Source organism: Flavobacterium sp., from assembly GCF_046073885.1.
Lineage (GTDB): Bacteria > Bacteroidota > Bacteroidia > Flavobacteriales > Flavobacteriaceae > Flavobacterium.
The window spans coordinates 1-47,998 of record NZ_JBJTND010000007.1 but is presented as its reverse complement, the minus strand read 5'-3'; the positions used below and the strand labels follow the sequence as shown (position 1 = coordinate 47,998).

Genomic DNA, 47,998 nt, shown 5'->3' with positions numbered 1-47,998 from the left:
ATTAAAAAAATTACTTGAAAAACATAAAGAGAGAAACTTTAAAATTGCTTCTATAACATCTTGTTCCAATGTTACAGGAATTAAAACGCCTTATCATCAAGCAGCTAAATTGATGCATCAAAATAATGGAGTTTGTTTTGTAGATTTTGCTTGTTCAGGTCCTTATGTGAAAATTGATATGCACCCAACTGATAGCGAAAGTTATCTTGATGCTATATTCTTTTCTCCACATAAATTTCTTGGTGGACCTGGAACTTCAGGTGTTTTAGTTTTTAATAAAAACTTATATAAAAATAGTATTCCTGATTGTCCAGGTGGAGGAACCGTAAGTTGGACCAATCCTTGGGGAGAGCACAAATACATTGATAATATTGAAGATCGCGAAGATGGCGGAACACCTGGTTTTTTGCAGGTTATAAAAACAGCATTGGCGATTCAACTTAAAGAAAAAATGGGAGTTGAAAATATTTTGAAACGCGAACACGAATTGGTTTCATATATTTTTGATGCCCTAAAAGAAAATCCAAATGTTGTTTTATTGGCGGAAGAAACCCAAGATCGATTGGGCGTTATTTCGTTTTATATTAAAGATTTGCATTTTAATTTGGGTGTGAAATTATTGAACGATAAATTCGGAATACAAACTCGAGGCGGTTGCAGTTGTGCCGGTACTTATGGGCATTATTTACTGCATGTAGATCAAGAAACTTCGAATGATTTAGTGTGCCAAATTACCTCAGGCGACTTGATTAAAAAACCAGGATGGATACGAATGTCAGTGCATCCAACAACCACAACCGAAGAGATTATTTTTGTTTGCAACAGTATTAACGATTTAGCAAACAATTATCAGGATTGGATAGGAGAATATGAATACGATAGTAAAACCAATGAGTTTTTTCATAAAAATGCTATCCATTCCGAAAAAGAAATGGTAAGCAACTGGTTTTCTGTTTAAATAAAAGACTATGAATTTATTTAATTGGGTTTGTTTGATTTGGATTTCTTCAGAAATATTAATTAACAGCTTTCTTCGTTCGAATAATTCGGATAAGCAGTCTGCCGATAAAAATTCATGGTTAATCATTTGGTGTCAAATAATAGCATCCAACATAATTTCGGTATATCTTTCTGCAAACACCGATTTTTTAATTGTGAATTCTAAATGGATTAGCGTAATAGGTTTGGTGCTAATGTTATTTGGAATTGGATTCCGATTACTTGCAATTAAGCAATTAGGTCGTTTTTTTACTGTTAAAGTAACCATTCGGGAAGACCACCAATTAATGCAATCGGGATTGTATAAATACATGCGACATCCATCTTACACAGGTTCTTTAATTACTTTTTTTAGTTTCGGATTGGCATTAAACAATTGGCCTAGTCTGGCTATTGTTTTTTTTCCAACAGTTTATACAATGCTATATCGAATTCGTGTAGAAGAAAAGGTACTAATGGAACAATTTGGTGGAAAATATATTACTTATAGTAATAAAACCAAGAGATTAATCCCGTTTATTTATTAATCAAAAAAGCGATTCTCAATGAAAATCGCTTTATATTCTTATCTAATAATCTAAGAAGTCTAATATTCTAAGAATTCTAATTAATCTATACTTTAACCGTCCAGCCAAAAGTATCTTCCGCTTTGTTGTATTGGATATCTGTTAGTTTTTCTTTCAATTGTTTTGCAAAAGTTGCTTCAATTTTTGGAAGTACATATTCAGTTTCTTGGTAAGAAAAAGAGCTAATCGGACTAATTACTGCTGCAGTTCCTGCGCCAAAAATTTCTTTTAAACTTCCATCTTTAGCAGCATTTACAAGTTCTTCAACAAGTACAGAACGGATTTGAACGTCTAAACCTTCACGTTTAGCTAGGTCAATTAAACTCTTTCTGGTAACTCCGTCTAAAATTCTTTCACTTGTTGGTGCAGTTAATAAAGTGTCGTTTATTCTAAAAAACACATTCATCGTTCCCGCTTCCTCTAGTTTAGTGTGTGTAGCATCATCGGTCCAAATAATTTGTTGGAACCCTTTTTCATTAGCTAATTTAGTTGGGTAAAATTGTGCTGAATAGTTTCCGGCTGCTTTTGCAGCGCCGATTCCACCATTTGCCGCACGGCTATAATGCTCGGCAATAATTACTTTTACTTCACCAGAATAATACGATTTAGCTGGAGATAGAATAATCATAAATCGATATTGCGTAGAAGGTTGGGCAATAACTCCTGATCCAACCGCAATCATAAAAGGACGAATGTATAATGTGTTTCCGATTCCTTTTTTTACCCAATTGCGTTCTAAGTCGATTATGGTTTTTAAACCGTCAATAAAAATATTTTCTGGAACTTCTGGCATGGCCATACGTACCGCCGATTTATTAAAACGGTGAAAGTTTTCGTCTGGACGAAATAACCATACTTCATCTTTATCGTCTTTATACGCCTTCATCCCTTCAAAAATGGCTTGACCATAATGAAATACTTTAGCCGAAGGGTCAATCATAAAAGGTTCGTAAGGCTTAATAACAGGCTTTTGCCATGATCCTTCTTTGAAATCACAAACCAACATGTGGTCGGTAAATACATTTCCAAAAGCAAGATTTTCAAAATCAATGGTATCGATTTTAGAAGAAGCAGCTTTTATTATTTCAATTTCTAGAGTATTGTTTAAACTCATCCGGCTTAATTTACAGTATTAGCACTATTCAAGAAATTGAAAAACAATTAGTTGTTTAGTGGGTTGTGATTTTTATAATTAATTTGCAAAACTACTAAAAAAATGAATATTTAAATTAAAAAAAAAGAAACAATATTTAGTGTTTCTATTTAATAACTGTTTATTTTTGTTTTAATAAAAATGAATAATTATGAAAAATATAATTTGTGTTATTGCTGCAGTTCTTTTAGTAACTAGCTGTAATAAGAAAGTAGAAGTAAAGCAAGAAGAAAAAGTGGGCTCTTACGCAAAATTTGGAGATAGCATTTCCCCTGATGGTGCTATAAGTAAGGAGGATTTGTTAACAAAATATACTTCTTTAAAACCAACGGATACCCTTGAGATTAAAGTAGCTTCGAAGATTGTTGATGTGTGTCAAAAGAAAGGATGTTGGATGAATGTCGATTTAGGTTCTGGTAAAACAGCCTTAGTTCGTTTTAAGGATTATGGTTTTTTTGTTCCAAAAAACGCTTCAGAAAGTGAAGTAATTCTTCATGGAAAAGCTTTTGTTGAAGTTACTCCAATTAGTGATTTGAAAGAATATGCTAAAGATGCTGGAAAATCTCAAGCAGCAATTGATAGTATTGTTGCACCAGAGACCAACTATTCTTTCATGGCAGATGGTGTTTTAATTAAAAAATAAGATGCGAAATATTCTAATCTTATTGTTGGTAATTTGTTTTTTTTCTTGTCAGAAAAAAGAAAAAAGTACTTCAGAAAACAATGAATCTTGTACTAAAGAGAAAAAGTTTGAAATGTATGAGTTGTCAGAAATGGCATCACTCATGGAACAGATGTATGCCTACAATTTGCAAATAAAAAATAAAATTGAAAAAGGAGAGCCGGTAGGAAATTACCCAGGGTTTTTCAATAAAATTTATACGGCTAAATTTACCGACAGTACTGATAAAGATCCTTTTTTTGATGCCAATGCTAAAGCTTACATTGCTGCTCAAAAATTGATTTATTCTGATCCAGAAAATGTAAAACAAAATTTTAATGCAGGTGTGAAGGCTTGCATTACATGTCATCAAGGTAAATGTGGAGGCCCAATTCCGAAAATTAAAAAATTATTTATCCCTTAATTCTTGAAACGCGAAATAATTAAAACCCAAGATGGTTCTACAACCATTCATTTGTTGGAATGGGAGGAAAGCTATCATTCTAAGCACGGCGCTATTCAAGAGGCGTACCATGTTTTTATCAAAAGTGGATTTGATTTATTTGAAGAAAAACCACTATCCGTTATAGAAATTGGATTTGGCACTGGATTGAATGCCTTTATTACTTTCATTGAAGCAAAAAAAAACAATAAATCAGTTGAATATACAGGTGTTGAAGCGTATCCTGTGCTTCTTGAAGAGGCACTATCAATGAATTATGTTACAGAATTACATGCATCAGATAATCAATCGGTTTTTGAAACGATGCACCAAATATCATGGAATGAGACGCATCAATTATCAAGTAATTTTAAATTAACCAAGCGCCAACAATTCTTTCAAGAAATTAATGATTGCAACCAGTTTGATTTAATTTATTTTGATGCTTTTGGTTTTCGGGTTCAACCCGAATTATGGTCATTGGAAATCTTTCAAAAAATGTATGTTGCATTAAAACCTGGCGGAGTGTTGGTAACGTATGCTTGCCGATCATCAATTAAAAACGCCATGCTAGAAAGCGGATTTCAAGTTGAAAAATTGCCAGGTGCTCCTGGAAAACGAGAAATGCTTCGAGCAAGAAAAATATAACTACTTGGTCGCCTTCGGACTTACAATTTGTACGTTTTGAAAAACGATAGCTCCTTTTACAACTCCAGCAATTGTATCGCGTAACGCGTCAATAATATGAATTTTTAATTCGTTTTTTGGATATATTAAACTCACTTCACGTGCTGGTTTTGGTTCTACAAAGTGACGTAATTTGGCTTGGTCCTTTTCTTTTAAATCCAAAGTGTGAAGGTAGGGTAATAAAGTAGTTCCAAGTCCTTCATCGGCAAGTTTGATTAAAGTCTCAAAGCTGCCGCTTTCAATTTTGAAATGGTTGTTCTCTAAGTTCTTATCACTTTTGCATAAGTTTAATATACTGTCTCTAAAACAATGTCCGTCTTGTAGTAATAGAATTTCATCAAGATTTAAATCGTTTATTTCAATTTCTTTTTTACTATAAACGCCATGATTTTCAGGAATGTAAGCTACAAAAGGTTCGAAATATAATACAATTTCTTTAATTTTTTCTTCATTTAATGGAGTAGCAGCAATTGCTGCATCAAGGTGGCCATTGTTTAATTTGAAAATAATATCCTCGGTATGAAGTTCCTCGATAATCAATTTAACTTTTGGATATTTTTTAATGAAATTATTTAAAAACATCGGTAACAATGTAGGCATTATTGTTGGGATGATTCCCAATCGAAATTCCCCACCAATAAACCCTTTTTGCTGGTGTACAATATCTTGTATACGATCAGCTTCATTTACAATATTCTTTGCCTGGTTAACAATTTTCTGACCAATTTCGGTTAGTTGAATCGGTTTCTTGGTGCGATCAAATATTTGAACACCCAATTCTTCTTCTACTTTTTGAATTTGCATGCTCAAAGTGGGTTGTGTAACAAAACATTTTTCGGCAGCTAAAGTGAAATTTTTATGCTCGGCAACTGCTAGTACATATTGTAATTGTGTGATGGTCATCTGTATAATATATTTTTATGCAAATATAAAACCTATCAATTTAATTTATAGTTAAAAATACCACTATTTCATCTTTTAATTCATATAAAGTCTTAATTTTATAAAATAATTTTGAATATACCTATGAGTGATTTTTACAAAAAGATATTAGACAACAACAAGAAATGGGTTGAAAGTCAATTGTCTTCAGATCCAGAATATTTTAAGGATTTAGCAAAAGGTCAGCAACCTCCGTTACTTTGGATCGGTTGTTCAGATAGTAGAGTACCTGCTAATGAAATAATAGGCGCTAAACCAGGTGAAGTTTTTGTTCATAGAAATATAGCCAATATGGTGATTCATAGCGATATGAATATGCTTAGTGTTTTAGATTATGCTGTAAATGTATTGAAGGTTAAACACGTTATTGTATGCGGGCATTATGGATGTGGAGGGGTGAAAGCAGCTATGGGAAATCAATCTATAGGTTTAATTGATAACTGGATTCGTCACATAAAAGATGTATATAGAATTCATGAAAATTATTTAAATGCTTTTGAAGATGAGGAAGAGCGATTTAATAAATTTGTTGAAGTGAATGCGCAAGAACAAGTATTTGATTTGGCCAAAACTTCTATTGTTCAAAATGCATGGCGCAATGGTCAAGAGTTAACCCTGCATGGTTGGACTTATGGATTGAACTCGGGATATGTTACCGATTTAGGTGTTAATATGAGTTCTAATGAAGATTTAGATGATGTATATCAATTAAAGTTTTCAAATTAATAAATTAAAAAGCTGTATTGAAAAATACAGCTTTTCTTTTTAAACAAAATAAATTAACATAAAAAATTTACCAATTTTGAATAATTGATAAATATATTGGCATTCCAAAAGTTATATTAAAAGGAAATGTTACTGCTAAAGCCATTGGTAAAAATAAACCCGGATTTGCCTTTGGCGCTACAATTTTCATTGCTGCAGGAACAGCAATATAAGATGCACTTGAAGCAAGTATTGAGAAAATAAATCGGTTTCCAATATCATCTGTAATTAAATGGCTTACTAATGCAACAACGCAACCATTTATTAATGGAATGATTACTGCAAACAAAGCCGTAAACCATCCGCTTTTAAAAAAATCATTTAATTTTTTTCCACTCACAATTCCCATATCTAATAGGAATATTGCAAGGAATCCTTTAAAAATATCGGTAGTAAAAGGTTTAATTCCCATAGCTTGTTGCTCACTAGCTAAAAGTCCAATAATTAAACTTCCTAATATTAATAATACGCTACCATTGGTAAAAGAATGTCGAATCACTGTACCAAATTGTGAAGTTTTTTCATTTTCTTTTGAATACATGCGCATCAAGATAACTCCAACAATAATTGCAGGTGCTTCCATTAAAGCCATTACAGCAACCATATGACCTCCAAAAGTATATTTTTGAATTTCTAGGAAACTAACTCCAGTAACAAAAGTTACTGCACTTACTGAGCCATAGGAAGCGGCAATTGCCCCCGAATTTTCAATGCTAAATTTTCTTTTTAATATAAAAAAACAATAGATAGGAATCACAATGGCAACAGTTACTCCGAATAAAATAGACCAAATAATTTCAAAATTAAACTGACTATGTGCTAACTCTTGCCCTCCTTTAAAACCAATTGAAAATAATAAATAGATTGAGATAAATTTAGAAGTATTATTAGGAATTTCTAAATCGCTTTTTAAACGGGTTGCTACAATTCCTAAAATAAAAAATAATAAAGCTGGATTGGTTAGATTATCGGTTAATAAATTTAAGTTCATAGTTTATGTTTTATATTTATTGATTATGATATTAATTCTTGCTAGCTCTTGCTAATCGGTCGTTTATTGATTTTCCTAGATCATAATCAGGTAATTTTTCTATAAGAATTAAATCTAAATTTAATCGATCCAATTGATGCATTGAACTATATAAATTACTGCTTGCTTCTTTGAAATCCCCGGTTTTTGACAAGATAATAGTATGTTCGATTTGATTGTTCTCTGTTATTTTATCAAATGTTATAAGTCCTATTTTTTTTCCTTGATTTTTAGAAATAACAAGCTCAATTTCAGATGTTACTATTGTTTTTGTCTTAGGAGCATAATGCCTAGAGAGCATTCCTGGAGCACTTGGATTAGTTTCATTTTGATTGATTATTTGAACCTTTCCAATTTCATTTTCTATTTCTTCAATAGATAGTGCACCCAATCGATAAATTATCGGATTGTTATTTTCAAATCCAATTATTGTAGATTCAATTCCGTTGGTACATGGTCCTCCATCAAGTATGAAGGGTAATTCATTTTTAAAATATTCTGAAACATGATTTGGATTAGTTGGACTGATTGATCCGAACGGATTGGCGCTTGGTGCCGCTACAGGAAAGTCTAAATTTTCAAGTAATTTGAGTGTTAGTGGATGATTCGGAATTCGAAGTCCTACGGTATCTTTACCTGCAGTAATTAGATCCGGAATTCTTGGTTGTTTTTTTAGTACTAAAGTTAAAGAGCCAGGCCAAAATTTGTTGGCAAGTAAGTAAGCCTTTTCAGGAATATCTCTGGCAAATTCTTCCAATTGATTGCAACTATGAAAATGAACAATTAAAGGATTGAAATGAGGTCTTTTTTTTAATTCAAAAATTGATTTCACCGCTTTTTCACTAAAAGCATTTCCAGCTAATCCATAAACAGTTTCTGTTGGGATAGCAATCAATTTTTCCTCATTTATTAATTGAATTGCTTTAGATATTTCACTTGATAGTATTGACATTTTTTTTCTAGGGATTACAAAAATCACAGTAAGCTGGATCTTCTATTGTTTTATTATTTGGAAATAATTCTTCTTTTTGGAAATGACATTTTTTGCACTTATAGCTATAGCTAAGGGTTGATTTTGTTGGATTGTTACACCAACCGCACTTTAATCCGGTATTAACCTTGCTAACTGAAAATCCAGGAAAATCACAATTCGGACATTTGCTTTCTATTGATTCTACTAATTTTATTGCAACATTCTCAATTACTTTCATGCGTTTTGGATTAAAACTAGCGCGCATATCGGTTTCAATGTAAACACTTCCGTATTGATTAATTAGTTTGTTAAACGTATTTAAAAGTTCATTTCTATCGGTGATACCTTTGTAAATATCATTTGTGTTATTTTTGGAGGGCCTCAAAATCAAACCGTGTGAAGGAAAATTCGATTTTTCTGCAAAGGCAAATAACTCTTCCTCATTATTGAGTTCTGAAGCATTAAAATTTGTGTCAATACTGATTTCTCTTGCTATTACCTCTATATTGTTTTTAGCATCTATAAAAAGCAATAGCTCGTCATCTGCAGGAGCAAAAAATAAGCTTGGATGCATCCCAAAAGATCCTTCGCTAGCTATTGCTAAATCGCAATTATTTGCTTTCATGGCTATTTCACATTTCTTTTTTAGCGTTGTAAAAGCATCGTCTTTTCGTTCAATTTCACCCGAGAATGTTCCTAATTCATCTGTGTCAAAATTGTTTGTAACAAAGCATTGAACTTCAAGTTTTTTTTCAAAAATAGGAGCTATCACTTTTTCTTTATTGTGCTTTGTAGCAATTAGAAGACGTCTGCCTTTATACATTATTTTTGAATATTAATTTCTACTGTACTTTCGATTTTTAATTTCCATTGATTTTTTTCTGCTAAATCAACTAATTCTTCGATCATTTTCTGGGCATTTTGTAACTCACTAATTCTTTTTTGAGAATTTGACAATACATTATTGAATCGAATATGATTGCTAAAGTCTTCAAGATTGTGATAATTTATTTTATTGTTAATCAATGAGATGATGATTTTTTTTGCTTCTTTTGAATTGAAAACACCATCTATCAATTTGAAATTTTTATTGGTTTCCATATTTTAGAATTACTTTTATTCTGCTTGACAAAATTCTATAATTTAATTCATATATTTTTATTTATATTTGTAATGTTATATATAAAAAATATTTATGAATTATACGTTACATCAATTACAGGTTTTTTTAAAAATAACTCAAACGAAAAGTATAACAAAGGCTGCGGAAGCGTTACATCTTACCCAGCCAGCAGTGTCAATTCAGTTAAGAAATTTTCAGGATCAATTTGATATTCCACTTACAGAAATAGTAGGTAAGCAATTGTATGTGACCGATTTTGGTAGGGAAATAGCATTGGCAGCAGAAAACATTATTAATGAAGTTCATTCCATAAATTATAAAACCCTGGCCTATAAAGGCATTTTATCTGGTAAATTAAAAATATCAGCTGTTTCAACGGGTAAATACGTTATGCCTTATTTTCTTTCCAAATTTATAAATGTAAATTCCGGAATTGAATTTGAAGTTGATGTAACCAACAAGGCTAAAGTCATTAAATCTTTACTTAATAATGAAGTAGATTTTGCTTTGGTTTCTACTGTTCCAGATGATATTAAAGTAGAATCGGAGTTGCTAATGAAAAACGATTTGTATTTAATCGCCAATAAAGACTTTGATTCAAGACTAACAATTAAAGATATGTTGAGTCAGATTCCTTTATTATACAGAGAAACGGGTTCTGCAACTCGAATTTCAATGGAAAACTTTTTATTAGCTAATAAAATTAATCCCAATACCAAGATTCAATTAACATCTAACGAAGCTGTGAAACAAGCTGTAATTGCAGGATTGGGTTTGTCAATCATGCCATTAATTGGAATTAAAAATGAATTAGAAAATGGCGAATTAAAAATTGTTCCGGTTCCGAAATTGCCAATTACCACTAATTGGCGTTTAATTTGGCTTAAATCAAAAAAAATGAGTCCGGTTGCAAACGCCTATTTGGAATTTGTGAAACAAAACAAAGAGGAAATTTATAGCAATAGTTTTTCGTGGATTGAATCCTACTAATCTTCTAAATTTTCATTAAAAGCAGAGGGTAATATTTGCGGAATAAATTTAATTAAAATAGGTAATAGCAAACTCCCACCTGGAAGTAAAAAGATAGTTAAGGAAGGCACGCTTTTGCAAATGTCTAACAATTGTTTTTTTACTTTCTTTTTTTCGGATGCATCCAAATCCCTTTTAGTTGATTGCATAATTAAATGCATTAACTCCTTGCTTTCAACTATTTCCTTAGATAATCTGTTTTTATTTCGTTTAATTAAAAACTCAACGCTAGAAGTAGTTTGTTCATAGAAGTGCTTAACCGGGTTTGAATAATTAAAATATTGAATTTCAGACTTGTAAGCGGTGATAAAATCCGTTATATCCTGAATACTCTCTCTTGTAATTTCATCCGACAATTGAAGTATTTGCGCAACTTTATGTAAAAAATAAGATTCTTCATTGTCTAATATTCCGTCATTCCAAACAGTTAATCCAGCCATATCTAACAAATAGAATTTTTCTAAATCATCTTTAAAATAATCTAAAGGCAATTGTTCAATGGTTTGAATGTCTACTTTTGAAAATTTAGTATACCGAAGTGAAGCATCAAATAGTTTTATCAATAAATCGTCATTTGAAGTTTTAACCGTTTTTATTTGTAGTGCTAATGAAACCAAACTAATTATTGATTCTTCCGTTTTTTTTAAATACTTCTCCGGAATTTCATCATTAAATAAGTAGTGTCTGTAAGCTAAAATGTCTACAAATAAAATGGCATTGGTGACAATATGAGAAAAATTACGACTGATAATATCTTTATTGGTTTGGACTCTTTCTTCAATAATACTTTCCAATCTTGAACTATCTGAAGAGGGAAGTAGTTTATCCAAAATTCCAAATCCTTTGGGTGTCATTTTTTCATAAAAATGAACTGTTTTGTCTATAAAGTCTTTTTTGTCTATTTGCTTTGTAGTGAAGTAATAGGTTTCAAATAATGTATTAAGCAAGGCAATTTTAGATACTTCTTCTGGATCCCATTGTGATATGGTATGTTCGGAATTGTTGTTTATGCTAACAATATGACCGTAAATAAAACCTGTTTTACGAATGTTTTTATAAAATGACAAAGAATCCGTTGCAGAACAAGGGAATGTGTTGGAAAGTTCCAAGAAATACTTTTCTATCCAACCATTTGCCGAAGGGTTAATCATAAAAACAATTTTGCATTACAAATCTAGGATAATTTTAAATAAAAAATCGTTATCTAAATTAATAAATAACGATTTTATAATGGAGATTTAATAACTACTTTATTATTCCGGTGCATGCCACTCTAGCGCCTGCGTTTCCTGTTGGTTGCGTTACAAAATCGTCTGCTTTATCGTGTACGATTAAACCTTTTCCTAAAATATTTTTGGTTACATCACCACAGCCAATGCACCATTCCTCTGTTTTTAATGTGATGGTTCCATTACCATTTTCATCAGCAGTAAAGTTTCCAATATCGCCTTTATGGTGTTCGGCATCGGTCCATTTTCCATGTTTTACATGCAATGGATTCCAATGTCCGCCAGCAGATGTAGCATCGCCAGCCGAACAATCAGCTTTTTCATGAATGTGAATAGCATGAACCCCCGGCTTTAATCCGGTAAGTTTCGCTTCAAAAGTAACCATCCCGTTTTTTTCTTTAAATGTTGCAGTTCCTGATACGGTGCTGCCACTTTTTGGTTCAAGTGTTATGGTTAAAGCATTTGCTTTGCTTGAATTTCCAGATTTACAGGCAACTATAATTGCTAAAACCGCTATTGAAAGAAGAAGTATTTTTTTCATTTGATTTATTTTTATCAAAGTTAGCTAAATAGTAGTCTATTATATTTAAAAGTTGCTTAAAAACAATAACTATTTTCGGCTACTAATTTAGATGTGATTTTTTCTCTTAATGCTACAATATTCGGCATGTTAGTGTATTTCGTAAATCTTCGTAATCCCATTAACATCATTCTCTGTTCGTCGCCTTCGGCAAATGAAATAATACTTTCTTTACCTCGTAATGCCACAATATCAACAGCTTTGTATAAATACAACTGAGCCATTGCTATTTGTTCTTCCACTTTAGCTTCGCCTTCTTTTTTAGCTAATTTTTCAGTACGAAGTAGGGTGCTTTCTGCCGTATAGATTTCGATTAACATATCGGCAGCAGCCATTAATAACTGTTGGTGCGAATCCAATTCCATTCCGAATTTTTGAACCGCAGCACCAGCAACCATTAAGAATGCTTTTTTTAATTTGGCAATCATTTCTTTTTCTTCCGAAAATAACTCCGAATAATCAGGTGTATCAAAGGATGGAATTCCCATTAATTCTTCTTGGACTTTCATGGCTGGACCTAACAAATCAACATGGCCTTTCATAGCTTTTTTAATCAACATTCCTACAGAAAGCATTCTGTTAATTTCATTAGTCCCTTCATAAATACGAGCAATACGCGCATCGCGCCAAGCACTTTCCATCGGAGTGTCTTCCGAAAAGCCCATTCCACCATAAATTTGAATTCCTTCATCGGCACAATTTTGAACATCCTCCGAAACGGCTACTTTTAGAATTGAACATTCGATGGCAAATTCTTCAACTCCTTTTAATTCGGCTTCTTGGTGTGATGTTCCTTCTGCGATACGAGCATTGATCCGATCCTCGATTGATTTTGCAGCACGATAGGTGGCGCTTTCTCCCGCATAAGCTGAAGTTGCCATTTCGGCTAATTTATAACGAATTGCTCCAAATTGTGAAATGGGTGTATTGAATTGTACTCGTTCGTTAGCATAATTTATAGCATTGGTAGTGACTCTTCTTTGAGCATCCAAACAGGCGGCTGCCAATTTGATTCGGCCTACATTCAAGGCATTCATTGCAATTTTAAATCCGTTTCCTCTTTCGGAAAGCATATTTTCAAGAGGTACTTTCGTTTCGTTAAAGAAAACTTGACGGGTAGAGGAGGCCCGAATTCCTAATTTATGTTCTTCTTCTCCAAATGTTATTCCGTTTGTAGCATCATTTTCAACAATAAAACCAGTTATGTTTTTATCATCATCTATTCGTGCAAAAACAATAAATAACGAACAAAAACCGGCATTGGAAATCCACATTTTTTGTCCGGTGATTTTATAATGTGTGCCATCTTCCGATAAAACTGCTTTGGTTTTACCTGAATTGGCGTCACTTCCCGCACCAGGCTCGGTTAAGCAATAAGCTCCAAACCATTCGCCTGAGGCTAATTTTGGTACGTACTTTTGCTTTTGCTCTTCAGTTCCGTAAAGGGTAATTGGCATGGTTCCAATTCCGGTGTGGGCACCAAAAGCCGTTGAGAACGAACCTGTTGCACCCGAAATATAATCGCATACCAAACAAGTATCTACAAATCCCATTCCCATTCCTCCATAATTTTCGGGAACAGCAACACTTAAAAATCCCATTTCACCGGCTTTTTTCATAAGCTCTTCGGTGAGTTTAAAGTCCTTGCTTTCAAATCGGTTTTTGTTTGGCCAAATTTCTTTTTCCACAAATTCTTTAACCGAATCACGCATCATTAATTGTTCTTCCGAGAAATCTTCTGGCGTAAAGACATTCTCGCATTTGGTTTCTTTAACCAAAAATTGTCCACCTCTTGTTATATCGCTCATAATTCTATTTTTTTAATATTTATACGCAATCTTGTCATTCCGAAGGAATCTTAATTGTAATTCCATATTTATTATTTGATTTCTACGTAACGACAAAACGATGTTGAATTTATTTAGTATAGTAGTTCATATATACCAGCGCATCCTTGCCCGGTTCCAACGCACATACTTACCATTCCGTACTTACTTTTTCTCAGTCGCATTTCTTCAAATAATTGTACGGATAATTTGGCTCCGGTGCATCCTAGTGGATGCCCCAATGCAATGGCGCCACCATTAACGTTTACGATATCTGGATTCAAACCTAATTCTCTGATTACCGCTAATGATTGAGACGCAAAAGCTTCATTTAGCTCAATTAAATCAATATCATTTAAAGATAATCCGGCTTGTTTTAAGACTTTCGGAATTGCTTTTACAGGCCCAATTCCCATAATTCTTGGTTCAACTCCAGCAGAAGCAAAGTTTACCAATCGCGCAATTGGGGTAACACCCAATTCTTTCACCATCTCTTCACTCATTATTAAAACAAAAGCCGCTCCATCACTCATTTGTGAGGAATTTCCTGCTGTAACACTACCATCGGCTGCAAATACAGGTTTTAATTTTCCTAATGCTTCAATATTGGTGTCAGCTCTTGGACCTTCATCTTTGGAAACTACATACGATTTGGTTTCTTTTTTGCCATTTTCATTGATGAATGTTTGTTCTACGGTAATTGGTACAATTTGATTTTCAAATTTTCCTTCTGCCATTGCTTTTAAAGCTTTTTGGTGGGAGTTGAAGGAGAATTCATCTTGATCTTCTCTTGAAATTGCAAATTGTTTGGCAACAGCTTCAGCAGTTAAACCCATTCCCCAATAATAATCTTCGTGCCCTTCTTTTGTTATGGCATAATCTGGGGTGGGTTTGTAGCCACCCATCGGAATAAAACTCATGCTTTCGGCACCACCTGCAATAATGCAATCTGCCATTCCACTTTGGATTTTTGCAGTCGCCATTCCGATAGTTTCCAATCCGGAAGCACAATACCTGTTTACGGTAACCCCAGGAACATCAGTCACTTTTAACCCCATTAAGGATATTAAACGTCCAACATTCAAACCTTGTTCGGCTTCGGGCATGGCATTACCAACCATTACATCGTCTATTCGAGTTTTGTCAAAATCAGGTAAATCCTTCATCATAAATTGGATGGTTTCAGCTGCCAATTCATCGGGACGTTTAAATCGAAATACCCCTTTTGGAGCTTTTCCAACTGCAGTTCTGTATGCTTTTACTATATAGGCTGTTTTCATTTTTTTTATTTTAAATTTTAAATTATGAATTTATAATTCACAAAATTAATTACGAAGCGGTTTTCCTTTGGTTAACATAAACTGAATACGCTCCAATGTTTTTCTTTCCATGCAAAGCGATAAAAATGCTTCTCTTTCAATATCTAATAAATATTGTTCGCTAACTAATGTCGGTTCCGATAAATCGCCACCGGCCATTACATAAGCTAGTTTATTGGCAATTTTCAAATCGTGTTCGGATATGTATTTTCCAGCTACCATTTGATTGGTTCCCACTAAGAACATTCCAAGGGCTTGTTTTCCTAAAACTTTAATGTCTGTTCTTCTAATCGGTTGGGTGTAGCCTTGATCTGCCATTTGCATAGCAACTTGTTTTGCTACTGCAATTTGACGGTCTTTATTCACCACTACAATATCTTTACCTTTTTGTAAGACGCCTAAATCAAATGCTTCATAAGCAGAGGTTGCTACTTTTGCCATTCCGATTGTAAGAAAATACTCTTGTAGCACATTCAGTTCTACATCATTTTTTCTATATAAATCGGAGGCACGCAAAGTCATTTCTTTTGAACCTCCGCCACCAGGAATTACACCTACACCAAATTCAACCAATCCAATATAGGATTCTGCTGCAGCAACTACGCGATCGGCATGCATGCTCATTTCGCAACCACCGCCTAATGTCAATCCGTGTGGGGCAACAATTACCGGGATGGAGGAGTAGCGCACGCGCATCATGGTGTCTTGAAAGTATTTTATTGCCATGTTTAATTCGTCGTATTCTTGTTCTACGGCCATCATGAATATCATTCCGATGTTGGCACCCACGGTGAAATTAGCTCCTTGGTTTCCAATTACTAATCCGCGGTATTCTTTTTCAGCAAGATCAATTGCTTTATTAATTCCGGCTAATACTCCGCCACCAATGGTATTCATCTTCGAATGGAATTCTAAATTCAAAATCCCATCTCCTAAATCAATAATACTGGCATCCAAATTACTCCATATTGTATTGCTTTCGCGAATGTTATCTAAAATAATAAAGGCATCTTGCCCCGGAACTTTCTCTTGCGATTTGGTTGCAATATTGTAATAATGTGTAGCTCCGTTTTTTACAGTGTAAAAAGTAGAATTTCCAGAAGCTAACATTTCATTTACCCATTCAGCAGAGGTGTATCCTTCGGCTTTCATTAATTCGATCGCATTTTCAATTCCAATGGCATCCCAAATTTCAAAGGGTCCATTTTCCCAACCAAATCCAGCTTTCATAGCATCATCAATTTTGTAAAAATCATCAGCTATTTCTGGGATTCTATTGGAGCAATACGAAAACATTGCAGCAAAACTTTTTCTGTAAAATTCTCCTGCTTTATCTTTTCCATTAACCAATACTTTAAATCGATCAATCGGTTTTTCTATGGTTTTAGTTAATTCTAAAGTTGCAAAAGAGGCTTTCTTTGCAGCTCGGTATTCTAAGGTAGTTAAATCTAAAGATAGAATTTCTTTCCCAACTTTTTTGTAAAACCCTTGTCCAGTTTTACTACCCAACCAATTGTTTTCCATCATTTTGGAAATAAAATCGGGAAGTTGGAATAAATCGTGTGCTTCATCATTTGGGCAACCTTCATACAAACCATTAGCCACATGAACTAAAGTGTCCAACCCAACTACATCAACTGTTCTAAAAGTGGCCGACTTAGGTCTTCCAATTACGGGACCTGTTAGTTTATCTACTTCTTCAATAGTTAGTCCCATTTCTTTTACCAAATGAAACAAACTCTGAATTCCGAAAATTCCAATTCGGTTTCCGATAAATGCAGGAGTGTCTTTTGCTACGACCGATGTTTTTCCTAAAAATTGCGAACCATAATTCGTTAAGAATTCTAAAACTTCTGGAGTTGTTTTCGGACCCGGAATGATTTCGAATAATTTCAAATAACGAGCAGGATTAAAGAAATGAGTCCCGCAAAAATGCGCTTGAAAATCATCGCTTCTGCCTTCACTCATGAATTTAATAGGAATTCCGGAGGTATTTGAAGTGATTATTGTTCCAGGTTTACGGAATTTTTCTATTTGTTCAAATACTTGTTTTTTGATATCCAAACGCTCTACAACCACCTCAATAATCCAATCGCATGATGCTATTTCAGGGAGATTGTCGGTTGTGTTTCCGGTTGTGATTCTGTTGGCAAACTTTTGACTGTAAATAGGAGAGGGGTTTGATTTAAAAGCATTCGCCAAATGGTCATTAGCAATTCGGTTGCGAACTGCTTTGCTTTCTAGGGTCAATCCTTTCTTATCTTCGGCTTCGGTTAATGAATTTGGGATAATATCCAACAGCAATACCTCAACACCAATATTAGCAAAATGGCATGCAATTCCAGATCCCATTATCCCCGAACCGATAACCGCTACTTTTTTTATAATTCTTTTCATTTTTTATTTGAATGTGGTTCAAAAAATCTTTTTCTCAGTAATTAATTCGTTAATCATTTCGGTAACTTCCATAAAATGATTCAGTTTTTCTTCAGGTATATTTTTCTTAATCGTTTCATTAAATTTCAAAACGGTTTCTTTAGATAATTCTCTTTTTTCTTTACCAAGTGGAGTTAGGTAAATCAATACACCTCGACCGTCCTCAGGATTTTTTTTTCGGGTAATTAATCCTTTTTCTTCTAATGTTTTTAGGGTTCGAGTTAATGAAGTAGGTTCCATTCCCATTCGGTTACTGATATAGGTTGATGGTGTTCCGTTTTCTTTATCTATACTTAATAATGCAAATCCAATAGCCATCGATCCATCAAATTTTGAAGCCTCTTCATTGTACATCCTTGAAACTGCCTGCCAAGTGGATCTCAGTAAATAGTCAATTGTTTTTTCTTTCATCAGAATTAATTATTAAATCAAATATACAAATAATTTATTATGCGCGCATAATAAATTTAAATAATATTAACATTTATTGCTTTTGAATTTTGTTTTAAGTCAATTATCCGTTTTTTTAGTGAATATTAATACAGCCCCTTAATATTATAAATATTTTTTTTGTAGGAATAAATACACATAATCGTTTAATTAATTATACATTCACAACTTGTTAATAAAGTAAAAAATATTAAATAATTTAAGTGTTATTTAATGGATTTTATGAATTGTTAAGAAGTTGTTTTGAAATTCAACTTTTTAATTGGTTACGGATAATAATATAAAAGTTGAATTAAGTTAGTTTCTTTCAACTAAATGAGGTTGTATTGAAATCTATTCGTAAATTAAAGTAAAATCTAAATTTAAAACTGAATTTAAATTGTTTAGTAATTTTATATGAGTAAAAATACCGTTCTTGTTATTGGTTCAGAATTACAGCTTTCTCAAAATATTCAAAGTATTTTAGAAAATGAAGGCTATGAAGTAGTTCTAAACATGGTAATTACAACTACTATTTTACAACAAATAGAAACAATAAAACCCCAGCTGGTTTTGATAGACAATGATATCAAGGGGAAAATAACAGCTACTGAAATTGGTAAATATTTATTGAATGCCGATTTAATTCCGTTTATGTATATTTCAACAAACGCAGACAATATCACTTTAGAAGAAATAAAAGTAACTCGACCTTATGGTTTTTTAGTGAAACCCGTTCGGAAAACAGAATTGAATGCATTGGTAAAAATCATACTTTACAATTATTCCCACAAGCATTTGGATTTACTAAAAACGGATAAAAAAGTAATTGAAGATGTTCCGTATCGTATTCGACATGTAATTAATTACATCAATGATAACATTTATGAAAAAATCGATATTGATGAATTAGCAAAGTTAACCAAATGGAAAAAGCATCACTTTATTCGAATTTTTTCAAGTATTATTGGAAATACGCCTTACCAATATATCTTGTTTCACAAAATGGAAATTGCTAAGGCATTGATTGAAGAAACTGATCAGCCGATAAATGAAATTGCCTTCGATTTAGGATTTGTTAATTACAGCAACTTTGGACATGTTTTTAAGAAAATCTGCCACACTTCGCCAGAGAACTATCGCAAAACAAAAAAGGCAAAAATTGCAATTGAATTATTGTAGCGAATTAGTATTTTCCACTTAAAAGTGCTCCACCAATACTTGATTTTGCTTCAATTCCAATTTTTTTCATCATTTCATAGGTAGTACAAACTGCTGCCGATGTCACTGGAATACCACATTCTGCTTGAATTAAATCGATCGCTTCCAAGGAAGGCATTTGAACGCATGCCGACGCTACCAACACATCTACATCGGTCAAATCCAATTGTTTGTATATTTCCAATAAGTTTATTGGGTTTTGAGCAGCTACTTCTAAATTATCTGGAATTTCAAGTGCGATACTTTGTTTTACTTTAATTCCTTGGTGTTCAATATAATCGACAACCATATCGGTTAATGGGCGCATGTATGGTGTAATAATCGAAATTTGTTTGGCACCTAAAACTTTTAATCCATTTATTAATGCTCCTGCAGAAGTTACAATTGGAGTAGGGAAGTCATTCGCTACTGTTTCTTGGTGTAAATTTACCTCTGAAACACAATGGTAACCGCGACCCATGCTCATAATGGCAACCAAACACGCATATCCCATAACATCTACATGCGCATCTGAAAGTTCTTGGGCACATTTCAAACTCATGGCATCCATGGCTTCTAGCTCTTCTTTGGTCACTTTTTTCATTCGCATTCTACTGCTATGAAACGTAAAACGCTCCGGTAAAATGGTTTCTCTCGCCTTAAATATGGCTGGTATTTCGGTTTCCATCGTCACATTGGAAGAAGGAACTATTTGTCCTATTCTGTATTTCATTTATTTTAGTTAAACGCAAAGACGCTAAGGTTTTCGCAAAGTTCGCAAATGATTAATCTTTAAATTTAATAAAGTTATGCATTAATTGATCCAAATCTGTGTTTGATTTAGGTTCGTTTTTAAAACTTAAATTAAGCACTAATGGTTGATTATTAACCATTCCAGAAGCCAATACTTTATATTTTAAATTGGAGTTTATTATTTTATAAATTTTTCCTTTAAATATTGATCCATTAGATATAAAACTGATTTCTGAGATTTCTTTTGCTTTAGTTTGAACTTCAAATTGTTTTATTAGTTGATATTGAACATTTTGATCAAACATCTCTTTTGAAAGATATAACCATTGAGCTGAAAAATTCTCATTTTCAATTTCGTATTCTGAATTAGCAATATAATTTGCAGGAACTTCAATTTCAACGTTAGCATAATTCACTTTTTTAATAATTGTATTTTGTGAATAGGTATTTAAACAAATGGAAATAAATGCAATTAATGTAATTTTTAATTTCATAATTATATTTCTTTAACTGTATTCACTATTGTTCCAATTCCTTCCACACAGGCTTCCACCACATCGCCATCATACATCCATTCTTGAGGATCTCTACCGGCGCCCACGCCTGATGGTGTTCCTGTTGCAATAATATCTCCAGGTTCAAGAGTAAACACAATGCTTAAATCTTCAATTAAATCATTGATATTGAAAAGCATAAACTGAGTGTTCGAATTTTGTTTTTCAACTCCGTTAACCTTTAACGATAAGTTCAAGTTATGCGGATTTTCGATTTCGTCTTTGGTTACCAAATAAGGGCCCATAGGCGCAAAAGTATCTTGCCCTTTTGAAACAATCCATTGGCCTTCTCTACGACAATCACGAGCAGAAATATCGTTGATTACGGTATAACCAAATACAAAATCCAACGCATCAGCATTTGCAACGTATTTTCCTTTTTTACCAATCACGACAGCCAATTCTACTTCCCAATCCAATTGAGAAGTTAGTTTGGTGTTTTTAATGATTTGGGTATTGGTTGCTGTAACCGTTGTAGGCGGTTTCGAAAAGATAATTGGTTTTTGAGGTAATTTACCGGTTGTGTCTAATGTTCTTGCACTTTCGGCAACGTGTTCGGTGTAATTCAATCCGATTCCGATGATGTTCTTTCTCGGTTTTTCAATCGGAGCAAGTAGAGTAACTTCACTCATTTCGTAGGAAATTTCTTCAAAGAAGTTCTCTGGAGTTTCCGCAATCATTTCAGTAATTTCTTCAATGATTTCGAATCCCAAGTCTATTAAATCAAGCATTTCATTTGGAAGCGGAAAATTGGAAATATCTCCAAAATCTTCCATGTCGATTACTTGATTGTTATGAAGAAAACCCAATCGAGGTTCTGTGTCTGCTGTTTTGTATGTAAGTAGTTTCATTTTTTATATGGTTCGAAGTTGCTAAGTAACTAAGTTTTATTATTGAATCAATTGATGTCCGTTATTTTCTAAATAGTCTCTTCCTTGAAATAGTCCCAATCCTTCAATTACCGGTAAATCATTAAAATTGAAAAGACAAGCATCTTCGGTTTCTGAAAGATTATGATGTTCGTGCCAAGCCCAACTCGGGACACAGAAAATATCGCGCTCTTTCCAATCGAATCGTTTACCATTAATGATGGAATAGCCTTTTCCTTTGGCGCATTGGTAAACAAAAGATCCGGTGTGTTTATGGGCTTTTCCTTTAAATCCTGCCGGTAACAATTGCATAGCCGCACCCATAGTTTGCATCACATGACCACCTGTTAAAGGATTGGAATACTGCATTAAGATTCCGTCAAACGGATTGATTTCGTTCACTTTTGCTACTTCCAATAAATTTGGATAGACATATTTCCAAGAATATTTAAAAAGAGGCGAGTAAGGTTTGTTCCAAGTTGTATCTGCCGGAATTAATCCTGCGCCACCAAAAGTCATTGGAGAATGATTGATAGGTTTTGTTAAAGGTTGTTTCCCATCATAAACGGCATAATCATTTGCTTCCAAAGCATTAACCAAAGGAATATCCAAACCATCTTGCCAAATACAAGTTTCACCATCTGCTTCAACACCATGCTCGTGCCAAGTGGAATTGGGTGTAATTACAAAATCGTTCACTTCCAACATGATTTTGTTTCCATCTACAACAGTGTATCCTTTGCTTCCTTCCATTATGAAACGCAATGCAGAAGCACGGTGACGGTGTGCCGAAGTGCTTTCGCCAGGACGGGTTACTTGAATTCCGGTATACAACCAACCTACAGCAGCCGACACGTCTTTTCGTTTGTCATTTACTAAATAAACCACACGACGACCGGCCTGTTCTGGGGTAACTAATTCGGAGGACTTTAAGACTAAGGCTCTCAAATCATCATATTTCCATAGCATTGGAACTGAGGTAGATCGTGGTTCCCAAGGTTCAATATCATTGGCAACTGTCCATAATGCACCTGCACCAAGCGTTTCTAATTCTTTGTAATAGGCCTCCAATTCAGGTGAATCCTGAACTCGAGCTCTTCCGTAAACATCATCTGAAAATTTATCTTCCATAATAAGTTGGCTTAATACTATTTTTTATTAAATTCTTCATGATTGTCAATAAAAGTGATTTTTCTGGTTGGAGCTGTGTTCACTCGTAAATCAAAAATATCAAATCGGTTGTAATGTCCTAAAATGTCGTGCATTTGCTTCGGTTGAATGCATTTTTCCAAATCAATATATGCATAGATCATTCCTTCTTCGTCAATTAATGGAGTTCCTATTACGGTGCCATTCGGACCAATAAATCCAGAGAAAGCAGAATTTTTTCTAGTCAGCAATTCATCAACATTTGGAACATCTGCTCGTAAAGCGTCTTTAATTTCTTGCGAAATGGTAGAACACGAAACGATTGTAAATAATTTTCCTTCAAATGAATGGGCTGCCGCACGAATTTTAATAGCTTCAGCCATGTCATAATCCGGTGGGGCAACCGGTAACGAAATGTAATTGGCGATATGAATTAATTCGCCTTGCGACAGCAAAGTGAATCGTGCCAAAGTATTGGTGTTTTCACCACAAGCTAAGGTTCCAATCGGACCAATTTCGGTATTGTATACTTTTAATGACGAACCATCGCCGGAGGTCCAAGTTAGTTTTTCCGCCCAAGTTGGTACTAATTTTCGGTGTTTGCCAATTAGATTTCCGTGGTTATCAATAATTAAATTGGTGTTGTAAATTTCACCATAGCTATCTCCGCGTTCGTTGATTCCAATAACAATATGAATGTTATTATCTTTTGCCGCTTGAAATAAGGGTTGCATGGATTCGTCAGAAACAGCAACCGAATTTTTATACAATTCTTCATACCATTTACTCCCTTGTACCGGAGTCATGATCCAATTCCAATACGGATAACCTGCTACAAAAACTTCTGGGAAAGCAATTAGTTGTGCGCCGTTGTTACTCGCTTCTTTTATGAAAGTGATTGCTTTTTCAATCGTTTTTTCTACATTTAAAAAAACGGGTGACGTTTGAACGGTGGCGGCTTTGAATTTGTTGAAATCCATTTTGTTAAATTATATTATAAATGAAGCTATTTTATTTTTCATTTCTTCAGAAAAAGGAGCCGCTTTAATATCGGTACGATCTTCATTAAATGCAACATTAACTAGAGTCACTTCGCCTTCTAAGCAAATAGCATTTTTCTCATCTTCAAATGAAAATCCGCAAAGAATGGAAGCACCACCTAAATTTTTTACCCATAATTTTTTAGTTAAGATTTCTCCCAAGCGGGCAGCTTTTTTGAATTGTACTTTCAAATCAACGGTTGGAATTCCATTAGTTTCGTGCATTTTTGAAAACGGACGCTCTAATGCTTCTTCAAACCAATCTTCGACTAAGCAATTCAGCATTTCTAGAAATCTAGGATAGAAAACTATTCCTGCATAATCTACATGCTGAAAACGAATTTTTTCTTGTTTTATAAAGGGTTGGTTCATTATTGTTTTATGAATTTAAATTGATATTTATTTTCTCCAGAAAAAACTTCAAGAATATAATATCCAGAGGATAATCTCTCTACATTTATATGTGTTTCTGATTGTTTTTGATCCATTATTATTTTACCACAAATATCAGAAATAACTATTTTATCTATTGATAAATTATTGTCAAGTTTTATATTTAATAGGTTATTTGCAGGATTTGGATAAACTAAAAATTGATTATGAGTGAATTCAGTATTGAATAAAGAATCAGGAGTAAGTTTTATAATCCACGCATCCCAAAGGCCATTATTTACAGTTACATTACCATTACTTGAAGTACTTATACCTGAAATAATATATCCATTATCATTTGTGATTTCAATATTACTCGCGGTTTCAGATTCAGTACCTCCGAAACATTTTTTCCATAATACTATACCAATGCTGTTTAATCTTATCAGCCAATAATCGCTAATGTATTGTGAATGATTTCCAGTAACATCACCATCATTTGATGTTGTAGAACCTAAAATAATATACCCTCCGTCTGCAGTTGTTTTTACCGATACCCCATTATCATTAATCGTACCCCCTAAAGATTTTTGCCATTGTATATTTCCGCTACTGTCTGCTTTCATTACCCACAAATCCGAGTTACCATTACCGCTAGTATCTGAAGGAAATCCGTGATGTCCTGAAACATCCAAGTCATTACTTAATGAACCACCAATAAGTACAAATCCCGAATCACTTGTTGGAGCTATTTCACCAGCACTTTCACTATAGGATCCACCATAATGTCTTTGAAATAAAACGTTGTTGCCTAAGCTGTCTATTTTTTTAACAAAAATATCGCTATAATATGTAGTTACGTTACCCTCAGTAATACCATTAGGAGAAGATGCAACATATTCAATTAAAAAAGAATTGTCGAGAGTTTGCTTTATATTTATTTTGTATCCAGTTGAATAGATATTATCTTGAAAAGATTTTTGCCAAATTATGTTTCCTTCTGCGTTTAATTTTAATATCCAACATCCCGAATTTGGTAGAACGGCAGTAACATCTCCATCGTGAGAACCGCTATATCCAGCTAAAGCATAACCTCCATCTGAAGTATTGATAACTGTATCGCAATAATCATCCAGACTTCCGCCGAAACATTTTTTCCACTCTACATCCCCCAAAGGATTTAATTTTATTATTAGGTAATCTTTATTTCCGTGGTTGCCTATAGCATCAAAATCGGTAGAAGCAGTATAACCTGCAACTAAATATCCACCATCAGATGTTGTTACAATACTTCGCCCGTAATCCAATGCAGTTCCTCCTAATAATTTTTGCCATTCTAATTCTCCTGTTGAATTTATTTTAATGACCGAAATATCAAATGATCCATGATTATTTATGCAGTTACCTGTTGTTGAGTTTGTTGATCCTACTAAAATATAGCCTCCTTCAGGAGTTTGTTTTATTTCTGCAGTGTAATCATTATTACTCTCGCCAAAAGATTTTTGCCACTGAATAGCAGGTGCCTGAGCAAAACAAGTAATGCTAAATAAAAAGAGTAATAGTTTTTTCATAAATTTTTCAATTAAAATTTATTTCGTTGAGCTTCTTTTTTGAATTATACTTTCAAATCTACTATTGTAATTCTTTTGGTTTCATGCTGAAAACGAATTTTTTCTTGTTATATAAAGGGTTGGTTCAACTTACTTTAATTTAAATCGTTGTATTTTTCCGGTTTCAGTTTTTGGCAAAGCCTCAGTAAAATTAATTACTCTTGGATATTTGTAGGGCGCAGCCACTTCTTTAAACCAATGTTGGATTCTGTTTTTCATCGCATCTGAAGCTTTATCTTTATCTTTCAATACAATATGCGCGCAAACCAACATACCGCGTTCTTCATCGGGTAAACCCACAACAGCACATTCTAGAATATCCTCGTGAGTCAAAAGTACGCTTTCTACTTCAATTGCAGCAATGTTGTATCCAGAAGAAATGATCATATCATCGCCACGAGCCACAAACCAAAGGTATCCTTCATCGTCTTTTCTAAAAATATCACCGGTAATATTCCATCCGTTTTCAACATATTCTCGTTGCTTGTCCTCACGATTTAAATATTTACAACCTGTAATTCCTCTCACGGCTAATCTTCCAGGTTCGTTGGTTGGCATTTCGTTTCCGTTAAGGTCAATTATTTTGGCTTCATAACCTGTTATCGGTAATCCGGTGGCTCCAGGTTTCATGTTTTCTTCATTGGAAGAAATGAAAATATGCAGCATTTCTGTAGCTCCAATTCCGTCAATTATCTTTAATCCGGTAGCATCGTACCAATCTTGCCAAACTTTTAAAGGCAAAGTTTCTCCTGCCGAAACACATTTTCGCAAACTAGAAATATCGTATTCTTTTACTTTGGTTGTGATGATTCTCCAAGCAGTTGGAGCGGTAAAGCAAATGGTGATTTTATGTTCTTGTATTGCATTTAATATTACATCAGGGCTTGGTTTTTCAATTAAAAAAGTCGAAGCACCAAAATACATGGGAAACAAAACCAATCCACCTAATCCAAAGGTAAAACCGATTGGAGGGCTTCCAGTGAAAATATCATTGGAAGTAGGTTGCAAAGAATATCTTGGAAAACACTCACAAATATTTAAAATGTCTTTGTGGAAATGTGAAGTCATTTTGGGTAATCCTGTTGTTCCTGAGGTAAATCCAATGAGTGCAACGCTATCTTTATTGGTATTATAATTAGAAAAAGTAGTAGGTTTTGACTTCATCAATTCCTCCAATTGAGAATTTCCATAAATACAGATTTGTTTTAGATATTCAGATTTCACCTGCATCATTTCCTCTTCCAACTCTTTATCGCAAAACGCATGAGAAATTTGTGCGCAATCAATAATTGTGGTCAGTTCTTTCTCTCTAAGTAGCGGCATGGTAGCAACAACTACACCTCCTGCTTTTAATACGGCATACCAACAAGCGACCATCATTGGGTTATTTGCTGAACGAATCAGTACCCGATTTCCCGATTTGAAATTTAAATCTTCAACCAATACGTGTGCTATTTGATTTGCCTTTTCAAATAGTTCTTGATAGGTCCATGTTGCATCAAAAGTTCGGATGCAAACGCTATTGCCGCGACCTTCTTTAATATGATTGTCCAACAATTTATCTACACAATTCAGTATTTCTGGATGTTGAAATTGAGGTAAATCGGTAAATAGATAATCAGGTTGTAATTCCTGATTTGGTAAATTGTCATGAGCAAAATTATCTAAATAAGGCATCATTTTATTTCTTATTACTTTTTGGTTTCAATGCTTTTTTCATTCCTTCCAATTGTTTTCTTTCGGCTGCTTTTAAAGGATATAAATGGGATATTCCTGCTTTGTAGGAATTTGGAATTTCTGTTTCTAATTGTTCGTAGGCTTGAGCATTTCGAACAAAATAAGGATCCAACAACAAAGGTCTTCCAAGTGCTACAATATCGGCTCTTCCATTAAGAATAATGGTGTTAATTTGATCAATGTCTTGAATATAACCCGCAGTAATAGTTGGAATATGAACGGTATTTCGAACGGCATCAGCAAAAGGCGTTTGCCACATTCTACCCGTTTGGGGCTTTTGATTTGCCACGGTGTTACCCGTTGAAACATTAATAATATCGGCGCCCGCTTTCTTGAATTCAGAGGCTATTGTAAATACATGTGCTTCAGAAATACCGTCTTCAGCCCAATCGGTTGCAGAAATTCGAACGGACATTGGTTTTTCTTTTGGAAAAACGGCACGCATTTCGTTAAAAACACGTAATGGAAATTTCAATCTATTTTCAATGCTTCCGCCAAATTCATCTTTTCTTTTATTTGTAAGTGGAGATAGGAAGGAAGCCAATAAAAATCCATGATGCGCTTGTAATTCGATTAAATCAAAACCTGCTTCATTTGCATTTTTAGTAGCCTGAACAAACTCAGAAACAATTTGATCCATATCGGAAACAGACATTTCTTTTGGTACTGCAAATTTTTCAGTATAGGCTAAAGGTGAAGCAGAAAGTAATTCCCAACTATCTTGTAATGGTTCGCCACCTTCCCATGGTTTTTTGGTAGCACCTTTTCTGCCTGAATGACCCAGTTGAATTCCGATTTTAGTTTGCGTATTTTTATGAATAAAATCAGTTATTTTTTTCCATTCAACTAATTGATTGTCATTATATATTCCTGTACAACCTAAAGTTATTCTTCCTGTTTCTGATATTGCTGTTAATTCGGTTAATATCAATCCTAAACCACTTAAAGCTCTTGAAGTATAATGTTGAAAATGCCAATCATTTACAACCCCATCTTCGGCTTGATATTGCCCCATTGGAGCCATTGCAATTCTATTTTGCAATTCTAAATCACGTAATTTAAATTTAGAAAAAGCAGCAGGAGCAGAGAGTTGATTGTTGTTGAACTCTGCCAATACTTTGTCGGTGAATGATTTATCGCGTAATCTTAGATTTTCATACGTCACTTTTTTAGATCGAGTCATGCATCCAAAAGCAAATTGGTAAAAAGGATGTTGCATGTTGCGATCCATATTTTCAAACCAATCTAGCGAAACTAAAGCCGCATGCTGTATCATTTCTACCGTATTTCTTCTAAATATATCATATTGCTGAAACGCCGCTTGCACATCAGTTGGATTTGCAATTACTGCATCGGATAAACCAATCGCACAGTCCATTGCTAATTTAGTTCCAGAACCAATAGAGTAGTGGGCTGTAGCTTTAGCATCGCCTAGTAAAACGATATTTTTATGGTACCAATTTTCGTTGGTTACATGTGGAAATTGACGCCAATGTGATTTATTGGTAAGCAATGGATGTCCATCCAATTCTTCTTTAAATAGTTCGGAAATTTTTGCAATGGTATCTTCTTCATTAGTTACTTCAAAACCATGTTTTTCCCAGGTTTCATTGCTGCATTCGAAAATCCAAGTACTTCGATTTTCTTCGTATTGGTAGGAATGGGCAACAATTGTTCCATGTGGGGTTTCTCTGAAAAAATAAGTAAATGCATCCAAGGGTTTGGTTGATCCCAACCACACAAATCGGTTTTTCTTTAAAGCAATTTTGGTTCCAAATTCTTTCTCGTATTTAGTTCTAATTCCACTTGAAATTCCATCGGAAGCAAGAATAATATCGGCATCGGCATATTGAGATAAATCATCAATATTTTGTTCAAAATGTAAATTCACACCTTCTTCAAGGCATCTTTGTTGCAGTAATTGCAATAAGGTTTTTCGAGAACAGCCGCAAAATCCGTTTCCGGCAATGCTAACTTGCTCGCCATTTCTTGCTACAATTATGTCATCCCAATAAGCAAATTTGCTTCGAATTAATTCGTACGACTGCATGTCGCGTTTTAAGAATTCACCTAACGTTTCATCTGAAAAAACAACTCCAAATCCAAAACTATCATCGGGTTTGTTGCGTTCGTAGATATCTATTTGGCAATGCGGCATTGCTTTTTTGGTAAGAATCGAAAAGTAAAGTCCGCCAGGACCACCGCCAATAACTGCTATTTTCATATTTTAATTTCTTTTAACAGAAAAAATTTCTCCTATTTTACTGTAATTGGAGCCTGCTAAACGCGCAATTGGTTTATAGGTTTCCAAATTTATTTTATAATCATCAAGTAGCACAGAATCATCATAATGCATGTGAATTATTCTACCAATAAGCACGCATGCACCCCCTTGTTTGTGGTCTTCTAAAAAATAATGGTGTGTCAATTCACATTCTAAATGTATCGGACTTTCTTTAACACGCTTTGGTTTTACTGCAATAGATGGTACAGGAGTTACGCCAACCAACTCAAATTCATCAACATCAGGGGTAACCGATTGTGCTGTAGCATTCATTTGTTCAACGAGCGTTTCGGTGACCATATTTACCACAAATTGTTTGTTGATTAAAATGTTGTTTAAAGTGTCTTTATTGGAATTGGCATCTCTGCGCGTAGAGAACATAATATGAGGCGGGTCATCTCCAACCATATTAAAATATGAAAATGGAGCAAGGTTATTAATGCCATTTTCATCCACAGTGGAAACCCAAGCAATGGGTCTGGGAATTATGGTTCCGGTGAGCAATTTATAAATTGCTTTGGTTTCTAAGGTTTCAGGATTAAATTCCATTCTTCATTGTATTTGTACAAATTAAAGATATTTTTTGGAATTTTTTTAGCTGATTTGCAATTTATATGCAATAAAAATTGATAATTAGTATTTTATTTTTTTAAAAATAAAACGTTCTAAGAATTATAAATTTTGTTGTACAACTGAATGTATTTTTCTTTAATAATTTTTCGTTTCAATTTTAAGGTAGGAGTAAGTTCACCACCATCAATGCTCCATACATTTGGAGTCAATTCAAATCGTTTAACTTTCTCCCAATTACCGAATTTCTCATTGTAGAAATCAACTTCTTCTTGAATTTTTTGAATCACATTGAAATTTGAAATTAAATCTTCATTAGAATCTCCAATTGCAATCCCTTCATTTTCTGCCCATGTTCTAATGTAGCCAAAGTTAGGCTGAATAAAGGCTCCTGGCATTTTTTCACCATCTCCAATAACCATAATTTGCTCAATGAAAAGGGATTGTTTTATTGTGTTTTCAATATTTTGAGGAGCGATATATTTTCCTCCCGATGTTTTAAATATTTCTTTTTTACGATCGGTTATTTTTAAGAAACCTTCCGAATCTATTTCACCTATATCACCCGTATGAAAATAGCCGTCAACAATAACTTCATTGGTTAATTTTTCATCTTTAAAATATCCCATCATAACATTCGATCCTTTGCAAAGTATTTCTCCGTCACTTGCAATTTTAATTTCAACATTTTGTATTGCTTTACCAACGGTTCCAATCTTAAATAATCTGTTTCTTTTATCGTTTACAGTGATTACCGGAGATGTCTCGGTTAACCCATAACCTTCCATAACAGGCATTTCAGCAGCAGCAAATACTCTTGTCAGTCTTTGTTGTAAAGCAGCACTACCCGAAACCAATACGTTTAGATTTCCTCCAAGACCTGCTTTCCATTTGCTAAAAATTAATTTACGAGCTAATTTCAATTGCAATTCATACCAAATTCCATTGGCTCCATAAGGTTCGTATCTCAAGCCTAAATTAACTGCCCAAAAGAATAATTTTCTTTTAATACCAGTTAAGGCAGATCCTTTTTCAATTATTCTATCGTACACTTTTTCTAATAATCTAGGAACTACTGAGAACACAGTAGGTTTTACTTCTGCAATGTTTTCTGAAAGTTTGTCAATGCTTTCGGCAAAATATATAGAAACTGAATAATATTGATAGATGTATAAAATGACTCTTTCAAAAATATGACAAATAGGCAAAAAGCTTAGCGCAACACTGGTTCCTTCTTCAAATGGAATTCTAGGCGAACTGTCTAAAACATTGGAAACAATATTATGGTGCGATAGCATAACGCCTTTAGGTTTTCCCGTTGTTCCAGATGTGTAGATTATCGTTGCTAATTCTTCTGGCTTTACATTTTCTTTGCGATCTTCAACTTCATTTTGATTTGATGTATCTTCACCTAATTCTAATAATTCAGTCCAAGACTTACAACCATTAATGTTGTTAAAGGAATATACCTCTTTTAAATTGGGAACATTTTGCTTAATGGAGTTTACCTTATTTAATACTTCCTCATCCGATACAAAACAATAACTGGATTCACTATGCACAAGAATATATTCGTAATCTTCTGCGGTTATGGTTGGATATATGGGCACAGTTTGAGCTCCAGTTTGAAGAACTCCAATATCCATAATATTCCATTCTGTTCTATTATTGGAAGAAATTATAGCAATTTTATCATTTTTCGCTACCCCGAGTCGAAGCAATGCTCTTGAAATTGCATTTGCTTTATTGATATATTCTTGAGTGGATGTTTCTACCCATTTTCCATCGTATTTAGTAACTAAACAGTTTTTTATGTTGTTTTTTTGTAATTGATAATAGGGAAAATCGAAAAGTCGGGTAATGTTTGTCATTCTATAAGGTATGGTAATTTTATGCAAATTAATTAATAATAAATTTATTATCATTATAATTTTAATTAATCTTATAGTATTTAGTAGTTTTGCAAAATAGAACAGCTATAAATTCAAATGAGTATCAAAAAAAAAATAGTAGTTGCAGTACTTATCATTGCATTGATTTTTACCGGGAAATATGTTTATGACCGACATATTAATCATAATTTTATGACTATAACTGAAGGTAAAGTTTATAAAAGTGGTGTGATTCCGCCCGATGAGATTGAAAGTTATGTTAAAAAATACCACATTAAATCAATAATTGATTTACGATTTCCTGGAACTGGAGATGATGTAAATAATCCAGAAATCCCAGCAGAATTAACCGCCGAAAAAGATGCGGTTGCAAAAATCCCAGGGGTTCACTATTTTAATAATGGATCGGATCAAATTCCGAATCAAAAAAACTTAGATGTATTTTTTAAAATCATGGATGATCAATCAAATTATCCTGTTTTGATTCATTGTTATCACGGAATTGGTAGAGCGCAATTGTATTCGGCAATTTATAGAATAGAGTATGAAGGTTTTTCAAATGAAGAAGCGCGAAGTAAAGCCGCATTTCCTGTTTTATTTAGTTCGTTTGATGATGGAAAACCAAAAGGAGAATACCTTAAAGCTTATAAAACTAGAAAGCAATTGTCTAAAAAATAGGAATTTATTAATCTAATATAATTATGAAACACTATCTCTGATAGTGTTTTTTTTATTTAAATAATCTTCAATATGTAATTTATGTAAAAGAAATTATTTTTCATGTAATATTTATTGTTTCCAAACCTTGCAAATTTGTAATATCAAAATGGTTGATATGATTCACTATACTATTGGCTTGGTTATATGGGCAGCGTAGAGTTTACGGAAGACTACGAATACAGGTAAGAGTCAATTCAAGCACAGAAATATTCTTTCTGTGCTTTTTTTTGTATTTAGCTCAATTTTTTTATAGTGAATAGCTCGTTGTGTACTTCCACTTTTGGATACATTCTGAGGGAATAATTTTCGTCGAAATTTTTTCTGTAGTCTAGATTTCGAATTCTGTTTTTCTCATTAATCACCATGGTATTGAATAAAATAAATCCGTTGGTATTTAATATTTTATTTACTCTTTGCGTAAAATGAGGTTCAAATAAAAAGCTAGGCATGGTAGTGTCTTGAAACACATCAATAATAATTAAATCAAAATTATCTTTAGATTTTAAAACAAATTCAAAAGCATCTCCAATTACTATTTCTAAGTTTTTTATCTCATTAATTTTAAAATAGGTATTAGCTATTTCAATGATTTCAGGATCTAATTCAACCCCTATAATTTTTCCGCTAAACTTAATGTCCTCAACTAAAGTTTTTATTACACTTCCTCCAGCAACTCCTAAGACTAATACTTTTTCAAATTTTCTTATACGTTCGTACCCAATATATTTTAATCCTTTTTTTAAAATTCGCTGCAAACTCCCGTAAGAATAATTGGTGTTTTTTGAATCAATTACAAGCTCACCGTTATTCCAAGTTACTTCAATTGAGTTACTTACAGAAGATTTCTTCTTAATCACATTAATAGGAAGAAAATAACTTAAGAATTTGGCGATCATTTTTATATTTTTCTCAAAAATAGCAGAATAATATTAAATTTACACAAAATAATTCAAATGAAAAAACGACTATACAGTTTTATTTTTTACAAGTTATTGGGTTGGAAGTTAATCGGAAATTTTGATCCTAAAATTAAAAAATGTGTTTTCATTGTGATTCCACATACCAGTAATTTGGATTTTTTTATTGCCTTATTGATTCGCGGTATATTGGATATCGAAATCAATTTTGTTGGAAAAAAAGAACTGTTTATTTTTCCTTTTGGTTATTATTTTAGGGCAGTTGGTGGTGCGCCATTAGATCGAAGTGGAGGAAAAAATAATGTTGATGCTTCCGCAGAAGTATTTGCAAAACAGGATGTGTTTCGATTGGCACTTTCTCCAGAAGGGACTAGAAAAAAGGTAAAGGAATTGCGAACAGGTTTTTACTATATTGCATTAAAGGCAAATGTTCCTATAATTCCAGTCGCTTTTGATTTTGGAAAAAAAGAAGTTAAAATAGGTCAGTTATTGACGCCAACAGGCAATTATGAAGAGGACATGAAATTGATATTGCCTTTTTATAAAGGAGTGGTTGGCAAAATAGTAGAACAAAGTTTTATCGTTGAATAAGTAATATGGATTATATTGAATTACATAAGCAGTACAAGGAAAACTCTTTGTTTGGGAGGTACATTACCTTGCGAGATATTGAGCCTATATTAAATAAGTATTCTATTGAAGTAGTTGGAAAATCAGTTTTAGAGAAGCCGATTTATCAATTTCTTGTTGGTTCTGGGAAAACTAAAGTTTTCATGTGGTCTCAAATGCACGGAAACGAAAGTACCACTACCAAGGCAGTTTTTGATTTTATTAATCTGTTACATTCAGATGAGAAAATTGGAATTGAATTACGAAAACAATTTACATTTTGTATTCTACCAATGGTAAATCCTGATGGAGCGGAAGTTTATACTCGTGAGAATGCAAATAATATAGATTTAAATCGGGATTCGGTTGATTTATCCCAACCTGAAAGTAGAATATTACGAAAAGTATTTGATTCTTTTAAGCCTAATTTTTGTTTTAATTTACACGATCAAAGAACAATATATGGTGCTGGAAACGATGGGAATCCTGCGACTGTTTCTTTTTTGGCCCCTTCATATAATGAAGCTAGAGAGGTTAATGGTGTTCGAGCTAAAGCAATGCAAGTAATTGTGGCCATGAATAAAGAGTTGCAAATACACATTCCGGGGCAAGTTGCTCTTTTTGATGACGGATTTAATCCGAATTGCATTGGTGATCAATTTACTTCACAGGGTGTTCCCACAATTTTATTTGAAGCGGGGCATTTTCAAAGTGATTATTATAGAGAATTTACACGAAAAATGATTTTCATTTCATTGATTTCGGGATTGCAACATATTTACGAAATCGATATAGTTGATGATAATTATGCAGAATATTTCCAAATAGCTAAAAATAATGCTGTATTTTATGATTTTCTTTATAAAAATGTCAAAATAAATTATGATGGTAAAAAAATTATTGCGAATTTTGCTGCACAGTTTAAGGAAGAGCTTATTGATGGCAAACTCCAATTTAATGCTTACGTAGTTGAAATTGGAGATTTAAAAGGGAAATTTGGTCATTATGAATACAATGCACACAAAATGTTGTATGAAGATGGTGAAGGAAATTATCCGAAAATAGATCAAAAAGCTAACTTTACTTTGGGTAAAGTAATAAAATTTGAAAACGGAATTAAGAAGTAATCAATTTCCTTTCAGAATTATTTAATTGAACTGATAATTTTTTTATTAATATAAATTTATAGTTATGAGTAAGTTCCGATTAGATGAAGTGGATCATCAAATTTTAGACATGTTGATTGATAATACCAGAATTCCTTTTACGGATATTGCAAAAAAATTATTAATTTCTGCAGGGACAGTTCACGTAAGAGTTAAAAAAATGGAAGATGCAGGAATCATTATGGGTTCTTCATTAACTTTAGATTATGAAAAGCTTGGGTATTCTTTCATTGCTTATGTAGGTGTTTTCTTAAATAACACTTCTCAAACAAAATTTGTTTTAGAAAGAATTAGTGAAATTCCTTTTGTAACGGTTGCTCATGTAACTACAGGAAAGTTTAATATTTTCTGTAAGATTCGTGCAAAAGACACAAAACATGCAAAAGAAGTTATTTTTATGATAGATGATATTGAAGGAGTATACAGAACAGAAACAATGATATCATTAGATGAAAGCATTAATGATAAAAAACGTCTTATGCACACCATTTTCAAAGACATTTAATAATTCAATATGATAAAATAAAACCTCAAGAATTTCTTGAGGTTTTTTATTTAATTTTATTTATTTGCTAAAAAAAAACAAAATGAAGATACATGATGTCAATCCGAATGAATACGGTACTTATCAATACAACTATATAAAACTTGTATCTGACGAATATACACTAGTTGAAGAGTTGGAAATTTCATTACATCGCTTTATCAAATTTGTACAAGATATTCCCATGGATAAATTTGATTATAGTTATACTGAGGGAAAATGGACAATAAAAGATATTATACAACACATTATTGATGCAGAAAGGGTTTTTGCATACCGAGCTTTACGATTTGCCCGAAATGATTCAACCGAATTGCCAGGATACGAAGAAGATGATTTTGCTAAATATGCTAACGGATCTAGAAGAAGTATTATGGAATTATTAAATGAAATGTCTGCTGTTCGCTATGCCACATTGAGTTTGTTTAAATCCTTTGATGCAGAGCAGTTAAGCAGAATTGGAATTGCTTCAAATAATCCAATGTCAGTGCGAGCTGCTGGGTTTTTTATTATTGGTCATCAAAATCACCATCAGCAAGTATTTTCTGAACGGTATTTATAAATTAACTATAAAAAAAACCTCAAGGAAACTTGAGGTTTTTTTATTATTATTATTCGTCTTCGTCTTCAAAATTATCGGAAGTTTCAAAATCTTCTTCATCATCTTCACCGTCATCGGTTCCTCCATTATCTTTCAAAAGATCAACTTCTTCTTCATCATCACCTGGTAAATCATCATCATCAAGATCCAATCCTTTAACAGGAGTGATTGGTTCGATTACTGCATCCAAATCATCTTCCTCAAACTTCTCCATTCTGCTGGCGAGTTTGGTGCTTACTTTAACTAAATAAATTGTATCTTCAGTTCTAACTTCTACAGCTTCAATTAGTTCGTCTTTAGCATTTCTAAAACGAATAATATCAGTACTGTCATATCCATCAGGGAATTTCTCTACTAATAAGTTTAAAATGTCACCGGTTAGCTTGGCATAATCAACAATTATTCTTTTCATAAATAAGGTATTATAAATCTAATAAATAAGCAAAAATTAATGGAGCTACGATAGTTGCATCCGATTCAATAATGTATTTTGGAGTATCAATATCTAATTTACCCCATGTAATTTTTTCATTTGGAACTGCTCCAGAGTACGAACCATAACTTGTTGTCGAGTCAGAAATTTGGCAGAAATAACTCCAAAAAGGGATGTCATGCATTTCCATATCTTGGTATAACATTGGTACCACACAAATAGGAAAATCTCCAGCAATACCACCACCAATTTGAAAGAAACCAACTCCTTTTCCACCTGAATTTTTTGGATACCAATCTGCTAACCACATCATGTATTCAATACCACTTTTCATTGTTGTAGGCTTGAATTCTCCTTTAATACAATACGAAGCAAAAATATTACCCATGGTACTATCTTCCCAACCAGGAACTACAATTGGAAGGTTTTTCTCTGCTGCAGCTATCATCCAAGAATCTTTAGGGTCAATTTCATAATATTGTTCTAAAACTCCTGAATTCAACATTTGATACATAAATTCATGCGGAAAATAACGCTCTCCTTTTGAATCGGCATTATTCCAAATATCAAATAAATGTTTTTGTAATCTTCTAAATGCTTCTTCTTCAGGAATACATGTATCTGTAACTCTGTTGTAGTGATTTTCTAATAAATCCCATTCTTCTTGCGGACTTAAATCTCTGTAATTTGGAACTCTTTTGTAAGAATTGTGAGCAACCAAATTCATAATATCTTCTTCAAGATTGGCCCCTGTACATGAAATAATATGAACTTTATCTTGGCGAATCATTTCGGCAAGTGATTTACCTAACTCTGCAGTACTCATGGCACCAGCAAGTGTAATCATCATTTTTCCATTCTCCAAAAGGTGTTGTTCATATCCTTTTGCAGCATCTACTAATGCAGCAGAATTAAAATGAAGATAATTTTTTTCTAAAAACTGACTTATTGGTCCTTTACTCATTGTTATTGTTTAATTGGGTTGTAATCACTTGGGTTCAAAGAAAAACTATTTTTTTTAATATTTCAAATTTTTGATAATTAATTTTATCGCACTTTATATCCCTAAATACAAGGGTTTAAGTTGCTGATATTAAATAAATTTAAACTAATAATTTGAACTTTTAGATACGCTCTAAACAAAATTATTTTATTGTTTTTTCGTGTATCCTAATATTTTTAACACATCATCCGATGTTTGTTGCTCTGAAAATACTTCGGTTGCAAGGATTCCGTTTTCGTCTCTATCAATTAAGATGTGCTTTGGCTGCGGAATCAAACAGTGGTGTAAACCTCCAAATCCACCAATAGTTTCTTGGTAGGCTCCGGTGTTAAAAAATCCTATGTATAGTGGTTTTTCTTTATTGTATTTTGGCAAATAAATGGCATTCATGTTTTGTTCAGAATTGTAATAATCATCACTATCACAAGTCATTCCGCCAAGAAGGACTCTTTCATATGTGTCATTCCATCTATTAACGGCCAACATGATAAAACGTTTGTTAATTGCCCATGTATCGGGTAATGTTGTAATAAAAGAGCTGTCAATCATATTCCAAGCTTCTCTATCGTTTTGTTGTTTTTGATACAATACTTGATAAATAGCCCCTCCAGATTCTCCAACTGTAAAAGATCCAAATTCTGTAAAAATATTTGGAACGTCTACTTCAGCTTCATCACAAGCAATTTTAATTTGATGGATAATTTCATCAATCATGTATTGGTAATCGTATTCAAAAGCTAAAGAATTTTTAATTGGAAAACCTCCTCCAATGTTCAATCCATCAAGGGTAGGGCATTCTCTCTTTAATGCGATGTATACTTTAATACATTTAACCAATTCGTTCCAGTAATAGGCATTGTCGTTGATTCCGGTGTTGATAAAGAAGTGAAGCATTTTCAACTCTAATTTATCATTTTCTTGAATTTGTTTTTTGTAAAACTGAACAATGTTTTTGTATCCAATTCCTAAACGCGAGGTATAAAACTCAAATTTTGGTTCTTCCTCTGCAGCAATACGAATACCTATTTTAAATTTACCTTTTATTTCAGCTTGAAGTAAATCCAATTCTTCATAATTATCAATTACTGGAATCGTATTCTTGTGTCCGTTATTTATTAATCTTGCAATATTGGTTATGTATTGATCTCTTTTAAATCCATTACATATAATATAGGTGCTTTTATTAATCTTTCCATTTTCCATTAAATTTTCTACAATATTAATGTCAAATGCTGAAGAGGTTTCAATATGTATATTATTTTTAAAAGCTTCATTCATAATGTATTCAAAATGAGAGCTTTTAGTGCAATAACAATAGTAGTATTTACCTTCATATTTATTTTTCTCCATAGCATTACGGAACCAATTTTTGGCCTTTTTAATGTTGTTGGAAATTTGAGGTAAATAAGTGAACTTTAATGGAGTTCCGTATTGCTCAACTAATTTCATCAAATCAATATTGTGAAATTGAAGGGCATTATCTTTATTAAGGCTAAATTCCTCTTGAGGAAAATAGTAAGTTTGATTAATTAAGTCGAAATATTTAGTATTCATTAGGGATGGTATTAGATTAAATAAATGAAATTAAACACGGATTAATTCATTATTCAAACCCTAATATTTGCGTATGCAATTGGTAAGTCAATTGTGATGTATTCAATAATGTTAAAATTTGCAACAACATAAGAAGTTTTAGTATTGTAAATACTAGCGTTACCCTCTGGACAACTTGAAAAATTTGCATCCAGAAACAAAGGAAAACTGTTGTTTTTGTTTTTAATCATCAGCGCAAATTTATAAAATAAAATATGTCATTTGAAAAAAAAATAATTAAAAAATAATCAACTTTGATATTCTTTAAAGCTCTCTATAATTAATTCATTATCAGCAGATTGATTTAAAACTATCGCTCCGATATTTTGAATTAACGCAAATTGTACTTTACCATACTCATTTTTCTTATCGTGAATGAGTAAATTTATTATGGATTCTTGGTCTTTTTTCGAAAAAATAGGTTTTTCATAAATTGCCAAAAGTGTATTTTTTATTTCGCAATAATCTTCCTCGGAAATCAGTTTTTTCTCTTTTGAAATATAACTTTCTAAAATCATTCCAATAGCCACTGCTTCACCATGAAGTAATGGGGTGGAAGTGTCTAAAAAATGACTCTCTATAGCATGTCCTAAGGTGTGACCAAAGTTTAGTGCTTTGCGGATTCCGTTTTCGGTTGGATCCTGAGAAACGATTTCGTTTTTTATTTCAATCGAACGATGGATTAATGTATCGAAATCGTCAAAATTCAATTCATTTAAATTTTTAAACTGAAGCCAATAATTTTTATCATAGATTAATCCGTGCTTAAGCATTTCTGCTAAACCGGATTTCATTTGATTTTGAGGTAATGTTTCTAAAAAATCAGTATCAATTAAAACCAATTTTGGAGGGATAATCACTCCAATTTGATTTTTTAAATTTCCCAGATCAACTCCGTTTTTTCCACCAATTGAAGCGTCTACCATTCCTAATAGTGAAGTGGGAATATTTATAAAATCAATTCCTCTTTTAAATGTAGCAGCCACAAATCCTCCAATATCAGTAATAACACCTCCTCCAAGATTAATGACAGCACTTTTTCTATCTGCACCTAAATCGGAGAGAATGGACCAAATCTCAACACAAGTTGAAATGGTTTTCATTTCTTCGCCTGCTTCAATTTCAATAATTTCAATTGGAATCTCAACCTCTAATTTTGGTAACAGTTTTGGCAAACAAAATTCGTTGGTATGTTCGTCAACTAAAAGGAATAATTTTGAATAATTGCTGTCTGAAATCCAGGCATTAAGCATTTGATAACCCTCTTGGTTGAAATAAATAGAATATTCGCTGGCTTTTATGGATTGCATTTTCTTGTAATTTAAGGTCAAAAATAAGGTTATTTTTAATAAATATTCGCTTAACTCTAATTATATTTGTGCAATTATCACAATTTAAATAATGGATAAAATTTTCAATAATACCGAGGTTGCTTTCTCTTTAAAAAGCGATACCGAACTAGATAGAGCCTATTTTCTTTTTAAACTTATTGACAGCGAACCTCTTGTTCGTATTGGAACGGCGGTAACCAATTTTGCTATAAAGGCACACCTTCCGGTTGAAGGGCTTATTCGTGCTACCGTTTTTGATCATTTTTGTGGTGGTGTTAACGAGCAAGATTGTCTTTCTGTAGTTGATAAAATGTATACCAAAGGGGTTTCTTCCGTTTTGGATTATTCGGTGGAAGGAAAAGAAGAAGAGGCGCAGTTTGATGCTGCTTTAGAAATGACTTTAAAGACTATCGAATTTGCAAAAGAACGCAAAGCAATTCCGTTTGCAGTTTTCAAACCAACAGGTTTTGGAAGATTGGATTTGTATACCAAAGTAGGAGCGAAGTCGCCTTTAACTGATGACGAGAAAGAAGAATGGAATAAAGTAAAAGTTCGTTTTGAAAAGGTTTGCAAAACCGCTTATGATAAGGATGTTGCTTTATTGATTGATGCCGAAGAAAGTTGGATGCAAGATGCCGCTGATGAATTGGTTGAAGAAATGATGGTTCAATACAACAAAGAAAAAGTTATTGTTTTCAATACTTTGCAAATGTACCGCTGGGATCGATTGGATTATTTGAAATCACTACATGAACGAGCTAAATTACAAGGTTTTAAAATCGGGATGAAATTGGTTCGCGGTGCTTACATGGAAAAAGAAAATAAGCGTGCGGAAGAACTAGGTTATCCAACGCCAATTTGTGCTTCGAAACAAGCTACCGATGATAATTACAACGCTGCAGTAGATTATATGATGCACCATATTGAAACCATGGCAATTTTTGCGGGAACGCACAATGAAGCTAGTACGTATAAATTGTTGGAAATGTTGGCAGCAAATGGTATTGGAAAAAATGACAACCGAATTTGGTTTGGTCAGTTGTATGGAATGAGTGATAACATCAGTTATAACTTGGCTGAAAATGGATACAATGTGGCAAAATATTTACCCTTCGGACCTGTTCGTGATGTGATGCCGTATTTGATTCGAAGAGCTGAAGAAAACACTTCGGTTGCAGGACAAACTAGCAGAGAATTGAATTTACTTAAAACGGAAAGAGATAGAAGAAAGTCGAAATAAATTTAATATTCGTTGAATTGTAAGTTGCTTAAATTCTTATAGATACCGTTTTCTATTTCAAGTAACTCTTTGTGGGTTCCAGATTCTGCAATTACCCCTTCATTCAATACTAAAATAGCATCTGCATTTCTAATGGTTGCTAAACGATGGGCGATAATAATACTGGTTCTTCCTTCCATTAAGTTTTCTAAAGCTTCTTGAACTAATTTTTCACTTTCGCTATCTAAAGAGGAAGTCGCTTCATCTAGAATTAAGATACTTGGATTTTTCAATAATGCTCGGGCAATTGCAATTCGTTGGCGTTGTCCACCCGATAGTTTAATTCCGCGCTCACCAACTAAAGTATCAAATTTTTCAGGAAAACCATTAATAAAATCAAGGGCATTGGCTTGTTTGGCAGCAAGAATAATTTCTTCTTCGCTGGCAGTAGGTTTTCCGTAAGCAATGTTTTCACGAATACTTCCGCCAAATAAAATCACATCTTGAGGGACAATACTCATATTCCCACGAAGGTTCTCCAAATCATATTCATAAATATCTTTTCCATCAATTTCTATCGAACCTCCAACTATATAGTAAAATCGAAGTAAAAGTGAGGAAATAGTCGATTTACCTGCACCACTTGGCCCAACAATAGCAACCTTTTTTCCATAATTTGCAGTGAAATTAACATCTTTTAAAACCTGTACTTCAGGACGTGAAGGATAGTAAAAAGAAACATTTTTAAAGGTTACATTTCCTTGTATTTTTTCAAGATTGTCATCTGAAATTGCGTTGATTTTTTCGGGTGTTTCATCCAATAATTCAAAAACCCTCTCGGTGGCTCCAACTGCTTTTTGAATTTGTGCATACAATTCGGCAATACCGCCAAAAGAAGCACCAACAAAAGTAGAGTACAGTACAAATGAAATTAGTTGCCCAACGCTCATTTCTCCACTGATACTCAATGTTACACCATACCAAACTACGGCAACAATAGCACCAAATAAACAGAATATGATAAATGATGCAAAGTAGCCTCGGTATTTTCCACCTCTTATAGCGATTTTTACGATTTCTTGTATTTTACCTTTATATCGCGCAATTTCATACCATTCGTTAGCAAAGGCTTTAACATTACTGATTCCTTGCAATGTTTCCTCTACAATAACCTGACTTTCGGCAACTTTATCTTGTACATTTTTAGAATACTTTCTGATAAACCTTCCAAAAATTACTGCTGCCACAGCAATCACAGGAACTATTGAAAGCATCATTAATGTAAGTTTAAAACTTTGACTAGCAAGCAAAGCCACGCCACCAATAATTAAAATGAATTGTCTTAAAAACTCTGCTATGGTTGAAGTTAAGGTGTCTTGAATTTGAGTAATATCTGAACTAATTCTACTATTTAATTCACCGACTCTTTTTTGAGAAAAGAATGTCATGGGTAACTTTACTAAATTACTGTATAATGCCAAGCGGATATTAGCCAAAGTATGTTCGGTGAAATTGACAAATAAAGAAAGTCGGAAGAAAGAAAAAAACGATTGTAAGAATAAAATACCTACTAAAATTAAGGCAATAGAATTCGCTTCAGAAGTATCTTTGTTTTTAACACAATCTACCAACATCCCCATTAACTTTGGAAAGGCTAGGGCAGTGCAGCCGGTCATTAATAAGAAAAACAATCCTAAGTAAAACTTCCATTTATGGTTATCAGCATACTTAAAAATTAAAAGTGCTTTACTTAATGAACTGCTGTTAATTTTTGCTTTTGGCAAATCGTTTTCTACAAATCGAGCCATATTATTTCTTCAAATTTAATATTAAATATAAGAAAAAACTCCGCTTTGTTTACACAAAACGGAGTTAATTATATTGGAATAACTTTTATTCTGATTCGTCCATGGTGTGATACACATTCATCACATCATCGTCTTCTTCAATTTTTTCAATCAATTTCTCTACATCTGCAATTTCAGCTTCGCTTAGTTTTTTTGTGATTTGTGGAATTCTCTCAAATCCAGAAGATAAAATTTCAATTCCGCGGTTTTCTAATTCTTTTTGAATTGCACCAAAACTTTCAAAAGGAGCATAAATTAAGATTCCGTCTTCATCTGCAAAAATTTCTTCGGCACCAAAATCAATGAATTCTAATTCTAATTCTTCAATATCGATATTATTATTTGGAATTCGGAAATTACAAGTATGATCAAACATAAATTCAACCGAACCTTGAGTTCCTAAGGTTCCATTGCATTTATTGAAATAACTTCTAATATTAGCAACGGTACGATTATTATTATCGGTAGCGGTTTCAATTAAAAGTGCAATTCCGTGAGGAGCATAGCCTTCAAATAATACTTCTTTATAGTTTGCAGTATCTTTATCGGTAGCTTTTTTAATAGCTCTTTCAACATTCTCTTTTGGCATGTTTGCCGCTTTGGCATTTTGAATAACCGCTCTTAATCTTGCGTTACCTTCAGGATTTGGTCCGCCTTCTTTCACGGCCATTACAATGTCTTTACCAATACGAGTAAATGCTTTGGCCATTGCTGCCCAACGCTTCATTTTTCTACCTTTTCTAAATTCGAATGCTCTTCCCATTTCTAAGAATATTTTGTATAATTTTTTATCGGTTGCAAAAGTAATTCTTTCGTTTATATAACAAAAGAAAGTTATGCTTTTTTGTAAAATGGCATTTTAACTACTTTAGCTGCTACTTTATTATTTCTAATTTGAATATAAATTTCGCTATCTACTGAAGCAAATTCGGTTTTTACATATCCCATTCCAATTCCTTTTCCTAAGCTTGGCGCCATAGTTCCCGAAGTTACAATTCCGATAGTGTTTCCGTTAGAATCTACAATTTCGTAGTCGTGACGCGGAATTCCTCTTTCGATTAATTCAAAACCAACTAATTTCTTAGAAACGCCCGCTTCTTTTTGGGCTTTTAAATTTGCCGAATTTGTAAATTCTTTATCAAATTTTGTAATCCATCCCAAACCAGCTTCAATAGGAGAGGTGGTGTCGTTGATGTCATTTCCATATAAACAGAATCCCATTTCTAATCGTAAAGTATCTCTAGCTGCTAATCCAATAGGTTTAATTCCAAATGAAGCGCCTGCTTCAAATACTTTATTCCAGATTGTTTCGGCATCTTCATTTTTGAAATAAATCTCAAATCCCCCTGAACCTGTGTAACCAGTTGCAGAAATAATTACATTGGAAACTCCAGCAAAATCTCCTATTTGGAAGGAGTAATAGGCCATATTAGCCAAATCAATATTAGTTAAACTTTGCATTGCCGCCGCCGCTTTAGGCCCTTGGATTGCTAATAAAGAATACGCATCAGAAGCATTGGTCATGTTTACGCCTAAATCATTGTGAGAAGAAATCCAATTCCAATCTTTTTCAATATTCGAAGCATTAACTACTAACATATAATCGTTGTCGGCAATTTTATAAACGATTAAGTCGTCTACAATTCCGCCTTCATTATTCGGTAAACAAGAATATTGCGCTTTACCATCAACTAATTTAGATGCATCATTTGAAGTTACTTTTTGAATTAATGCCAAAGCATTTTCTCCTTTTAAGAAGAATTCGCCCATGTGTGAAACATCAAAAACCCCTACGGAAGTTCTAACAGTTTCGTGTTCTGCATTTACTCCTTCGTATTGAACAGGCATATTAAAACCTGCAAAAGGAACCATTTTTGCACCTAAATTTTCGTGTATGTGAGATAAAGCGGTATTTTTCATTGTATGGTTTGTTTGTTTTAAAGATGCAAAATTACTATTTTTTTAGTAAATTTGAATCGTTTTAGCCTACAGAATTTTTGTAAACTCGCAAGCATTTTTCTCTTGCTTCTTTATGATCTACAATTGGGTTTGGATAGCTTGAAGTATCAATTTCCGGAATCCATTTTTTGATGTAAATTAAATCTTTGTCAAACTTTTTAATTTGTTCGGTAGGATTGAAAATTCTAAAATAGGGAGCTGCATCTACACCGCTACCCGAAGCCCATTGCCAATTACCAACATTACTAGCTTGTTCGTAATCTAAAAGTTTGGTTGCAAAATAAGTTTCTCCCCAACGCCAATCAATAAGTAAATGCTTGCATAAAAAACTTGCCGTAATCATTCGAACGCGATTGTGCATGTGCCCAGTAGCATTTAATTCTCGCATTCCTGCATCTACAAAAGGATATCCTGTTTTTCCCTCACACCATTTTTGAAACAACTCTTCGTTATTGTCCCATTGGATAGCATCGTATTTAGGTTTAAAGCTTGATTTGGCTGTATGTGGAAAATGCCATAAAATTTGCATAAAAAATTCCCTCCAAATTAACTCTTTAAGAAAAGTTTTATTCTTGCTTTGAAGAGCTAAAGCAACCATCTTCCGTATTGAAACAGCACCAAATCGCAAATAAATTCCGAGATAAGACGTTTTATTTAATGCCGGAAAGTTGCGTGTAGCTTCGTAGTTATCAATCAAATTGGAAGAAATATCAAAAGGAGTAACTTGAATCGTTGAAGGAGTGAAGCCAATGTTTTCCAACTTCAAAAAAGGATAATTATGAACTGCAATGTTTGAAATTAATTCTTCAGAATTATAGGAATTCAGCTTTATTTTATTGAAATGATCCAGCCATTTGTTGCTGTAAGGAGTATAAACCACATAGGGATTGCCATCGTCTTTTACAACCTCACTTTTTTCAAAAATTACTTGATCTTTACTGGTCTTGAACTCGATGTTGTTTTCTTTAAAAAGTTGGAATAATTCCAAATCTCTTTTTCGAGCATAAGGTTCGTAATCGTGGTTTGTGTAAATCGCTTTAATTTCGTTTTCTGAAATTAATTTTTGAAACACTACTTGGGGCGTTCCGTGAAATACAGCTAACGATTTTCCTGCTTTAGAAAGCTCTAATTGAATTTTTTCTAGTTGTTGGTGAATGAAAGTGACTCTAGCGTCATTTTTTGGTAATTGAGATAAGATACTTTCATCAAAAATAAAAATAGGTAAAACAGGTAGTTCACCTTTTAAGGCATGAAATAATCCAACATTGTCTTCTAATCGTAAATCACGACGAAACCAAAATATATTTTTTGTTTTTTTATCCATTAACTAATAAAGTTGACATTCCGCCGTCTACGTGAAAAATTTGCCCCGATATCCAACTGCTTTTTTCGCTCAATAAAAAACAAGCCATTTGTGCCATGTCTTCGCTTGTTCCAACTTTTTTTAGTGGATGTCTTTCAGCTGATTTTTCTTTTTTCAAATCCGAATTTAAAAACTTATCAGCTAGTGGCGTGTCGGTTAACGAGGGTGCAATAACATTAACTCTAATTTTTGGCGCATATTCTGCTGCTAATGCTTTTGCAAATCCTTCAATGGCTCCTTTCGCAGCGGCAATGCTGGTGTGAAAAGGCATACCCATACTGGCTGCTACCGAACTAAACAATACAATACTCGATTGATTGGAAGCTGATAAATTGGGTAAAACGGTTTGAATTACTTTCATCGCCGCCACCTACGCCACGGACAGCCCGGACTGGAGCGACAGCGATGGCGACTCCCTGCCCAATTTCGCCGACCCCTACCCCTACGACCCGACGAACAACACCACGGTGTGGA

At 33.3% G+C, this 47,998-nt stretch carries 47 protein-coding genes and 1 pseudogene; 14 read left to right on the top strand and 34 right to left on the bottom strand.

Features of this window, described 5'->3' with window-relative positions; genetic code table 11:
- A partial coding sequence (locus tag ACKOWY_RS00775) for an aminotransferase class V-fold PLP-dependent enzyme (protein ID WP_408939537.1) occupies positions 1–958 on the top strand: 958 nt, incomplete at its 5' end.
- A gap of 10 nt (positions 959–968) precedes the next feature.
- On the top strand, positions 969–1,526 hold the full coding sequence (locus ACKOWY_RS00770; RefSeq protein ID WP_408939536.1) for a methyltransferase family protein: 558 nt from the start codon (positions 969–971) through the stop codon (positions 1,524–1,526).
- 85 nt (positions 1,527–1,611) lie between these two features.
- On the opposite strand, the gene ACKOWY_RS00765 is transcribed toward ACKOWY_RS00770, so the two are convergent.
- A complete protein-coding gene (locus ACKOWY_RS00765; RefSeq protein WP_408939535.1) occupies positions 1,612–2,679 on the bottom strand; it encodes a branched-chain amino acid aminotransferase in 1,068 nt (355 codons plus the stop codon).
- 190 nt (positions 2,680–2,869) lie between these two features.
- On the opposite strand from ACKOWY_RS00765, the gene ACKOWY_RS00760 reads away from it, so the two are divergent.
- From ACKOWY_RS00760 to mnmD, 3 genes are read left to right on the top strand one after another with little or no spacing between them, the layout of a single operon-like run.
- The gene (locus ACKOWY_RS00760; RefSeq protein ID WP_408939534.1) at positions 2,870–3,361 is read left to right on the top strand and encodes a DUF4920 domain-containing protein; all 492 of its coding nucleotides are present in this window, start codon (positions 2,870–2,872) and stop codon (positions 3,359–3,361) included.
- A 1-nt stretch (position 3,362) separates the two neighbouring features.
- The gene (locus ACKOWY_RS00755; RefSeq protein ID WP_408939533.1) at positions 3,363–3,803 is read left to right on the top strand and encodes a hypothetical protein; all 441 of its coding nucleotides are present in this window, start codon (positions 3,363–3,365) and stop codon (positions 3,801–3,803) included.
- Between the two features lie 3 nt (positions 3,804–3,806).
- Entirely contained in the window at positions 3,807–4,469 is a 663-nt protein-coding gene (mnmD, locus tag ACKOWY_RS00750; protein ID WP_408939532.1) for a tRNA (5-methylaminomethyl-2-thiouridine)(34)-methyltransferase MnmD, read from the top strand.
- Here the strand turns inward: mnmD and ACKOWY_RS00745 are convergent, their stop codons facing one another.
- The gene (locus ACKOWY_RS00745; RefSeq protein WP_408939531.1) at positions 4,470–5,411 is read right to left on the bottom strand and encodes a LysR substrate-binding domain-containing protein; all 942 of its coding nucleotides are present in this window, start codon (positions 5,409–5,411) and stop codon (positions 4,470–4,472) included.
- A gap of 123 nt (positions 5,412–5,534) precedes the next feature.
- Between ACKOWY_RS00745 and can the strand changes: the two genes are divergently transcribed.
- Positions 5,535–6,176 (top strand): carbonate dehydratase, encoded by a 642-nt coding sequence (can, locus tag ACKOWY_RS00740; protein ID WP_408939530.1) that lies wholly within the window; start codon positions 5,535–5,537, stop codon positions 6,174–6,176.
- A 67-nt stretch (positions 6,177–6,243) separates the two neighbouring features.
- Here can and ACKOWY_RS00735 read toward each other — a convergent pair whose 3' ends face one another.
- From ACKOWY_RS00735 to ACKOWY_RS00720, 4 genes are read right to left on the bottom strand one after another with little or no spacing between them, the layout of a single operon-like run.
- On the bottom strand, positions 6,244–7,206 hold the full coding sequence (locus ACKOWY_RS00735; RefSeq protein ID WP_408939529.1) for a sodium-dependent bicarbonate transport family permease: 963 nt from the start codon (positions 7,204–7,206) through the stop codon (positions 6,244–6,246).
- Positions 7,207–7,237: 31 nt separating this feature from the next.
- Complete coding sequence (locus ACKOWY_RS00730; protein ID WP_408939528.1) at positions 7,238–8,197, bottom strand: L-threonylcarbamoyladenylate synthase; 960 nt, start codon at positions 8,195–8,197, stop codon at positions 7,238–7,240.
- A gap of 7 nt (positions 8,198–8,204) precedes the next feature.
- Complete coding sequence (locus tag ACKOWY_RS00725) at positions 8,205–9,041, bottom strand: DUF6671 family protein (RefSeq protein ID WP_408939527.1); 837 nt, start codon at positions 9,039–9,041, stop codon at positions 8,205–8,207.
- Positions 9,041–9,319 carry a hypothetical protein gene (locus ACKOWY_RS00720; protein WP_408939526.1) on the bottom strand — a complete coding sequence of 93 codons (279 nt, stop codon included), beginning with the start codon at positions 9,317–9,319 and terminating at the stop codon, positions 9,041–9,043. The genes ACKOWY_RS00725 and ACKOWY_RS00720 overlap by 1 nt, the downstream gene beginning before the upstream one ends.
- Before the next feature lie 94 nt (positions 9,320–9,413).
- Here ACKOWY_RS00720 and ACKOWY_RS00715 point away from each other — a divergent pair, with 94 nt between their 5' ends.
- Complete coding sequence (locus ACKOWY_RS00715) at positions 9,414–10,331, top strand: LysR family transcriptional regulator (protein WP_408939525.1); 918 nt, start codon at positions 9,414–9,416, stop codon at positions 10,329–10,331.
- On the opposite strand, the gene ACKOWY_RS00710 is transcribed toward ACKOWY_RS00715, so the two are convergent.
- The 6 genes from ACKOWY_RS00710 to ACKOWY_RS00685 all read right to left on the bottom strand — a co-directional run bounded on the left by ACKOWY_RS00710 (position 10,328) and on the right by ACKOWY_RS00685 (position 18,171).
- Positions 10,328–11,521 (bottom strand): LETM1-related biofilm-associated protein, encoded by a 1,194-nt coding sequence (locus tag ACKOWY_RS00710; RefSeq protein WP_408939524.1) that lies wholly within the window; start codon positions 11,519–11,521, stop codon positions 10,328–10,330. The genes ACKOWY_RS00715 and ACKOWY_RS00710 overlap by 4 nt on opposite strands.
- A gap of 94 nt (positions 11,522–11,615) precedes the next feature.
- Positions 11,616–12,140: a superoxide dismutase family protein gene (locus ACKOWY_RS00705; protein ID WP_408939523.1), complete on the bottom strand. Its 525-nt coding sequence runs from the start codon at positions 12,138–12,140 to the stop codon at positions 11,616–11,618.
- A gap of 56 nt (positions 12,141–12,196) precedes the next feature.
- Positions 12,197–13,987, bottom strand: coding sequence for an acyl-CoA dehydrogenase family protein (locus tag ACKOWY_RS00700; protein WP_408939522.1), 1,791 nt, complete (start codon positions 13,985–13,987; stop codon positions 12,197–12,199).
- Positions 13,988–14,100: 113 nt separating this feature from the next.
- Positions 14,101–15,285 carry an acetyl-CoA C-acyltransferase gene (locus tag ACKOWY_RS00695; protein ID WP_408939521.1) on the bottom strand — a complete coding sequence of 395 codons (1,185 nt, stop codon included), beginning with the start codon at positions 15,283–15,285 and terminating at the stop codon, positions 14,101–14,103.
- A gap of 45 nt (positions 15,286–15,330) precedes the next feature.
- On the bottom strand, positions 15,331–17,721 hold the full coding sequence (locus ACKOWY_RS00690) for a 3-hydroxyacyl-CoA dehydrogenase NAD-binding domain-containing protein (RefSeq protein WP_408939520.1): 2,391 nt from the start codon (positions 17,719–17,721) through the stop codon (positions 15,331–15,333).
- Positions 17,722–17,739: 18 nt separating this feature from the next.
- On the bottom strand, positions 17,740–18,171 hold the full coding sequence (locus tag ACKOWY_RS00685; RefSeq protein ID WP_408939519.1) for a MarR family winged helix-turn-helix transcriptional regulator: 432 nt from the start codon (positions 18,169–18,171) through the stop codon (positions 17,740–17,742).
- A gap of 435 nt (positions 18,172–18,606) precedes the next feature.
- Here ACKOWY_RS00685 and ACKOWY_RS00680 point away from each other — a divergent pair, with 435 nt between their 5' ends.
- Entirely contained in the window at positions 18,607–19,371 is a 765-nt protein-coding gene (locus ACKOWY_RS00680; RefSeq protein ID WP_408939518.1) for a DNA-binding response regulator, read from the top strand.
- 4 nt (positions 19,372–19,375) lie between these two features.
- Here the strand turns inward: ACKOWY_RS00680 and ACKOWY_RS00675 are convergent, their stop codons facing one another.
- From ACKOWY_RS00675 to ACKOWY_RS00625, 11 genes are all read right to left on the bottom strand, one after another.
- Entirely contained in the window at positions 19,376–20,122 is a 747-nt protein-coding gene (locus ACKOWY_RS00675) for an Asp/Glu racemase (RefSeq protein WP_408939517.1), read from the bottom strand.
- A 52-nt stretch (positions 20,123–20,174) separates the two neighbouring features.
- Positions 20,175–20,636: a hypothetical protein gene (locus tag ACKOWY_RS00670; RefSeq protein ID WP_408939516.1), complete on the bottom strand. Its 462-nt coding sequence runs from the start codon at positions 20,634–20,636 to the stop codon at positions 20,175–20,177.
- Between the two features lie 2 nt (positions 20,637–20,638).
- Complete coding sequence (locus ACKOWY_RS00665) at positions 20,639–21,547, bottom strand: fumarylacetoacetate hydrolase family protein (RefSeq protein WP_408939515.1); 909 nt, start codon at positions 21,545–21,547, stop codon at positions 20,639–20,641.
- 39 nt (positions 21,548–21,586) lie between these two features.
- Positions 21,587–22,696: a cupin domain-containing protein gene (locus ACKOWY_RS00660; RefSeq protein ID WP_408939514.1), complete on the bottom strand. Its 1,110-nt coding sequence runs from the start codon at positions 22,694–22,696 to the stop codon at positions 21,587–21,589.
- Between the two features lie 17 nt (positions 22,697–22,713).
- Positions 22,714–23,694, bottom strand: coding sequence for a carbon-nitrogen hydrolase family protein (locus ACKOWY_RS00655; protein WP_408939513.1), 981 nt, complete (start codon positions 23,692–23,694; stop codon positions 22,714–22,716).
- 9 nt (positions 23,695–23,703) lie between these two features.
- Positions 23,704–24,126, bottom strand: coding sequence for an acyl-CoA thioesterase (locus tag ACKOWY_RS00650; RefSeq protein ID WP_408939512.1), 423 nt, complete (start codon positions 24,124–24,126; stop codon positions 23,704–23,706).
- Positions 24,126–25,697, bottom strand: a complete 1,572-nt coding sequence (locus tag ACKOWY_RS00645; RefSeq protein ID WP_408939511.1) for a T9SS type A sorting domain-containing protein — start codon at positions 25,695–25,697, stop codon at positions 24,126–24,128. Before ACKOWY_RS00645 ends, ACKOWY_RS00650 begins: the two co-directional genes overlap by 1 nt.
- 129 nt (positions 25,698–25,826) lie before the next feature.
- Positions 25,827–27,416 carry an AMP-binding protein gene (locus ACKOWY_RS00640; protein WP_408939510.1) on the bottom strand — a complete coding sequence of 530 codons (1,590 nt, stop codon included), beginning with the start codon at positions 27,414–27,416 and terminating at the stop codon, positions 25,827–25,829.
- A 1-nt stretch (position 27,417) separates the two neighbouring features.
- Positions 27,418–29,697 carry a bifunctional salicylyl-CoA 5-hydroxylase/oxidoreductase gene (locus ACKOWY_RS00635; RefSeq protein ID WP_408939509.1) on the bottom strand — a complete coding sequence of 760 codons (2,280 nt, stop codon included), beginning with the start codon at positions 29,695–29,697 and terminating at the stop codon, positions 27,418–27,420.
- Between the two features lie 3 nt (positions 29,698–29,700).
- Complete coding sequence (locus ACKOWY_RS00630) at positions 29,701–30,306, bottom strand: flavin reductase family protein (RefSeq protein ID WP_408939508.1); 606 nt, start codon at positions 30,304–30,306, stop codon at positions 29,701–29,703.
- A gap of 116 nt (positions 30,307–30,422) precedes the next feature.
- Positions 30,423–32,198, bottom strand: coding sequence for an AMP-dependent synthetase/ligase (locus tag ACKOWY_RS00625; protein WP_408939507.1), 1,776 nt, complete (start codon positions 32,196–32,198; stop codon positions 30,423–30,425).
- A gap of 117 nt (positions 32,199–32,315) precedes the next feature.
- On the opposite strand from ACKOWY_RS00625, the gene ACKOWY_RS00620 reads away from it, so the two are divergent.
- Entirely contained in the window at positions 32,316–32,897 is a 582-nt protein-coding gene (locus tag ACKOWY_RS00620) for a dual specificity protein phosphatase family protein (protein WP_408939506.1), read from the top strand.
- 275 nt (positions 32,898–33,172) lie between these two features.
- On the opposite strand, the gene ACKOWY_RS00615 is transcribed toward ACKOWY_RS00620, so the two are convergent.
- On the bottom strand, positions 33,173–33,835 hold the full coding sequence (locus tag ACKOWY_RS00615) for a spermidine synthase (RefSeq protein WP_408939505.1): 663 nt from the start codon (positions 33,833–33,835) through the stop codon (positions 33,173–33,175).
- A 57-nt stretch (positions 33,836–33,892) separates the two neighbouring features.
- Between ACKOWY_RS00615 and ACKOWY_RS00610 the strand changes: the two genes are divergently transcribed.
- The 4 genes from ACKOWY_RS00610 to ACKOWY_RS00595 all read left to right on the top strand — a co-directional run bounded on the left by ACKOWY_RS00610 (position 33,893) and on the right by ACKOWY_RS00595 (position 36,737).
- Positions 33,893–34,447: a 1-acyl-sn-glycerol-3-phosphate acyltransferase gene (locus ACKOWY_RS00610; protein WP_408939504.1), complete on the top strand. Its 555-nt coding sequence runs from the start codon at positions 33,893–33,895 to the stop codon at positions 34,445–34,447.
- A 5-nt stretch (positions 34,448–34,452) separates the two neighbouring features.
- The gene (locus ACKOWY_RS00605; RefSeq protein WP_408939503.1) at positions 34,453–35,592 is read left to right on the top strand and encodes a M14 metallopeptidase family protein; all 1,140 of its coding nucleotides are present in this window, start codon (positions 34,453–34,455) and stop codon (positions 35,590–35,592) included.
- 64 nt (positions 35,593–35,656) lie between these two features.
- The gene (locus ACKOWY_RS00600; protein ID WP_408939502.1) at positions 35,657–36,136 is read left to right on the top strand and encodes an Lrp/AsnC family transcriptional regulator; all 480 of its coding nucleotides are present in this window, start codon (positions 35,657–35,659) and stop codon (positions 36,134–36,136) included.
- 82 nt (positions 36,137–36,218) lie between these two features.
- Positions 36,219–36,737 (top strand): DinB family protein, encoded by a 519-nt coding sequence (locus tag ACKOWY_RS00595; protein ID WP_408939501.1) that lies wholly within the window; start codon positions 36,219–36,221, stop codon positions 36,735–36,737.
- 49 nt (positions 36,738–36,786) lie between these two features.
- Here the strand turns inward: ACKOWY_RS00595 and ACKOWY_RS00590 are convergent, their stop codons facing one another.
- The 5 genes from ACKOWY_RS00590 to aroB all read right to left on the bottom strand — a co-directional run bounded on the left by ACKOWY_RS00590 (position 36,787) and on the right by aroB (position 41,115).
- On the bottom strand, positions 36,787–37,188 hold the full coding sequence (locus ACKOWY_RS00590) for a DNA primase (protein WP_408939500.1): 402 nt from the start codon (positions 37,186–37,188) through the stop codon (positions 36,787–36,789).
- Positions 37,189–37,198: 10 nt separating this feature from the next.
- The gene (locus ACKOWY_RS00585) at positions 37,199–38,173 is read right to left on the bottom strand and encodes a deoxyhypusine synthase family protein (protein ID WP_408939499.1); all 975 of its coding nucleotides are present in this window, start codon (positions 38,171–38,173) and stop codon (positions 37,199–37,201) included.
- A 186-nt stretch (positions 38,174–38,359) separates the two neighbouring features.
- Positions 38,360–39,766 (bottom strand): arginine decarboxylase, encoded by a 1,407-nt coding sequence (locus ACKOWY_RS00580; RefSeq protein ID WP_408939498.1) that lies wholly within the window; start codon positions 39,764–39,766, stop codon positions 38,360–38,362.
- Positions 39,767–39,819: 53 nt separating this feature from the next.
- Positions 39,820–39,996, bottom strand: a complete 177-nt coding sequence (locus ACKOWY_RS00575) for a hypothetical protein (protein WP_408939497.1) — start codon at positions 39,994–39,996, stop codon at positions 39,820–39,822.
- A gap of 57 nt (positions 39,997–40,053) precedes the next feature.
- On the bottom strand, positions 40,054–41,115 hold the full coding sequence (gene aroB / locus ACKOWY_RS00570; protein ID WP_408939496.1) for a 3-dehydroquinate synthase: 1,062 nt from the start codon (positions 41,113–41,115) through the stop codon (positions 40,054–40,056).
- Between the two features lie 91 nt (positions 41,116–41,206).
- Between aroB and ACKOWY_RS00565 the strand changes: the two genes are divergently transcribed.
- Entirely contained in the window at positions 41,207–42,376 is a 1,170-nt protein-coding gene (locus ACKOWY_RS00565) for a proline dehydrogenase family protein (protein WP_408939495.1), read from the top strand.
- 2 nt (positions 42,377–42,378) lie between these two features.
- On the opposite strand, the gene ACKOWY_RS00560 is transcribed toward ACKOWY_RS00565, so the two are convergent.
- The 5 genes and pseudogenes from ACKOWY_RS00560 to ACKOWY_RS00540 form a co-directional block, all read right to left on the bottom strand.
- Entirely contained in the window at positions 42,379–44,163 is a 1,785-nt protein-coding gene (locus ACKOWY_RS00560; protein ID WP_408939494.1) for an ABC transporter ATP-binding protein, read from the bottom strand.
- Positions 44,164–44,248: 85 nt separating this feature from the next.
- Complete coding sequence (locus tag ACKOWY_RS00555; RefSeq protein WP_408939493.1) at positions 44,249–44,965, bottom strand: YebC/PmpR family DNA-binding transcriptional regulator; 717 nt, start codon at positions 44,963–44,965, stop codon at positions 44,249–44,251.
- Positions 44,966–45,036: 71 nt separating this feature from the next.
- Positions 45,037–46,122 carry a glycine cleavage system aminomethyltransferase GcvT gene (gene gcvT / locus ACKOWY_RS00550; RefSeq protein ID WP_408939492.1) on the bottom strand — a complete coding sequence of 362 codons (1,086 nt, stop codon included), beginning with the start codon at positions 46,120–46,122 and terminating at the stop codon, positions 45,037–45,039.
- Between the two features lie 61 nt (positions 46,123–46,183).
- Positions 46,184–47,485: a cryptochrome/photolyase family protein gene (locus ACKOWY_RS00545; protein WP_408939491.1), complete on the bottom strand. Its 1,302-nt coding sequence runs from the start codon at positions 47,483–47,485 to the stop codon at positions 46,184–46,186.
- Positions 47,478–47,882 (bottom strand): annotated as a pseudogene (locus ACKOWY_RS00540) (SDR family NAD(P)-dependent oxidoreductase); the annotation flags it as partial. The gene ACKOWY_RS00545 and the pseudogene ACKOWY_RS00540, both read right to left, overlap by 8 nt.
- Positions 47,883–47,998: the final 116 nt, after the last annotated feature.

Bases quoted from the DNA above. Each gene is read 5' to 3' on its own strand.
- can (WP_408939530.1), top strand. From the start codon at position 5,535: ATGAGTGATTTTTACAAAAAGATATTAGACAACAACAAGAAATGGGTT.
- ACKOWY_RS00730 (WP_408939528.1), bottom strand. From the start codon at position 8,197: ATGTCAATACTATCAAGTGAAATATCTAAAGCAATTCAATTAATAAAT.
- ACKOWY_RS00545 (WP_408939491.1), bottom strand. From the start codon at position 47,485: ATGGATAAAAAAACAAAAAATATATTTTGGTTTCGTCGTGATTTACGA.
- ACKOWY_RS00755 (WP_408939533.1), top strand. From the start codon at position 3,363: ATGCGAAATATTCTAATCTTATTGTTGGTAATTTGTTTTTTTTCTTGT.
- ACKOWY_RS00710 (WP_408939524.1), bottom strand. From the start codon at position 11,521: ATGATTAACCCTTCGGCAAATGGTTGGATAGAAAAGTATTTCTTGGAA.
- ACKOWY_RS00620 (WP_408939506.1), top strand. From the start codon at position 32,316: ATGAGTATCAAAAAAAAAATAGTAGTTGCAGTACTTATCATTGCATTG.
- ACKOWY_RS00595 (WP_408939501.1), top strand. From the start codon at position 36,219: ATGAAGATACATGATGTCAATCCGAATGAATACGGTACTTATCAATAC.
- ACKOWY_RS00665 (WP_408939515.1), bottom strand. From the start codon at position 21,547: ATGAAACTACTTACATACAAAACAGCAGACACAGAACCTCGATTGGGT.
- ACKOWY_RS00605 (WP_408939503.1), top strand. From the start codon at position 34,453: ATGGATTATATTGAATTACATAAGCAGTACAAGGAAAACTCTTTGTTT.
- ACKOWY_RS00560 (WP_408939494.1), bottom strand. From the start codon at position 44,163: ATGGCTCGATTTGTAGAAAACGATTTGCCAAAAGCAAAAATTAACAGC.
- ACKOWY_RS00705 (WP_408939523.1), bottom strand. From the start codon at position 12,140: ATGAAAAAAATACTTCTTCTTTCAATAGCGGTTTTAGCAATTATAGTT.
- ACKOWY_RS00695 (WP_408939521.1), bottom strand. From the start codon at position 15,285: ATGAAAACAGCCTATATAGTAAAAGCATACAGAACTGCAGTTGGAAAA.
- ACKOWY_RS00610 (WP_408939504.1), top strand. From the start codon at position 33,893: ATGAAAAAACGACTATACAGTTTTATTTTTTACAAGTTATTGGGTTGG.
- ACKOWY_RS00585 (WP_408939499.1), bottom strand. From the start codon at position 38,173: ATGAGTAAAGGACCAATAAGTCAGTTTTTAGAAAAAAATTATCTTCAT.
- ACKOWY_RS00650 (WP_408939512.1), bottom strand. From the start codon at position 24,126: ATGAACCAACCCTTTATAAAACAAGAAAAAATTCGTTTTCAGCATGTA.
- ACKOWY_RS00635 (WP_408939509.1), bottom strand. From the start codon at position 29,697: ATGAAAATAGCAGTTATTGGCGGTGGTCCTGGCGGACTTTACTTTTCG.
- ACKOWY_RS00600 (WP_408939502.1), top strand. From the start codon at position 35,657: ATGAGTAAGTTCCGATTAGATGAAGTGGATCATCAAATTTTAGACATG.
- ACKOWY_RS00670 (WP_408939516.1), bottom strand. From the start codon at position 20,636: ATGAAATTAAAAATTACATTAATTGCATTTATTTCCATTTGTTTAAAT.
- ACKOWY_RS00745 (WP_408939531.1), bottom strand. From the start codon at position 5,411: ATGACCATCACACAATTACAATATGTACTAGCAGTTGCCGAGCATAAA.
- ACKOWY_RS00720 (WP_408939526.1), bottom strand. From the start codon at position 9,319: ATGGAAACCAATAAAAATTTCAAATTGATAGATGGTGTTTTCAATTCA.
- ACKOWY_RS00680 (WP_408939518.1), top strand. From the start codon at position 18,607: ATGAGTAAAAATACCGTTCTTGTTATTGGTTCAGAATTACAGCTTTCT.
- ACKOWY_RS00555 (WP_408939493.1), bottom strand. From the start codon at position 44,965: ATGGGAAGAGCATTCGAATTTAGAAAAGGTAGAAAAATGAAGCGTTGG.
- ACKOWY_RS00735 (WP_408939529.1), bottom strand. From the start codon at position 7,206: ATGAACTTAAATTTATTAACCGATAATCTAACCAATCCAGCTTTATTA.
- gcvT (WP_408939492.1), bottom strand. From the start codon at position 46,122: ATGAAAAATACCGCTTTATCTCACATACACGAAAATTTAGGTGCAAAA.
- ACKOWY_RS00765 (WP_408939535.1), bottom strand. From the start codon at position 2,679: ATGAGTTTAAACAATACTCTAGAAATTGAAATAATAAAAGCTGCTTCT.
- ACKOWY_RS00615 (WP_408939505.1), bottom strand. From the start codon at position 33,835: ATGATCGCCAAATTCTTAAGTTATTTTCTTCCTATTAATGTGATTAAG.
- ACKOWY_RS00660 (WP_408939514.1), bottom strand. From the start codon at position 22,696: ATGGAAGATAAATTTTCAGATGATGTTTACGGAAGAGCTCGAGTTCAG.
- ACKOWY_RS00700 (WP_408939522.1), bottom strand. From the start codon at position 13,987: ATGAGCGATATAACAAGAGGTGGACAATTTTTGGTTAAAGAAACCAAA.
- ACKOWY_RS00565 (WP_408939495.1), top strand. From the start codon at position 41,207: ATGGATAAAATTTTCAATAATACCGAGGTTGCTTTCTCTTTAAAAAGC.
- ACKOWY_RS00640 (WP_408939510.1), bottom strand. From the start codon at position 27,416: ATGATGCCTTATTTAGATAATTTTGCTCATGACAATTTACCAAATCAG.
- ACKOWY_RS00655 (WP_408939513.1), bottom strand. From the start codon at position 23,694: ATGGATTTCAACAAATTCAAAGCCGCCACCGTTCAAACGTCACCCGTT.
- ACKOWY_RS00625 (WP_408939507.1), bottom strand. From the start codon at position 32,198: ATGACAAACATTACCCGACTTTTCGATTTTCCCTATTATCAATTACAA.
- ACKOWY_RS00715 (WP_408939525.1), top strand. From the start codon at position 9,414: ATGAATTATACGTTACATCAATTACAGGTTTTTTTAAAAATAACTCAA.
- ACKOWY_RS00645 (WP_408939511.1), bottom strand. From the start codon at position 25,697: ATGAAAAAACTATTACTCTTTTTATTTAGCATTACTTGTTTTGCTCAG.
- ACKOWY_RS00630 (WP_408939508.1), bottom strand. From the start codon at position 30,306: ATGGAATTTAATCCTGAAACCTTAGAAACCAAAGCAATTTATAAATTG.
- ACKOWY_RS00760 (WP_408939534.1), top strand. From the start codon at position 2,870: ATGAAAAATATAATTTGTGTTATTGCTGCAGTTCTTTTAGTAACTAGC.
- ACKOWY_RS00725 (WP_408939527.1), bottom strand. From the start codon at position 9,041: ATGTATAAAGGCAGACGTCTTCTAATTGCTACAAAGCACAATAAAGAA.
- ACKOWY_RS00575 (WP_408939497.1), bottom strand. From the start codon at position 39,996: ATGATTAAAAACAAAAACAACAGTTTTCCTTTGTTTCTGGATGCAAAT.
- ACKOWY_RS00675 (WP_408939517.1), bottom strand. From the start codon at position 20,122: ATGAAATACAGAATAGGACAAATAGTTCCTTCTTCCAATGTGACGATG.
- ACKOWY_RS00590 (WP_408939500.1), bottom strand. From the start codon at position 37,188: ATGAAAAGAATAATTGTTGATTATGCCAAGCTAACCGGTGACATTTTA.
- aroB (WP_408939496.1), bottom strand. From the start codon at position 41,115: ATGCAATCCATAAAAGCCAGCGAATATTCTATTTATTTCAACCAAGAG.
- ACKOWY_RS00690 (WP_408939520.1), bottom strand. From the start codon at position 17,721: ATGAAAAGAATTATAAAAAAAGTAGCGGTTATCGGTTCGGGGATAATG.
- ACKOWY_RS00685 (WP_408939519.1), bottom strand. From the start codon at position 18,171: ATGAAAGAAAAAACAATTGACTATTTACTGAGATCCACTTGGCAGGCA.
- ACKOWY_RS00580 (WP_408939498.1), bottom strand. From the start codon at position 39,766: ATGAATACTAAATATTTCGACTTAATTAATCAAACTTACTATTTTCCT.
- ACKOWY_RS00770 (WP_408939536.1), top strand. From the start codon at position 969: ATGAATTTATTTAATTGGGTTTGTTTGATTTGGATTTCTTCAGAAATA.